Raw genomic sequence first — 56,995 nt, 5'->3', positions numbered from 1 at the left:
CAGTCGAGTATGTCGGGAATGGCTGCTTCGATCTGGTCTCGCACCAGTTCGAAGTCCTCCTGATCCCCGTAGTACGGGTCCGGAACCGATTCTCCGTCCGCCTCGGGGTCGAACGATCGCAGTAGGCGCCGACGCTCGGTGGGCACGCCGAGATGAGCAAGCTCACGTTCATGGCCGGTGTCGAGGGCGACGACCAGATCGGCCGCGAGATGATCTGCATTGACCTGCGCGGCACTGTGGCCCGTCGGATATCCGGCCGCTCGGAGCACGACGTTGGTCCGCTCGTCGGCCTCGCTACCGGTGTGAAACCCCTCGGTACCGGCGCTGCTGACACGGACTCGGTCGGCGAGGCCTTCACGGTCCAGATGCGCGAGCAAGATCTTTTCGGCCATCGGTGACCGGCAGATATTGCCGGTGCACACAAACGTCACATGAAGTGGTTCAGTCACGTGGAGTGGTTCAGTGGCGGCCATCGAGAAGTCCTCCCAGTTCGGATGCCGACGATACGGAGCGAAACGCTTGCCGCGCTTCCTCGGCGGAACCGTAGCCCCATTCGACGACGACGGTGGGGATGCCGTACTTCGCGGCGCCGAGCACGTCGTGATCACGGTCGCCGATCATGAGAACGTCGGGGGTTCCGCCGTCGGATGCGAGGACGGGAGTGATCCCGAGTGAGGTCAGCGAATGCGCGATCACATCGGGTTTAGCCCGACGAGTTCCGTCGTCACTCGCGCCGCCGATGAACTCGAAGTGCTCGGCCAGGCCGAAATGCTCGAGGATTCGAATGGCGAATCGCTCCGACTTGGAGGTGGCGACGGCCAGTCGGGTTCCGCTCGCGCGAGCCTTACCCAGGACGACGTCCATGCCTTCGTACACCGAGTTCTCCTGCCACCCGGTCGCGTCGTAACGCTCGATGTACGCGGCGATCGCCCGATCCACGTCCGCCGGGGCCATACCGAGTGACCTGAATGTGTCGACCATCGGCGGGCCGATCACCGATGCCAACATCGCTTCCGTCGGCTCCGGATGGCCGACAGTTGCCAACGCATGTCGGAAGCCGCCGTGAATGCCGGGAGCGGAATCGGTGATGGTGCCGTCCAGATCGAACAGAACTACGGGAAAGCGGTCGAGCGGTGGTGTCGTCACGGCACTCATTGTCCCGGACGGCAGGGGTGATGTCCGCGCACGGTGCTCGACCGTAGGCTGACCGGGTGAGTACCGGAACGGTTGACCTGGAGAGCTTGCGACATCACGGCGATGTCGAAGCGGAGCCCGGGTTACTCGATTTTGCCGTCAACGTTCAAGGCTCCGGCCCGCCGAAGTGGTTGCGGGATCGGCTGGCCGCAGGGCTGGCGACGCTTGGTTCGTACCCGTCGGCCGCAGCGGAACTGAAGGCTCGCGAAACGGTCGCGCAGCGGCACGGGCGCCGGCCCGAAGAGGTGTTGTTGCTCTCGGGCGGTGCCGAGGGATTCGCGATGCTGCCGCGTCTGGGCACTCGTTCGGCAGCGCTGATCCATCCGTCGTTCACCGAACCGGAACTGGCACTGCGAGAGGCCGGTGTGCCGGTGACTCAAGTGATTCTGGAGCCGCCTTTCGAGCTTCGGACCGCGCAGGTACCCGAATCCGCGGACCTTGTCGTTCTGGGCAATCCGACCAACCCGACGTCCGTGCTTCACCCCAAGGCCGATGTGTTGGCATTGCGTCAGCCGGGCCGGATCCTGGTGGTGGACGAGGCCTTCGGCGACGCGGTCCCAGGCGAAACGGAGAGCATCGCCGGTGTCGAGTCGGCGGATGTACTGGTCCTTCGGAGCCTGACCAAGACGTGGGCGCTCGCCGGATTGCGGTGTGGATACGCGATCGGCTCTCCCGATCTTCTGGCTCGACTCAGTCACGGCCGAGCCCACTGGCCATTGGGCAGTCTGCAGATCGAGGCCATCACGGCGTGCTGCGAACCGTTTGCCGTCGAGCAGTCGAGGATCAAAGCCGACGCGATTGCCGTGGACCGCCGAGACATGTCGCGGCGACTGACCGAGATCGGGATTGCCGTGCACCAACCCGCTGCGGGGCCGTTCGTGCTCATCGATGTCCGTGACGGCGCCACGATGCGAGAGCACCTGCGTGCCTGCGGAATCGCCGTCCGCAGGTGCGACACCTTTCCCGGACTCGGCCCGGATCGGCTGCGCGTGGCCGTCCGTCCAGCCGAGCAGGTTGCGGTACTGATCGAAGCGATGAAGGAGATCTTGTGAGTGGCCCAACCCTTGCGGACGTCATAGCCGTGCTGGAATCCGCGTATCCGCCGGCCCTGGCGGAATCGTGGGACTCGGTCGGCCTGGTCTGCGGCGATCCGGCCGACGCTGTGACGAGAGTGGTTTTCGCGGTGGATCCGACCGAGGCAGTGGTCGACGACGCCATCGCCTCCGGTGCCGACCTTCTGGTCGTTCACCATCCACTTCTGCTGCGTGGGGTGGACACCGTCGGTGCTCACACACCCAAAGGTGCGTTGGTTCACAAGCTCATCAAGGCGGGGTGCGCGCTGTTCTCGGCGCACACCAATGCGGACTCGGCCGACCCCGGAGTGTCCGACGCGTTGGCGCAGGCTCTGGGCCTGACCGTGCTGCGCCCGATCGAACCCAAGCCGACGCAGCCGCTCGACAAGTGGGTCGTCATGGTTCCGGTGGAGAATGCATCGGCCGTGCAGGATGCACTTTTCGAGGCCGGGGCTGGGCGGATCGGTGACTACAGCCAGTGCAGTTGGACCGTCACCGGTACGGGTCAGTTCCTGCCCGCCGACGGAGCGAATCCGACGATCGGGACCGTCGGCGCTGTGGAGCAGGTTCGCGAGAATCGTGTGGAAGTGATTGCCCCTCGCGGAAAGCGAAGCGCAGTGCTGGGCGCATTGCGTGCCTCCCATCCGTACGAGGAACCGGCCTTCGATGTCTTCGAACTCGCAGCGTTCCCCAGTTCACTCGGACTGGGGCGGTTGGGTGAGCTCGACCACCCCGAAACCTTGCGGGAATTCACCGCGCGAGTGGCGCGCTCACTGCCCTCGACCGAGTGGGGTGTTCGCGCGGCCGGAGATCCAGAAGCGACCGTTCGTACCGTGGCGGTGTGCGGCGGTTCCGGCGACTCGTATCTCGACGTGGTGGCGGCACTGGGCGCCGACGTCTTCGTCACTGCGGACCTGCGGCATCATCCCGCGGACGAGCATCTACGCGCCGGTGGCCCGGCTCTGGTCGACGTCGCGCACTGGGCGAGTGAATACCCGTGGTGCGCACAGGCGAAATCGGTGCTCGACGCCGCGTTTGCCGACAATCCGGAGTGGGAAAGCCGGGTTTCGACAATTCGCACCGATCCGTGGTGTTTGAGTGCGCATTAGTGCAGCGCTCTGCAAGGTACGGTTGCACGAACAATTCAAGAGCAGTTCTTCGAGAGCCGTCCTTCGCGAGCACTGCCGACATCGGACTTACAGCAGGAGTTATACAGCGTGAACGTCGAACCACAGGTGCAATCCAAGCTTCTCGACCTCGCCGGGGTGGATGCTGAGCTCACTCGGATCACCCACCGACGCGGAGCGCTTCCCGAGCAGCAGGAAGTCGAACGTCTCGAGGCCGAGCGAATCAGCCGTAAAGACGCGTCCGTAGCCGTCGAAATCCAGATCGACGACATCGATCGCGACATTCGCAAGCTCGAAGGCGAGGTCGACGCGGTTCGTCAGCGCGAGGATCGTGACCGCACACTCTTGCAGAGCGGGTCGGTCGGGGCGAAGCAGCTCACCGAACTCGAACACGAACTCGGCAGCCTGGTCCGGCGTCAGGGGCTCCTCGAAGACGAGTTGCTCGAAGTGATGGAGCAGCGTGAGGCGTTGCAGGCCGATCACGATCACGCCGGTGCCCAGCTGTCCCAGGCCGAAGAAGAGCTGATCGACGCCAAGCGTCGCCGCGACGATGCCGTCGCTGATCTGGACAAGGCGCAGGAGCGTTGCGCCGCCGATCGTGAACGACTCGTCGGTGAATTCCCCGCCGATTTCCTTGCTGTCTACGAGAAGCAGCGCAGCCTGGGCGGACCGGGCGCGGCGCTTCTGCAGGCACGCCGATGCGGCGCTTGCCGGATCGAGATCGACCGCGGCGAGATCTCCCGAATCGCCGCGTCGCCGGCCGACGTCGTAGTTCGTTGCCCAGAGTGCAATGCAATCATGGTGCGTACCAAGGAGTCCGGTCTGTGACTCTCTCGCAGGTCATCGTCGAGGCCGACGGTGGATCGCGGGGCAATCCCGGTCCGGCCGGCTACGGAGCGGTGGTGTTCGACGCCTCGCGCTCGGTGTTGGCCGAACGCAAGGAAAGCATCGGTATCGCGACCAACAACGTCGCCGAGTACCGCGGACTGATCGCCGGGTTGACCGCTGCCGGTGAACTCGGCGCGTCGACGGTCGACGTCCGCATGGATTCCAAGTTGGTCGTCGAGCAGATGTCCGGGCGCTGGAAGGTCAAGCACCCGGACATGATTCCGCTGCAGCGGCGCGCTGCCGAGCTGGCGACGCAGTTCTCGCGAGTGACCTACACGTGGATTCCTCGCGGCGAGAACTCTCATGCCGATCGCCTTGCCAACGAGGCGATGGACGCGGCTGCCGGCATCGAAACCGGCCCAGTCGCACCTTCGGCCCCCGCACCTGCTGCACCTGCCGCGCCGTCCGAAGAGACGTCGGAGCCGCAGATCGCCGGCTCTCCGGGATGGATCGCCACCACCGGCAAGCCGACACGAATGTTGTTGCTACGTCACGGACAGACAGCGATGTCGGTCGATCGCCGGTACTCCGGACGTGGGAATCCGGAGCTCACGGAACTGGGCCGCGCGCAGGCTGCCGGCGCAGCCGGACGCTTCGGGAACCGAGGCGGTATCGACGCCATCGTCTGCTCACCCCTCGGCAGAACCCGTGAGACGGCAGAGGCATCGGCCCGCGTGCTCGGCTTACCCGTCGTCGAGCACAAGGGTTTGATCGAAACCGATTTCGGCGACTGGGACGGACTCACGTTCCGCGAGGCAGCCGAGCGTGACCCGGACCTGCATCGCGAATGGCTCTCGGACACTTCGGTGCGTCCACCGGGCGGCGAGAGTTTCGACGAGGTACGCGAACGAGTCGTCGCCGCGCGTGACGACCTGATCTCGACCTACGGCGGCGCGACGCTGTTGGTCGTCTCTCACGTCACCCCGATCAAGACTTTGGTGCAGCTGGCCCTCGATGCCGGGCCGTCGTTGCTGTACCGGTTGCATCTGGATCTGGCGTCGCTGAGTATCACCGAGTTCTATCCCGACGGGGGAGCCTCGGTCCGGTTGGTCAACGACACGTCACACCTTCGCTGAAAGAGCCCCGACGGCTGATCAGCCTCTGATCAGATCACCAACCACAGGGCGCTCACGGCGGCGAGCAGCGTCAGTGGCGTCGTGATGACCCCGAGCAGAGTGAATGTCGCCAGCGTGGGCGGTGCGCCCGCGCTGGTGGCGACTCGTCGCCAGAGCATCGTTGCCAGTGAGCCCACGTAGGTGAGGTTGGGGCCGAGGTTGACGCCGATCAACATCGCAAGCACCAGCGCTGGAGGTGCCGCCGTTCCGAGCGCTGCGATCATCAGCAAGGTTGCCGGCAGGTTGTTGACGAGATTGGACGCAACCGCCGCTACCGCGGCGACAAAGAGCAGTGAGCCGTAGCTGGTGTCGCCTGGCAGGATCTGCGCAATCCATTCGCCCACCGGCCCGTTCGCGACTCCGGCGACGATGATTCCGAGAACCAGGACGAACGCGCAGAACCAGAGGTCGGCAGCGTAGAGCATCTTGGCGGCGGTCGTACGGTGCCGAGCCAGAGCGATCGCTCCCAGGACACTCGCACCCACCACCGCGATCCAGGCGGGCTCGATCCCGAAGAAACCCGAAACCGCGAAACCGAGCAGCGTCATTCCGATCACCGTCAGCGGCAGAATCGGCGCAGGCGCAGATCTGGCTGCCACCGGCGGTTCGGCGCTGTCGCCCCGCGCGAGTTCCGAACGGAAGAACAGTCGAAAAATCAGGTACTCGACAGCGATCGTCACGACCCACGGCAACGCCATCAATGCGGTGAAGTGCAAGAACGTCAAACCTGTTGCGGCAAACGCGATGAGGTTGGTCAGGTTGGACACCGGCAGCAGGGTCGACGCCGAATTCGACAGGTGCGCACTGGCATAGGAATGCGGCCGGGGACTTGCTCCGATGGATCGTGCGGCCGCGATCACCGCGGGTGTCAGCAGCACGACGGTGGCGTCGAGGCTCAGGACCGCCGTGGTCAGGGCGGCGGCGCCGAACACATAGATCAGCAACCGGTGTGGATCGGCGAGGGATTTTTGCTGCAGGATCTGGCTGACCCAGCGAAAGACGCCGAGAGCATCGGCGGCATGAGCGAGAACCAGCACGGCAACCAGGAAGACGACGGTGGGTGCCATGCTCGCCAGTTCGTCGCGGGCATCGTCGAGAGTTACGACGCCGGTCAGGAGAACGACGACAGCTGCCGGCCCGGCGATGACGATCTCGGGAAGCCCGCGTGGACGCACTATCGCGAAGACGAGGACGAGGGCGACGAGCAGGATCGGTAGAAGAGTCACGCGATGGTGCTCCGTGTCGGGGCGAGCGTCATTTGAGCAGTTTGTAGAGCGTGTTCAGGTTTCGGGTTGTGGTGAACGCCTTGAACTTCGGTTTTCCGGTGTTCCTGCCGAACGCGCTCTTGACGGTCTGCCCCTTCTCGACCTCCCAGTACAGGACTCCGTCGCCTGCCGCCACACGCTCGACCGAGGCATCGAGTTGCGCTGCTGCAGTGCTCAATTCCTCCAGGATTTCCGGCTCGGAGGCAACCATCGCATAAGCATGCCAACCCTCGCGTTCGCGCTCGAACGGGTAGTTGTCCACGATCGCCTGCAGTGTCGGAAGGTCGAGGACGAACACCCAAGCCTCGTAGCCGAACTCGCGGGCAAGGGCGGATTCGATCTGTTTCTTCAGCGTCGGGATGTCGGTGCTCGGACTGTCGAACAGAACGTTGCCTGAGGCCAACACGGTTTTCACCCCTTGGAATCCGAGGTCACCGAAGACTCTCGCCAGGTCCGCCATCTTGATGTTGATGCCGCCCACGTTGATACCGCGTAGCAGGGCCACGTACCGAGTCATACGGTGACCATAGTGCCGGCCACCGACAGGCGCCCGGTAGCATACGGGGGCGGACGAGTTGGCCGGGCGGCCGCGGCTTCTGGAACCAGCGCGTATCGCGCACAGGCCTGGGGCCGAGGAAAGTCCGGACTCCACAGAGCAGGGCGGTTGTTAACGGCAACCCGAGGCAACTCGCGGGACAGTGCCACAGAAAACAGACCGCCTGCCTTTCGAGGCAGGTAAGGGTGAAACGGTGCGGTAAGAGCGCACCAGCACCTCGGGTGACCGGGGTGGCTAGGTAAACCCCGCCCGGAGCAAGGTTGAAGGTCGCATCGCTCGCGGTGCGGCTGCGCAGGTGTTCGAGGGCTGCTCGCCCGAGCCTGCGGGTGAACCGCTCGAGGCACCCGGCGACGGTGTGCCCAGATGGATGGTCGCCACTCGGCACTTCGGTGCCGCAGGACAGGATCCGGCTTACACGCCGACTCGTCCGCCCGCGATCTGCACAGTGAGAAAAAGAAGACCCCCACCGGATCGGTGGGGGTCTTCTTTGTTCGAAAAGCTGTCAGACAGGCTTGATGACCAGCAGCGTAGCCCAGTACGTTGCCGCGTCATGGCCCATGAGCGGGAGGAGGTAATCGTAAAGAATTGCGGACATGCGCACTCCATTTTCTGTTCGTAGCTTGTGTTGGGCATTCAAGCAGAACTCACCGTTCGAATGTCCGGTTCTCACCTGCCAGGCCAAGTAGAAAGAATATCAGTCTCACAGCGATCTACAAGCTTCTATCTCACTCTGATGTCACACTGTGGATATGACTGATGAAGATCGACTCTGGTACTTCGACGTGTCCGACGGTTCCGTCACGCAGGGAAAGGGTGCGTCCTCGCTGACGAGGATGGGGCCGTACCCTGATCGGGACTCTGCCGAGCATGCATTGAAGATCGCTGCCGAACGCAACAAAGCCGCCGATCGGGCAGACGAAGACTGGAACAACTGAGACTTGGAATAACTGAGACTTGGAACAGCCGGGACTCGAACAACTGGGACCGGTACTGCTGCTACACCGGCCCGAACCGATCATGGAGGATGCGTGCCCGCAAGTCGAATGATGGTGCAGGGAATCGACTTCGGAGTGGTTCGGGCGGAGTTCGACTTGCCAGGAGCATTCTCGGCTGCGGCGCAGGCCGAGGCCGAGAATGCCGTGGATCGTTTCGGTGCCGGGCGTGTCGACGAAACGGGTATCGCCTTCGTGACCATCGACCCTCCCGGATCGATGGACCTCGACCAGGCAGTGCACATCGAGAAGATCTCGACCGGGTACGTCGTGCACTACGCGATCGCCGACGTCGCGGCGGTGGTGACGCCGGGTGGCGCTCTCGACATCGAAACCCGCAAGCGGGGCCAAACCTTCTATCTCCCGGACGGTTCCGTCCCGCTGCATCCCCGAGCGTTGTCGGAGGGATCGGCGAGTCTGCTGCCGGACGTGGTTCGTCCCGCCGCGCTGTGGCGGATCGAACTCGACGCGCAGGCCGAGCCGACGTCGTGGCAGGTGAGACGCGCTCTGGTGAAATCGGTGGCACGTCTGGACTATTCGACCGTGCAGCGCGATGCCGACGCGGGAACCTTGCATCCGTCCATCGCCGCACTACCGGAGTTCGGACGATTGCGCAGTGTCTCGGCGGTTGCCAGGGGTGCCATCGAGCTGAAACTGCCCGAGCAGTCAGTGGTTCGGGATCAGCCGGAGGACGAGTCCTCGGCTCGCTGGCGGATCGAACTGGAGCCACGCACCGAAGCGGACGACTGGAACGCAGAAGTGTCGCTGCTGACCGGAATGTGTGCCGGCCGCATGATGATCGACGCAGGTATCGGGTTGCTTCGCACGCTGCCGCCTGCCGAGGAGTCCGCGGTTCGGACCTTGCGGAGAACTGCAGTGGCGCTGGGTATCACGTGGCCGGAGGGGCAAAGCGTCGGGCAGATTCTTGCCGGACTCGATTCCAACGAGCCGTCGACGATGGCGCTGATGTCGGTTGCACCGTCGTTGCTGCGCGGCGCAGACTACGCGGCCTTCGACGGCCGACTACCGGAGTTGACGGTGCATGCGGGGATCGGAGCGCCCTACGCTCACGTGACTGCTCCGCTGCGCCGACTGTCCGATCGTTTCAGCACCGAGGTGTGTCTGGCGATCACAGCTGGTACGCCGGTACCGGAATGGGCGCGCACTGCACTTCCCGAGCTGCCCGACATCATGAGTGGGTCCGACTCGCTGGCGAACAAGGTCGACCGTGCGTGCATCGATCTGACCGAGTCCACGCTGCTCGACGGCCGGGTCGGCGAGGTCTTCGACGCAGTGGTGATGCGCGCCAAGGACGGAAAGCGCTCGGCGGAAGTGTTTGTCCCGTCGGTCGCGGTGATTGCGAAATGCGTCGGAACGCCCGACGACGGTGAGCGCGCAAAGGTGCGACTCACCGCCGTCGACACCGTCAAACGGACGGTGGAATTCACGTTCCCGGCGTAGGGAGTTACCGGTAAGAATCGGTGGCTTCCACCAGGTGATGCATGATGCCGGGCTCCATCGCGGAGTGTCCCGCGTCGTCGACGATCACGAGCTTGGATTCGGGCCACGCCTTGTGCAGCGCCCACGCGCTGGTGGCGGGGCAGACGACGTCGTAGCGGCCCTGGACGATCGTCCCCGGAATGCCGTGCAGTGCGGAGCTTTTGCGTAGGAGTTGGTTCTCGTCGAAGAACCCGCCGTTGACGAAGTAGTGGTTCTCGATACGGGCGAAAGCCAAGGCGAACCGGGTCTCGGAGTTCTGTTCGATCTTGTCCGCCTGTGGGTACAGGTAGCTCGTCGATCCTTCCCAAGCCGACCAGGCGATCGCTGCCCGGGCTGCGACGTCGGGGTCTTCGGAATGGAGCAGTTGGTGATAGACCGCGACGAGGTCTTCGCCGCGCTGCGCCTCGGGTACAGGTTCGAGGAATTTGTCCCAGCGCTCCGGGAAGATGTTTCCCGCGCCGCCGTTGTAGTACCAGTCGATCTCGCTACGACGCAGGAGGAAGATCCCGCGCAGGACCAGCTCAGTGACGCGCGTAGGAAACGTTTCGGCGTAGGCGATGGACAGCGTGGAACCCCAGGACCCGCCGAAAACCATCCACTTGTCGATCGAAAGATGTTCACGCAGGGCTTCGATGTCGGCCAGCAGCTTGTCCGTCGTGTTCACCGACAGGTCGGCGCCGTCGGCAACGTGAGGGGTGGACCGCCCGCAGCCGCGCTGGTCGAGTAGAACGATGCGGTATGCGGCCGGATCGAAGAACTGGCGTACCGCCGGTTGCGCACCACCGCCGGGGCCACCGTGCAGGAACACCACCGGCTTGCCGTCCGGATTTCCGCTGACTTCCCAGTACATGCTCTGGCCGTCACCGACATCGAGGAAGCCGGTGACGAAAGGCTCGATCGGGGGATACGGACTCCGGAGAGCCGACGGCTGCGCGGAAGTGTCGGTCATCAGAAGCCCACCAGGCCGGAGGCGAGATCGGGGATCTCGAGTGCGGAAATCGCGCCGCTCCGGACATCGGGGCACGCGGCCGAGGTTGCCGCGTCGATGCTTTCGCGGTTCTGGGCGAGGTCGAGCAGGTTGATGCCGTTCTGCGTCGCCCACGTGATGACGATCGTGTTCAGTCCGCCCTTGCCGAGCGTCGGGGTGACGGTCCGCCAGTTCTGCAGCTGCCCTTCCATATCCGAGCACAACTGCTGGACCTGAGCGTCGGTGAACGTCGAACCGGACGCGGAGGTTGTTGCCGGCGCCGTCTTGGTGGAACTCGCGGGCGTAGTGCTGCTGGGCGCGGGAGAGTTGGTGGACCCTCCCGCGCATCCGCTCAGCACCGTGACGAGAGCTGCCGCGCCGACTACAGCTGCGGCAGTAGAACTTCGACGGTTACCGATCATTGAACGCACCCCTGGCTGGTTGAGAGACAGGCGGCGTTCGCCGGTCTCGGATCAGAAACTGTGTTCTGCGGCCGGGAAAGCGCCAGTGCGAACTTCTGATGCATAGGCTGCGGCTGCGGAACGCAGTTCGTCACCGACGTTACCGAAACGCTTGACGAACTTGGCTGTCTTACCACTCGTGTAACCCGCCATGTCCTGCCAGACGAGTACCTGAGCGTCGCATTCGGAACCGGCCCCGATGCCGACGGTGGGGATGGTGAGTTTGCGGCTGACCTGGCCCGCAATCTCGGCCGGAACCATTTCCATGACGACGGAGAACGCCCCGGCTTCCTGGACTGCAATGGCGTCCGCCACAAGTTGCTCGGCCGCGTCGCCACGACCCTGGACGCGGAAACCGCCGAGCGAGTTCACGCTCTGCGGGGTGAATCCGACGTGAGCCATGACGGGGATGCCGGCCGAGGTGATTGCCGCGATCTGCTTGCTCATCCGCTCGCCGCCCTCGAGTTTGACGGCGTGCGCGAGGCCTTCCTTCATGAACCGCGTCGCAGTCGACAGGGCCTGCTCGGCGGAACCCTCGTAGGTGCCGAAGGGGAGGTCGGCGACGACGAGTGCGTGCGGCGCGCCGCGAACGACGCCACGCACGAGCGGGAGCAGTTCGTCGACGGTGATCGGCACGGTGGTGTCGTAGCCGTAGACGACGTTGGCGGCAGAGTCGCCGACGAGCAGCACCGGGATGCCTGCGTCTTCGAAGATGCGTGCCGTGGAGTAGTCGTAAGCGGTGAGCATCGACCAGCGTTCGCCGTTCTGCTTCATCTCGGCGAGGTGGTGAATGCGCGTCTTACGCTTCGGTGCATCGGTAGAGCTTGCAGTGGGTACAGAAACTGCACTGGGTACAGAACCGTAGAGAGGTGTTTCGGACATCGTTGTCCCTTTCTGGCCTCGAGGCCCTGAGCGTTGATCGCCTTCGGGTCCCCGGGTGTGGGTGATGACGTGTTCAGTCTGCCACCGGACATCGCCGACACGAACAGTTGACGGGGTGCAATGGGTCACATCACCGCGCGCGTATCAGGTAGGTGCCGAGACGAGGCGAACCGCTGGCTATCGCGGTTTCCTGGCACCATCGATGGCATGTCGAAGTTCGTTCGCCTCTCCGGTGCCCTCGCCGGAAGCGCAGCAGTGCTCGTGTTGGTTGTCGGTTGCACCAGTTCGGAAGGCACGCCCGAATCAGTGGAACCTGCTGGTTCTGCCGCGTCCGCGGTGCCGTCCGGCCTCGAGAAATTCTACGAGCAGACGCTCGACTGGGGTTCGTGCGACCAAGTTGTCGAAGAAGGAACTGCGCCGCTGGGGCGTGGGGTCGACTGCGCCGAGGTGAGCGTTCCCGTCGACTACGCGAATCCGAACGGCGACACCGCGAAGGTGGTGATCTCGCGTTCGAAGGCAACCGGCGACCGCATCGGCTCACTGTTGCTGAACCCCGGCGGGCCGGGTGGGTCCGGGCTGTCGATGGCGACCTCGGGTTCGGGCACCGAATTGCAGGAACGTTTCGACATGATCGGCTTCGATCCGCGGGGGATCGGGGCGTCGACCCCGCAGGTTCGGTGTTTGACGCCGGAGGAGACCGACGCGGAGCGTGCGGAGGTCAACGTCGACATGACGCCGGAGGGCATCGCTCTCGCCGAGGCGGACAGCAAGGACTACGCCGCCAAGTGCGCTGAGCGGACCGGTACGGAGTTCCTCGCTCATGTCGGTACCTACGAGGTGGTGCGAGATATGGACGTCATTCGGGGCGTTCTCGGCGATCCGAAGATGAACTACCTCGGGTTCTCGTACGGGACCCGGCTCGGATCCACGTACGCGGAAACCTTTCCGCAGAACGTCCGAGCGATGGTCCTCGACGGCGCGCTCGACCCCGAGCAGGATCCGGTCGACGAAGTGGTCTTGCAGGGGCAGGGCTTCCAAGGCGCGTTCGACGCCTTTGTCGCCGACTGTGTCTCGCGAACGGATTGCCCGCTGGGTGATGATCCGGCGCAGGCGCAGGCACGCTTTCAGGCACTCGTCGATCCGTTGATCGAGAAGCCGGCACAGACCACCGATCCGCGCGGGCTGAGTTATTCCGACGCGATCACGGGCGTGCAGCAAGCTCTGTACTCGCCACAGTTGTGGACGCCGCTGCGTGGGGGTCTGTCGAGTCTGGCCGACGGACGCGGCGACTCGCTGCTCAATCTCGCCGACATGTACGAAGGCCGTGAGGATGACGGCAGCTACTCCAACATCAACGACGCGTTCAACGCCATTCGCTGCGTGGACGATCCGGCAACCACCGACCGCGCCGAGGCGGGCGAATCCGACACTCGGTACCGCGAGGCGGCGCCGTTCCTCGACGACGGCCGCGGGACGGGTCAAGCGCCGCTCGACCTGTGCGCGTTCTGGCCCGTTCCGGCTACCGGCAGCCCTCACGCGCTCGACCCCCAGGCGCTCGCTGACGCCGGTCTGCCGCAGCTGGTCGTCGTGTCCACGACGCAGGATCCGGCGACCCCGTATCAGGCCGGAGTGGATCTCGCGAAGCAGTTGGGCGCTGCTCTGATCACGTTCGACGGAACCCAACACACGGTGGTTCTGGACGGAAACTCCTGCGTCGACGATGCCGTCGTCGACTACTTCGTTTACTTGAAGGCTCCGGAAGAGGGTCTGACATGTTAGCCGGCGCGGCGCCGTACGCTGCGCCTATGCGATGGTGACCAATCACTCTGTTAACCGGGACCACTGATGTAACACAGATTTAACGTGGCTTGCTTAGTCTCGCGTGCATGGATCGCCAAAAAGAATTCGTGCTTCGTACCCTGGAAGAGCGCGACATTCGGTTTGTCCGCTTGTGGTTCACCGATGTTCTCGGGTACCTCAAATCGGTGGCGATCGCCCCCGCCGAACTCGAAGGCGCTTTCGAGGAGGGAATCGGATTCGACGGTTCCGCCATCGAGGGATTCTCTCGAGTCTCCGAAGCCGACACCGTCGCTCGGCCCGACGCCTCGACATTCCAGATCCTGCCGTGGGCGCACAAGGACGGTGCGCAGCATTCCGCTCGCATGTTCTGCGACATCACGATGCCCGACGGTTCGCCGTCGTGGGCCGATCCGCGCCACGTACTGCGTCGCCAGCTGAGCAAGGCCAGCGACTTGGGCTTCAGCTGCTACGTCCACCCGGAGATCGAGTTCTTCCTTCTGGAGAACGGCCCGATCGACGGCACTCCGCCGATCCCGGCCGACTCGGGCGGATACTTCGACCAGGCCGTGCACGATTCGGCTCCGAATTTCCGCCGCCACGCCATCGACGCACTCGAGTCGATGGGCATCTCGGTCGAGTTCAGCCACCACGAGGCCGCGCCGGGTCAGCAGGAGATCGATCTGCGCTACGCCGACGCACTCTCGATGGCCGACAACGTGATGACGTTCCGGTACGTCGTCAAGGAGGTCGCGATCGGTGAAGGCGTCCGGGCGAGCTTTATGCCCAAGCCGTTCAGTGATCAGGCCGGCTCCGCGATGCACACCCACATGAGCCTGTTCGAGGGCGATACCAACGCCTTCCACAATCCTGACGATCCGATGCAGCTCTCCGAGACCGGCAAGGCGTTCATCGCCGGCATCCTCGAGCACGCAAACGAGATCAGTGCGGTCACGAACCAGTGGGTCAATTCGTACAAGCGACTCGTCCACGGGGGAGAGGCACCCACTGCCGCGTCGTGGGGCCCGTCCAACCGATCGGCTCTCATCCGCGTCCCGATGTACACGCCCAACAAGGCGTCCTCGCGCCGCGTCGAGATCCGTAGCCCAGACTCGGCTTGCAACCCGTACCTGACTTTCGCGGTCCTGCTTGCTGCCGGTCTTCGCGGCATCGAGAAGGGCTACACCTTGCCGCCCGAGGCAGAAGACGACGTGTGGTCGTTGACCTCCGCCGAGCGCCGCGCCATGGGTTACAAGGAACTGCCGAGCAACTTGGACAGCGCTCTGCGCGAGATGGAGAAGTCGGAGCTCGTGGCCGAAGCACTCGGCGAGCACGTCTTCGATTTCTTCCTGCGCAACAAGCGTCGTGAGTGGGAGGAATACCGCAGCCACGTGACGCCGTTCGAGCTCAAGACCTACCTCGGTCTGTGACGGTGAAACCGCCCGCTGCGAGATCAGCAGTTCCAGGACCGGGTCGACTCGGGCTGGTCGAGCCCACCGCTGCCGACGAGTTGCGTCAGCTCGGTTGGGTCGACGCCGAGAGCATCGAACTCTTGTGGTCGCTTTCGCGTGCCGCGAACGCCGACCTCGCTCTGCGCACCCTTGTGCGGATCAAGGACGGGCTCGGCGACGGGTGGCGCGAACTCGATCAGGTCCTGCGCAAGGACAAGAGCCTGCGCGGCCGTTTGTTCGCACTCGTGGGTGCGTCGTCGGCCTTCGGCGACCACCTGGCCGCGGATCCGATCGGCTGGAAACTGCTCGACGGCACCGCTCTGCCGACCAAGGACGAGGCGACTGCAGCCTTGCTGGAGGTCGTGGGTGCAACTGTCGACGAGGGTGCCACCGAAGGTTCACTGACCTACCGCGCCACGGTGACCGGGCCGGAAGCTGTTGTTGCTCTGCGTAAGAGCTACAAGGACCAGCTGATGCTGCTGGCCGCGGCTGATCTTGCGGCGACCGTCGAGAACGAACCCGTAGTTCCGTATCAGACTGTGGGGCACCAGCTTTCCGATCTGGCCGACGCCGCGCTGACCGCTGCACTTGCGGTGGCCATCGCAACGGTGTGTCCCGAGGGCAGCTGTCCGATCCGGCTCGCCGTGATCGCCATGGGCAAATGTGGTGCGCGCGAGCTGAACTACGTCTCCGACGTCGACGTGGTGTTCGTCGCCGAACCGGCCGATGCGACGGCCAGCCGCGTTGCCGGCGAGATGATGCGTATCGGAACCTCCGCATTCTTCGAGGTCGATGCTGCGCTGCGCCCCGAAGGCAAGCGCGGAGAATTGGTTCGCTCCCTCGAATCCCACATCACGTACTACAAGCGCTGGGCCAAGACCTGGGAGTTCCAGGCACTGCTCAAGGCTCGTCCGATGACCGGCGACATGGAGCTCGGTCGCCAGTACTCCGAGGCGATGAGCCCGATGGTGTGGATCGCCTCCGAGCGCGAGGACTTCGTCCCCGAAGTCCAGGCCATGCGTCGACGCGTCGAGGAAATGGTTCCCCCCGAACTGCGTGAGCGTGAACTCAAACTCGGCCGCGGAAGTTTGCGCGACGTCGAATTCGCCGTCCAACTCCTGCAATTGGTGCACGGGCGCGCCGACAGTTCGTTGCATGTCCAGAGCACGGTCGATGCACTGACCGCATTGGCGGCGGGTGGATACGTCGGCCGCGACGACGCCGCCAACCTGACTGCGTCGTACGAATTCCTGCGTCTGCTCGAGCACCGTCTGCAGTTGCAGAAGCTCAAGCGCACACACACCCTGCCGCCGCCGGACGACGAGGAAGCGCTGCGTTGGCTGGCCCGCGCCGCGCACATGCGACCCGACGGTCGTCTGGATTCCCTGGGAGTCCTGCGCGCCGAGATCAAGCGGAATTCGCATCGGATTCGCCGCCTGCACGCCAAGTTGTTCTACCGCCCGCTTCTCGAATCGGTGGCGCGGATGGACAAGGAAGCACTGGTCCTGGGGCCAGAAGCCGCGGTTCGCCAGTTGGCCGCTCTCGGTTACACGGCACCCGAGCATGCTCTCGGGCATCTGACTGCACTGACGAGTGGCGCTTCACGCAAGGGTCGCATTCAAGCGCTCCTGTTGCCGACTCTGCTCGAATCACTCGCGGACACACCGGATCCCGATGCAGGTCTGCTCGCTTACCGCAGGCTCTCGGACGCGCTCGTCGACCAGACGTGGTTCCTGCGCCTGCTCCGCGACGAGGCTGCGGTGGCCGAGCGTCTGATGACCGTGCTGGGCTCGTCGGCGTACCTACCCGACCTGCTCATCAAGGCTCCCGACGTGATTCGCTTGTTCGCGGATTCGCCGAGTGGACCGCGCCTTGTCGAGCCGAAGCCCGAGGACGTCGCTCGCGGAATCCTCACCGCCTCCGGCCGACACAGTGATCCCAATCGTGCTGTTGCTGCGGCCCGCTCGTTGCGGCGACACGAACTTGCGCGAATCGCGTCGGCCGACATCCTCGGCATGCTCGATGTTCCTGCAGTCTGCAAGGCGCTGTCCTCGGTGTGGGCCGCGGTGCTCAATGCATCGCTCTCCGCGGTGATCAGGGCCAGCGTCACCGAACTCGGGACCGAGGCGCCGGCCAGTTTCTCCGTCATCGGCATGGGCCGACTCGGCGGTGGCGAACTCGGCTATGGATCCGATGCGGACGTGCTGTTCGTGTGCGAACCCCGCGAGGGCGTCGACGAGACCGTTGCGGTCAAGTGGGCCAACAGCATTGCCGACAAGGTGCGCAAGCTTCTCGGGGCACCGAGCACGGATCCTCCGCTCGAAGTCGACACCGGATTGCGTCCGGAAGGCCGTAACGGTCCGATGGTGCGCACTCTCGAGTCCTACGACGCGTACTACGCGAAGTGGGCTCAGGCGTGGGAGATTCAAGCGCTGCTTCGTGCGCACCCGGTTGCCGGTGATCCTGAACTGGGACTGCGGTTCCTGCACATGATCGACAAGACCCGCTACCCCGAGGGCGGCGTCAGTGATGCGGCGGTGCGCGAGATCCGGCGCATCAAGGCGCGAGTCGATTCCGAAAGGCTCCCGCGCGGAGCCGATCCGGCGACGCACACGAAACTGGGTCGCGGAGGCTTGGCCGACATCGAGTGGACTGTGCAACTGCTGCAGCTACGCCATGCCGACAAGATCGAGTCGCTGCACAACACATCGACCCTCGAGACTCTCGACGCCATCGGCGCCGCGGAACTGCTCAGCGAAGGTGACGTCGAACTGCTGCGTGACGCCTGGATCACCGCGACGAAGGCACGCAACTGCCTCGTTCTGGTGCGAGGCAAGCCGACCGATCAGCTTCCCGGCCCGGGCCGTGTTCTCGCGGCGGTGGCGCAGGTCGCTGGATACGGCGACGACGCAGGGGAGTTCCTCGACAACTACCTGCGCATCACGCGTCGGGCAAAAGCAGTGGTGGAGAGGGTCTTCGGCGGGGAGTAGCGTTTTTGCTCAGTCTTGGCGAACCGGCGCATTCGCGGCGAACTTGCGGACTTCGGCGTCCTGCCACACGTGGGCGGGAACTCCGCCGCCGAGTAGCTCGCGCGCGAGCGCGGGTTGCCCGCCGATCGGTACGTCGCTGCCCGCGATGATCATGTTGCCGTAGCGGCGGCCCTTGAGCATCGCGGGATCGGCGATGATCGCCATGTGTTCGAACTGTGCGCCGATGGTTGCGGCCTCGCTGCGCGCGCCCTGGAGATCCGGGGTGTCGCCGCAGTTGACGATGTAGATGCCGCCCGGTGCGAGCACGCGTCGTACGTGGGTGGTGAATTGCGCCGTCGTCAGTGGTGTCGGAGTTGTGCTGCCGGCGAAGACATCTCGAATCACGATGTCCCGGGTGGACTCGGTGAGAGTTTCGGTGACGGCGCGGGCTTCTCCGACGCGGATGCGCAGAAGAGGCGCGCGCGGGAGGTCGAACCAATCGCGTACAAGTTCCGCCAGAGCACCGTCGATTTCGACCACCACTTGACGCGCGTCAGGGTAGGTGGCGGCGAAGTATCTGGCCATGGAGCAGGCGCCACCGCCGAGATGAAGCACCCGCAGGCGCTCGGCCTTGTCACGTTCGGAATCGACCAGATGCGCGATCCACCGCATGTACTCGAAATCGAGCACCGTGGGATCCGCGACGTTCACGTGGGAACTGGGCACTCCGTTGATCTGGATGATCCAACTGTCATCGGAGTACTGATCGCGGACTAGTTCGCACGTCCCGGTATCGATCGGAAAAGTGCCGGCGACGGGACCGGACTCGCCTCGCTCGGGAGTACTGCTGCGAGTTCTGGTCTTGCGAGTTCCCTTGGCCACTGTGTCCATGTTAGCCGTGCGCCTTTCTGGTAGAGGCGGCTACCAAAAAGGCACACGGACCGACGGTATTCTCGGGCTACTTCAGGCACACTCGTACATGGAGTGTGATCGGCGACACAAATGCCGGCGCGTTCTTTCGTCGTCCGTGCATCACGAAGAATTTCGAGGAGTGCAGGTGAAGGTCAAGGCAGCGGTAGTCAAGGCGCCAGGTCAGGCGTGGGAGATCGAAGAGGTCGAGCTGGGGGACCCGGTCTCGGGTGAGGTGCAGGTCCGACTCGCCGCATCGGGGCTGTGCCATTCGGACGAACATTTGCGTACGGGCGCCAGCCCGCTGCCCTTCTACCCGGCCCTGGGCGGGCACGAAGGCGCCGGAGTGGTGACGAAGGTCGGACCGGGTGTCGCGAGCGTCGAAGAAGGCGACCACGTGGTTCTCGCCTTCATCCCGGCGTGCGGACGTTGTCCGTCCTGTGCGAAGGGTCTGCAGAACATCTGCGACGAAGGAGCCGGCCTGTTGACCGGGCAGGCGATCTCCGACAAGACGTACCGCGTCACCCTCGACGACGAGCCGGTCATCCAGATGTGCCTGCTCGGAACATTTTCGCCGTACGTGACCGTCAACGAGGCGTCGGTGATCAAGATCGAGAAGGACATCCCGCTCGACAAGGCGGCCTTGCTCGGCTGCGGTGTTGCCACCGGTTGGGGATCGGCCACCGCGATCGGTGGAGCCAAGGTCGGCGACACGGTGGTGGTCGTCGGCGTCGGCGGCGTCGGAATCAACTCGGTGCAGGGTGCGGCGTCCGCCGGAGCACGATTTGTGATCGCGATCGATCCCGTCGAGTTCAAGCGCGACAAGGCAAAGGAATTCGGCGCCACACACACTTTTGCCTCCCTCGAGGAAGCGCTACCGGTGATCGGCGAGATCACCTGGGGCAAGATGGCCGACGTCACCGTGATCACCGTGGGCGAGATTCACGGCGACATCATTCAGCCCGCGCTCAGCGCGACGGGCAAGGGTGGCCAGGTCGTGGTCGTCGGAATGGGGCATTACGCAGATTCGCAGGTGACGCTCAGCCTCTTCGAGCTGACCCTTCTGCAGAAGCGTTTGCAGGGAGCCATCTTCGGCGGGGTAGGGCCACGGTCCCAGATTCCCAAGTTGCTCGATCACTACCGAAGCGGCGCGCTCAAACTCGACGAGTTGGTGACCAAGACTTACAAGCTCGAGGAGATCAACGAGGGGTACGCCGACATGCTCGAAGGAAAGAATCTGCGGGGGATGATCGTCTACACGGAGGACGATTACTGATCGTTTCCCTTTGACTGAAGGCTCCGGCCCGGCACCACGCTTCGTGGTGTCGGGCCGGAGTCTTCTGCCCCCACGCACATTTCTGTCGATCGATGAGTCGACTGCCCCCGTAGTGGGCACTCGCAGAGTGAGGAAACCGGGCACCGTGTCCGGATCTCAGTCCACGACTCGACAGAGAAGAGCAGAGCATGCCCTACATCACCACCTCCGACGGAACCGAGATCTACTACACCGAGCACGGCGTCGGCCGGCCGATCGTCCTCAGCTACGGGTGGCCGCTGAGTTCTGACGCGTGGCAGGTCGAGATGAAGTTGTTCGCCGACGCCGGATACCGGACCATCGCGCACGATCGTCGAGGACACGGTCGCTCGTCGAAGACGTACACCGGCAACGACATGGATACATATGCCAAGGACCTGGCTGAGCTGATCGACACACTCGACCTGAAAGACCTGGTCCTGGTTGGCCATTCGACCGGCGGCGGGGAAGTGGTCCGGTACGCGGCGCAGCACGGCAAAGGGCGCGTGGCCAAGGTGATCACCGCCGGCGCCGTACCGCCGATCATGGTCAAGTCGGACGGCAACCCCGAAGGCACACCGATCGAGGTCTTCGACGGCATCCGTGAGGGAGTTCTGCGAGACCGATCGCAGTTCTACAAGGATCTCAGCGAGAGCTTTTACGGCGCGAACCGCGAAGGTGCCGACGTCTCGCAAGGGGCGAAGGACGACTTCTGGCGGCAAGGTATGTTGGTCAATCTCGCCGCGGCCTACGACTGCGTCAAGGCATTCTCGGAGACGGACCAGACCTCCGATCTCGAAGCCATCGACGTTCCGTTCCTCATCGCTCAGGGCGACGACGATCAGATCGTGCCGATCGGCGCAGCGGCCGAGAAGGCGATCAAGCTGGTGAAGAAGGGCACGCTGAAGGTGTATCCGGGCGCACCTCACGGCATCTACGGCTCATATCAGAAGACACTGGACCAGGACATTCTCGCGTTCATCGAGGACTGACGTCAGCGAGGCGGAAGGACCGGAGTCGAAAGGACCAGAGTGGGAAGGATAAAATTGCCATGTCTACACACGTTGCCTCACTATGCAATGGCCCCAGTGTCTTCGAGAACGAACTTGGGTCGATCTCGCAACTCGACACGAGTTCGTTGCCGATCCTGTCCGGTCTGTCGATCAAACGAATTGTTCTCGGTCCCGGCGCGATCCGTGAACCACAATGGAACGTCAACGCGAACCAGATCGCCTACGTCACCAGCGGAACCGTGCTCGTCTCGATGCTGGGCAATGCTGACGAGTTCGCCAGCTTCGTGGTGCGAGCGGGGCAGATGTATCACGTCGAATCCGGCGCGATTTATCACATCGAGAATGTCGGAGAGGAGGAGGCGGAGATCATCGCTGCCCTGCGTACTTCACTCCCGCAGCACTTTTCGTTGCAGAGTAGCGTCAGCGCAATGTCGAACGCGGTGCTCGGCAACACGTACGATCTCGCCGCATCGGCCTTCGACGTCTTCGGTAGAGCCGATGCGTCCCAGATAGTTCGGCGGGACGGCGCCGCCGTCGTTCCCGATACCGCCGGCCTTCCCAACGCGCATCTCTTCGATCTCGAAGGCCAGATCGCGCCTCTCGCATATCCGTACGGACAGGCGAAAGTGGCGCGCAAGCAGTATTGGGCGGCGCTGGAGGATCTTTCGATGTACTCGTTGACTATTCGCGAGAGTGGGATGCGTGAGCCACACTGGCATCCCGTCACTGCCGAAATGGGATACGTGCATCGTGGTCACGGGCGGATGACGGTCCTCGATCCGGACGGTTCGCTCGACACCTACCTACTGGAGCCTGGTCAGGTGTATTTCGTTCCGCGTGCCTATCCCCATCACATCGAGGTTCTAGGTGACGAGGACATCAACTTCCTCATCTTCTTCGACCAGCCGACGCCGGGCGACATAGGCTACCGTGCAACGGCTTCCGCGTTCTCACGCGGCGTTCTCTCGGCCTCGTTCGGCGTTCCGGAGCGGGAGCTGCCGCACTTCCCTTTCACTCCGATCGATCCGCTCATCGTCTCGCGGATCAATCCGATCGACCGCCAGCACTGACCGGCAAGGACGCCCATCATGGCCACCACGCTCACCGTGACCGATCACGGGACGATGCTCGACTTCACGTACGAGGACGCCCTCCGCTATCACGGTCCGCAGGCCCCGGGCGGCGTGGCGCATGCCTACAAGGTTCTCGAGCGCGCTCTCGGTGTGCTCGGCGGGGAAGGCTCCGTCGAGCGTCGCGAGCTGGTCGTCACCACCGCACACGGCGGACCAGGAGTGCGCGATGCGTTCGAGTTGGTCACGCGCGCGGTGACCGAAGGGCGGTACACCGTTGACAGTTCCTTGGCCAGGCGTGAACGTGGAAATACGCTCGCGCTGTATGTATTTCGGATCACCTATCGCGGCGCGAGCGTCACGCTGACTGTTCGGGAGGGGTTCGTCGTCGACGAGTTCATTACTCTGTCCCGTAAGTCCGACCGGACGGCCGAAGACGAGTCACGGCTGACAGAGCTCAAGCAGGAGATGGCGGATCGAGTGATGTCGAGCCCGGCCGAGAGCGTGTACGACGTCGACACCGGCACGCTCCCCGTCTGAGCGACGGCGGCGCAGGCGTCAGTGTGCAGAACTCGGGGCTGTCTGAAGTCAGCGGCTGGCGAACATCCTTATTCGTTGGTCGCGGCTGCGCTCGAGATGGTTGCGCATGTGACCACTTGCGGACGATTCGTCCCGGGCGCGGATGGCGTTCAGGATCTCTTGATGCTCCGAATTGAGCAGGTCAGGTTCGCCGTAGTTCGACGGCGGGCCGCTGTCGTAGATTCGCAATTGGGTGGTGAGGCGGATCAGCAATGAGGTGATCGTGGAATTGTGGGCGGCCTGCCAGAGGGCCTCGTGAAACTTGAAGTTTCCGGCACGAACCTCGGTGCCTTCTGTTGCAGTGCAGCAGAACTCGTGCAATCCGTCCAGGCGGGCAAGGTCGAGATCGCTGTGGCGGAGTGCGGCGGCGCCGGCGGCTTCCGATTCGAGGGCAACCCGCGCTGCGTAGATTTCGATGACGTCCTCGGGTGTGCCGGAACGGACACGAAAACCGCGGGCGGCTCGTTCGAGTAGACCGTCGTGCGCGAGCCAGTTGAGTGCCTCGCGGATCGGGGTACGCGATGCGCCGTACGATTCGCACAATTGAGTCTCGTGCAGCGGAGAGCCCTGGGGGAACTTGCCGGCCAGGATGTCGGCTCGCAGGCGCAGGTACTGCCGCGAGGTCTGATCGGACCGGCCCAGCGCAGCCTCCGGCACCAGCAGATCGGTGGTGCTCGTATCGGCGTCGAGATCCATGTGTCCTCATTCCTGTGCATGCAAGTAGAGCGCGTTCGATTATGCCATCGGCGACGAGTGAGTACTTGCGTATACGCTAGTACTCATTTAGGTTCGTGCTTGTTCGTTTCCGAGGGAGAGGGTCTGAAGTGGCTGGAGAGACCGCGTCGCCGCTGGTGAGTGCTGCTGAACTCGACGCGATGCTGCGCGAGGGAGGCGTCGCTGTGCTCGACGCGACGGTTCATTTTCCTCCCGCGCGATTCGACGGCGACTATCGCCCGGAGTCCGGGTACGACGGCTGGGTTTCCTCGCACATCCCGGGTTCCCGACACGTCGACCTCATGGACGTCTTTTCCGAAAGGGAAGCGGCGCTGCATTTCACACGCCCGTCAACGGAGCAGTTGATGTCCGATCTCCAATCCAGTGGTATCGAACCGGGTGCGACAATCGTGATCTACGACCAGGGTTCGACCACTTGGGCATCACGGCTCTGGTGGGTGTTTCGCAACGCCGGCATCGAAGCAAGGGTCCTCGACGGTGGCGTCGCCGAATGGACTCGATGCGGCTTCGCCCTCGCGAGCGGCGCCGACGTCACCCACACGTCGGCGTCGAAGCGTTGGAGTGTGACGGACCTTGGCCTGTGGGTCGATCTACCTCGCGTTGCCTCACTGTCCTCAGGAGAAGAAGCCGGAACGCTGGTGTGCGCGCTGGCGCCTGAGCAGTACGAGGGAACGGAGAAGACGCGATATTCGCGACGCGGACACATTCCGTCAAGTGTGAATCTGTCTGCGAAGGGTCTTCTCGACGCCGATGCCCGGATGCTTCCGGCGGACGATGTTCGGTCGAAATCTGCTGACGTTCTACCAGCCGTCGCTGAACCTGTCGTGATCTATTGCGGCGGTGGAGTTTCGGCGTGCCTGACAGCACTCGCACTGATCCGCGGCGGCTATGAGGACGTCAAGGTCTATGACGGTTCGTTGGAGGAATGGACTGCAGATCCGACTTTGCCGATGGTTGTCGGCGGTGAGCCCGGCGGCGCGCTTGCGGATGTTCGATGTCCGCGGTCCTGAATCGCCGCAGTCCTCAATTACCTCCCGTCCTGAAGGAATTCTCATGTCTGACACTGTCTCTGTCGAAACCGTCGCGTCGGCGATCGACGCACTCCGCGATCAGGTACCGCTCGTCCAGTCGCTGACCAACATCGTTTCTGCGAACTTCTTGACCAATGTTCTGCTCGCCGCCGGCGCAAGCAACGCTCACATCGACAACGTCCACGAAGCGGGTGGGTTCGCTGCCATCGCCGGGGGAGTGCTCGTCAACCTCGGAACGCCGGACGACGGGACAGCCGAAGCCTTCCTGATAGCAGCAGAAGCGGCGCGAACTGCGGGTACGCCATGGGTTTTGGATCCCGTCGGTGTCGGCGGACTACCCTGGCGGAGCGGTATCGCTGTGGATCTGCTGCGCTTTCACCCCAGCGCCATCCGCGGGAACGCATCGGAGATCATCGCTCTGGCCGGACTCGGCGGTGACACCCGCGGCGTCGACAGTGCCTCCGATTCCGCCGACGCAGTGCCCGCCGCTCTGTCACTCCTGAAGCATGCGGATGCCGTGTCGGCATCCGGACCGGTCGACTACATCGTCGGCCGCGATGGTGGCGGCGACGTTCGGGGCATCCGAGTCTCCGGTGGCAGCGCTCTGTTGCCGCGCGTGACCAGTACCGGTTGCTCTCTGGGAGGCCTGGTCGCTGCCTACCTCGCCGTGACGCCGACCGCGCTGGACGGATTGGTTGCCGCGCATACGCATGTTGCCGTGGCATCGGAGATCGCCGAGGAAAATGCCTCAGGTCCTGGTTCTTTCGCGGTCGCGTACCTCGACGCGCTCTACAACGTGAATGCGGACACCATCCGCTCACGTGCCCGAATCGAATCGTTCGACCTGCCGGCTGGAGTGCAGAACTGATGGGCATCAAGACATTCTGGTATCTCACCCAGGCCGACGGGGACTACCCGTGGAGCCCCGGTGGGCTGTTCCCCGTGGACGGGGCCAGGCAGATCGAGCTCGCGAAGACCATCGACGACGGCGGATTCGAAGGTGCGCTTGTTGCCACCTGGCCGAACGATCCGTTCATCTCGGCGACGTGGGCGGCAGCGCACACCACGCGCATGAAGTTCCTCGTCGCTGTCTACGCGAACATGACGCCGGCGCGACTGCTGGCGGAGAAGGCATTGACTTTCGACGCCTTCAGCGGCGGCCGACTGTTGATCAACTCGGTCAACGGACGCGAGAACATCCTGACCAAGTACGACATGAACGTGCCCCACGACGAGCGTTACGAGTTGGGGGAGCAGTACTGGGCGGACTTCCGCCGCATCTACGCCGAAGGCACGGAGTCGAACTTTCCCAACACACCACTGCGTATCGATGCGCCCGCTGGGCATCAGGTTCCGCTGTGGGGTACCGGTGATTCGCCTGCAGGCCTGGCGAATTCAGGCAAGGTGCTCGACACCTACTTGGCGATGTTGCGCGAGACTTCGTTCATCGAAGACAAATTCTCTGCCGCACGGGCGGCGGCGGAGGCAGCCGGGCGCGAGTTCACCGACTTCGGTGCGCTCACCGGTGTGATCGTTCGCCCCACCAAGGCGCAGGCGCACGACCGGTTCCGTTCGTTGTTCGAGAAGACGGGCGTCGAGCAGATCGCTCATGTCTTGGACAACGCAGTGCGTCGTCGCACTCAGGGGAAGCAAGACCTCAAGACTTTCACCGCTCGCGACGCTCAGCGGCAGGGTTGGGCGGACAAGATTGCTTCCGGCCGACTTCCGGAACCGGAGGAGTTGTACGTCGGTGACGGGCTGTACGCGGGTATCACGGCGTGGTCACCCCTCGACATCTTCGGCACCGGGTCATCGGCGGTGTACTACGTCGGCGATCCGGATTCGATCACGGACTCGGTACGCACGCTTCGCAGCCGAACCGGTTTGACTGCACTGATCCTGGCAGGTTGGCCTCTGATCGAGGAAGCGAAGTGGGTTGCGGAGCATCTTGTTCCGCGATTCGACGAACTCAGCTGACGGCGCGCCGCAAGACAGTGGCACCGAGACCTAGAACGTCACGGAGAAATATTGTGGCAGTGTCGATTTCAGGCGCAGTACATTCGAGAAGGATCTTGACTTCCACGTCCTTCTTGACGATGTCGGCAACAACGGCCACGGCGACAACACCGTTGCCGACGGCCGAGCCTCGGAACAGATCGATCCCGTCGCCGTCCGCGCTGACCGTGCCGTCGAGATAGCCGTAGTCGAGCGGATAGATCGCATCGGGGTACCGCGGGTGTGCCGACCCTCGGGGGCGATCGATCACGACAGCTGACGTGGCAGCCAGGTGATCGAGGGCGGCGAACAGTTCTTCGCTCATCGTTACCGGTGCTCACGCAGTAGCTGAGTCGGTGTCAGACCTGCCAGTGCACGCGTATCGCGTGCGAGGTGGGCTTGGTCGGCGTAGCCGGCGCGACCGGCCAGCGACGACAGCGTGAGTTTTGCGCCGCGGCTGAGAGTCAACACGTCCTGCATTCGTTGCACCTTCTGAATCAGTTTGGGGGACAGCCCGACCGCTGACGTGATCGATCGTCTGAAATGACGTTCGGAAACACCGAGGTCTGCAGCAATCTCTCGTATCGGCGTGGAAGGGGAGGAGATGAGCGCGGAGTAACCACGCTCGATTCCGTGGTCGGGTTCCAGTCCGCGCCACAACTGGCCCAGTAGGTGAGCGTCGACTGCCTCGTGGCTCAGGGCGTCGGCAAGTACCCGCGCTTGTCTGGAAGTGAGGATGTCGTCGAAGGCGATCTTCGAATCCTGCACCGCGTCGGCAGCTGTGCCGAGCAGGCTCCGCAGAGCCGGTGGATTGATCCGGATGCCCCACATGGTTGTACCGGCGGCGACCGAAACCAGATCGGCACCGGTGGCAGGTCCGACGAGCCACGACTTTCCGGTGCTGTCGACGATGAAGTCGGCGCAGAGATCGGGAAGAATCCGCTTTGCTTCCGTGGGCGTATGGGCTTCGCTGGTGCTTTTCCACGTGCAACTGAAGACGCCGGCCGAATCGGTGATCTGAGTCTCGATATAGGTGTGGCCGTTTTGTTCAAGACTCGACGCTACCGTCCGACTACCGTCGAGAGCGAGGGTGTCAGCGCCGGTCATCAGATCATCGTCACACACTCGCCGATCACTTCTCGACCTGAAACAGGAGAAATACCGTGTCCGTCTCTCCGAGACTCGATCTCGTCGGAATCGTCACCAACGATCTCGCTCGTTCCCTCGCGTTCTACCGAACCCTCGGGCTCGGCATTCCGGAAACACCCGCTGACGCTCCGCATGTGGAGTTCACTTTCGACGGTGGGCTTCGGCTGGCCTGGGACGCGCTGTCCACCATCGCGAGCTTCGATCCTGACTTCGCCGTCGGGGAAGGTCGACACCCCGTCGCCTTGGCCTTCGATTTCGGGACTCCCGCCGCAGTCGACGAGGCGTATCAGCGCATAACAGTAGAGTTCCCCGGGCACAAGGCGCCCTTCGACGCCGTGTGGGGCCAGCGTTACGCCGTTCTTCTCGATCCGGACGGCAACACCGTGGATCTCTTTGCCACGCTCTGATTTTCGAACGGCGCAGGCCCCGAACGAATATCGGTCGGGGCCTGCGATTGTCGTTGATCCAGTTGTCAGTTCACCAAGCGTCGAGGGTGTCGAGGATCTGGCCTCGGGCCTTCCACAATTCCGCACCCCAGTACGGCCACGAATGCGTGCCGTTGGCCGGGAAGCTGTACGTTGCCGGAATTCCCAGCGAGTTCATGCGCAACTGGAATGCGCGTGAGTTCATCAAGGCCAGTGCTTCGAGGCCGATTGCACTACCGGTGTTTACGAAGTCGACGGGACGACGCGGTTGATCGAACTGCCCGGGTAGGCCGCTCGCAGCGGATATGTACAGCGAGAGCCCAGCCAGTTCGGGTGCAAACACGAAGGGATCGTTGCGGAGCCAAGCGGGGTTCCACGGCGGTCCCCACATTGCATCGACATTGAAGGACCCGGCGCTGACCATGGCCACCCGGATCGCCTCACGCATGCCTGGAGCTGAGATGTTGAGGTATCCCGAGAGCGAACCGGCGAACTTGAACTGATCGCGGTGGTAGGCGGCTAGCGTCAGTGCCGCGCTGCCACCCATGGACAGTCCGAGCACGCCGTTGTTGGTTCGGGAGACGCCGCGCGATTCCAGATAGGCGGGAAGTTCCTGGGTGAGGAAGGTTTCCCATTTGTACGTGACCGGCTGGCGATTCAAATTGCTGTTCGCATACCAGTCCGAGTAAAAGCTGGACTGCCCGCCGACCGGCATGACCAGCGTGACGTTGTCGCCACGATACTGCTCGAGAGCGTTGGTCTCGAAACTCCATGCGTTTCGGTCGTCGCGTGCTCGTAGGCCATCGAGAAGATAGAGTGCCGCGTTGCCGCCGCGCGAAGCCCACTGGATCTGAACCTTGATCGGTCCCATCGACGAGTCTACGAACACTTCCTCGTAGCCACCGGCCGGGGCGGTACGCGCGGGCGCTGCGGTCGCTACCGATCCGCTGATCAGGCCTGCGGTCAGGGGGAGAGCGAGTGCTGTCGCGGCGAGGCCCAGGATCCGACGCTTGATTCGGTTCGAAATGCGGTTTCTCGAAATATCCGGGTTCGAAATATCTGGGTTCTTCGCCAAATCTGTTTGAGCCTCGTGCATGTATCACTCCCGCCCCAAAGGTGCTTGCACACCGAAATCCGACCGAGCCCCCCGAGGCGCGGAATTCCTTATGACACTAAGTGGTCTGTATTGACCTCGACGGCACCGTTACCGGTTCGTTATCAAACTGGTCTGATTTACCGTAATGCCGTCAGGCGTCGTCGACCGGAGGTTGCGCCTCGATTTGCCAACCTCCACGAATCAAGTGTTCACGCACCCGAGCGACGTCCGATTCGTGCGGAATATCGTCGGTGACCTTGGTGATGAGGACGCCGATGTCGATCGGATCGACCGAACCGGGAAAGTCGATCGGATCGACCGGAAGCGGAAAGCCGGCGACGAGATCGTCAGCAAGAACGGCGATCTCGTCGTCGGACAGTTGTCTCCGGAGCAGGGCCATCAAAGGGACGTAGTCCTGCTCCGGCACACCGTTCGGATACCCGGCACGCAGCCAGCCGAGTATCGAAGCCAGAAGTGGTGGAAGACTCAACGAATCGAGCTTCAGTGGTTGTCGAGATCAGCGAGGGGCCACCCGGCGGCAGCAAGGACGGAGGCAACGCGCGCGATGTCCTCGTCCGAGGGAGTCTGGCTCGTCAGATCGGCGATCTGAGCGCTGATCTCGTCGCTCGAGATCACCTGGTTACTGTTGACGTCGCTCAGTTCTGCGAGTGCAGCGCCGATGGCAATGTCTCGAATTTGCGCGTCCGAGAGTTTGCGTCGTAGCAATGCGACCAGCGGAATGCGGTCCTTGGGCGGTATGCCTTCGGGGTAGCCGGCGCGAAGCCAGTCAAGAATGGATTGAGGAAGGGATGGAGTCGGTGCAGTCACGGTGATGTCTTTCCGCTCGTGAGGGCGCACGGGATCAGAAGATCTCGATGCCGAATGTGTGGCTGAGGAAGCCCTGCATGATGAAGAGGATTCCGGTGACGATCGCGATGAGCACGACCGCGAAGCACACCACTGCGCCTGCCACGGCCAACGGACTGCGAGCCGCGACGGCAGTGCTCCCGCCGCCACTGCCACGTTGTCCGGCGTCGAGCGACTTCAGGCCGATTGCGAAGATCGCCGGTAGTCCGGCGCCCAGCAGGAGGCCGACCAGTACGACCTGCCAGAGCGAGTCGACGGTGTTTTTCAAGATATCCATGTCGATTCCCTCTTTCAGGCTTTGACGTCGGTGGTGACGCGGGCGTCCGGACCGGGGACCTCTGCGGGTACCAGGCCGCCGTCCCACTCGGCGTTGACGTTGCTCGGATCGATGGGCTCCTTGCGGGAGCGCAGGTACATCCAGCCGGCCAACGCGATGAGCACGGCGAAGACGACCAGGACACCGGGCAGGCCGCCGACGATGTTGGCCAGTCCCCAGCACAGAGCGCCGACGATTGCAGCGGACGGAAGAGTGATCAACCAGGCGACCGCCATACGTCCGGCTACACCCCAACGAACTTCGGCGCCCTTGCGTCCCAGACCGGTTCCCATGATGGAACCCGTCGCCACATGGGTGGTGGAGAGCGGAAGGCCGAGGTGGCTGGAAGTGAGAATGATTGCAGCAGAGGATGCTTCGGCTGCCATGCCTTGTGGTGCGGCAATCTCGACAAGTCCCTTGCCGAGTGTCCGGATAACTCGCCAACCGCCGAGGTAGGTTCCGGCAGCGATCGCGAGCGCGCAGGTGAGCTTGACCCAGAACGGCATGTCCGCGTCGGCGGAGATGGTTCCGTGGGCTACCAGGGCGAGGAAGATGACGCCCATGGTCTTCTGTGCGTCGTTGGTGCCGTGGGCGAGGGAAACGAGTGAAGCCGAACCGATCTGGCCGAGTCGGAAACCTTTGTCCTTGGTTTCTTCTCCGACGTTGGAGGTGATGCGGTAGATGAGCCAGGTGCCGGCCGCGGCAACCAAGCCGGCCACGACGGGCGCGAGAACTGCGGGGATGACAACCTTGCTGAGGACGCCGCTCCAGGCGACACCGCTCATTCCGAGGGACGCGATGGCGGCGCCGATCAGTCCGCCGAACAGCGCGTGTGAGGAACTCGAGGGGATGCCGAGCAACCACGTTGCCAGGTTCCAGATGATGCCGCCGACAAGGCCGGCGAAGACGATGGTGAGCAGCGCTTGGCCACCCACATTTCCGAGGTTCACCACACCCTTGGCCACGGTGGCAGCAACCTCTACCGAGAGGAAAGCTCCGACCAGGTTCAAGGAAGCAGACAGAGCGACTGCCACCTTGGGCTTGAGGGCGCCGGTTGCAATCGACGTGGCCATAGCGTTGCCAGTGTCATGAAAACCGTTGGTGAAGTCGAACCCCAGAGCGGTTACGACGACGACGAGGAGAACGATGAGTTCCGCATTCACGAGAAGTCATGTTCCAACACCTCCGGGCCTCAAATCGACCTGAGACGTGGTCGTTCCGCGACATTTCCATCACTCGGCACCTGTTGTTCACCTTCGTCCGGATAATTGTCCGTTTTGAAACGCCTGAGGCAGAGAAAATTCATTCGTGTGCATGGTCGTGGAGTTCGTGGAGGCATACGCTCGTCTCATGTCCCTGGGCGAAGAGAAGACGATTTCGGTCACCACATTTCGTAAGAGTGGTGACGGCGTAGCCACGCCGACGTGGGTCGTGCCTCTGCCTGACGGACGTATCGGCTTCTGGACTTCCTCGAAGTCGGGTAAGGCCAAGCGTCTGCGGAACAACCCACGCGTCACCGTGGTGCCGTGCAACAACCGTGGAAAGGTTGCCGACGGTGCGTCGCCGGTCACCGGGACCGCTCAGTTGGTGAGCGGTGGAGCTGAATTCGACGAGATCCGCAGCAAAGTCAAAGCGAAATACGGTGTGATGGTGCCTATTTCGAAATTCTTCAACACCCTCGGTCACATCGGTAATGGTCCGTTCCCGTACGGCGACACCGGCGTGATCATTTCCGTCGATGCGTAGTCGGGATTGCGTAGCGGAGTAGTCTGAAGGTATGGAACCCACGACCGGGCGCCTCTGCCTGACGGTTCCACGAATCCTCCGTCAAGGAGTCTCGTCATGGCGCACATCAGCACTCTCGACTACGCAAGGGAAGCGCCGCAGCGCCATGTCGGGCAACCTTTCCCGTCGCCGACGCGGACTCCGCGATTCCTGCTTCGTGGGCAAGGCGCCGTCAAGGCATCGGTTGACGGCGCGTGGTTCCCGTGGACCACGAACGTCACGGCGGAGCTTCACGATCTGATATCCGCACTTTCGCTGAGGTTGGGGCCGATCGCGCGGGTTGCGTTCGACTGGAACACGATCAGCAGCGCGCAGCGTCGTATCGACGAGGTCGACGGACTGGAAGTGCGGGGTCCGTACCCTGGCCAGCCCCACGATTTGATGTATCTCGACGATATCTATGGTCGTCAACTCGTTTTGATGATGATTCCGCCGTACACGGATCCGGACCGCGCGTACGAGGTCATGCGGCGGTTGGTGGATCCTGTCCGCAGCGAAACCTATCGGGTGCAGTGAGATCTTTCTGACGTGCGGGGGTCGAATCTCGCGATTCCTGAACATGCGTCCAGTTTGTCTGGTTTGATGGTTCTCGTAACCACGATCTCAGGCGCATTCCCTCAGGTCAGCGCTTGGGCGCGGCAGCTTGACTCCCTGCCGTGTCGTCGGTCCGGCATGTCTACCACCCTCCCACTGTGCGTGAGCGCCGGACCAGAGGAAGCCCCGCCCTCCCCACGGGGGTGGGGCTTCTACTCTGTTCGGGCTGAGCGGCGTTCGCATCGCCGAATCCGCCCGCTTGTTCGGCAGTTCGGGACGCCCTGGCCCGTAGCATCGCCACCGTGAACATTTCCCTACTCGGTGCGGCTGGGCTTCAGGACTGCGCCGACAGTGGAATGGACTGCATGGACGGATTCGAAGCATTCTTTCTTCTGTACGGCGGCGGATTCATTCTCGCCTTGATTTGGCTTTCCCTGTGTCTTGTCGGAACGGCCGATGTGGTTTCTGTGTCCGGGCGAGTCGGTGTGTGGCGCGCTGTCGCCTTCTCTGTCGGGATTTGGCTTGTGCCCATCGTCGGGTTGAGTGCATGGTTTGTTTACCGACGCTCTCGCCAAATCTCGAAGAAGGTTGGTCCGGATCAAGCCCCCTACTGGACTTGAATGAGACTGACATTTTCACTGAGACCGCACCTAGCCTTGAAACTATGTGGCATCCTGCCGTTTCAGCCAGTTCAAGATCGCTTGGTTGGTCTCTTCGGGTCTTTCTTGTTGGATCCAGTGACCGCAATCGAGATTGACTACTTCCACATTGGGCACGAACTCTGTCAGGTTCTCAGCTCTCGCGATCGCGTCACGGTCGCCGTAGATCATGAGTGTGGGCTGTTGGATGATCGGGTCCACCTCCGCCAGCAGATGCCAGTTGCGGTCAAGGTTCCTGTACCAGTTCACACTGCCCGTGAATCCTGTCGATTCGAAGGCGGAGACGAAAACGGCCAATTCTCTATCGCTCATCAGGGGCTCACCGAGTGGTGTCTCTGCTTTGGCGAGATCGATCAGCGCCATACCCGGCTGAGGTTCCCTGAGGGGTTCGTTCTTCCGGTACAGGTTGAGGAGGAACCGGAAGGTGTTGTCTTCGAACACCGCGTCCGCGACGCCCGGCTGTCGATTGAAATGGACGAAGTAGAAATCACCGCCAAGCACGGCTTCCATGAACTCAATCCACGGCTGCTCTCCGCGATCCTGGTAGGGCAGGCTCAGGTTGATCACTTTGTTTACCCGGTCCGGGTGCAACAGGGTAAGGCCCCACACGACAAAGGCACCCCAATCGTGACCGACAAAGGTGGCATCGTCGTAGCCGTAGTGATCGAGAAGTGCGATGAGATCACCCGCCAAATGTTCGATGTCATAGTCCGTCACTTCGGTCGGACGTGACGAATTGCCGTAGCCGCGTTGGTTCGGGACGATGACGTGGTAGCCCGCCTCGACAAGGGCGGGCACCTGGTATCGCCAGGAATAGGCGTGCTCTGGCCATCCGTGACACAACACGATGGGTTTCCCGGCATTGTGTCGCCCTGCTTCGAAGACTTCGAGTTCCACGCCGTTCACTGGGATGAGGACGGGCCTGGGGAAGTCGGATGGATTCACGGATGCTCCTTTGAGTCGAGTACCGATCTCGTGTCTGGATCGACCGGTTGCTCCGACGATAGGGAGCATCGTGGACACATAAAGTCCTAGATCGCTGGCAATCTGAAGAAATGCGGAACGATCCCACAGGCCGAGCACTGCAACTGCTCTCGCTCCTTCAGACTCATCGCTTCTGGCACTGTGCCGAACTTGCCGCACGACTCGATGTCACGCAGCGGACGGTGCGCCGCGACATCGATCGCCTACGCGACCTCGGCTATCCGGTCGATTCCACGTCCGGAAAATACGGGGGCTACCGACTTGCAACGGGGGCGCACGTGCCGCCCCTGATCCTCGACGATGACGAGTCCGTGGCGGTAGCCGTCGGACTGCGCTACGCCGCCGAGGCCGCCATCGGAGGCATCGAAGAAACGGCGCTGCGCGCGCTGACGAAGATCGAAACACTCCTGCCCCATCGACTACGCCGACGTGTGTCGGCACTGCATTCGAGCGTCAGTTCCATGCGGCGGGCAAATGACGACATCGTCGATCCCGAAGCACTCAGTGTGCTCGCTGCGGCATGTCGCGACCACGAGCACGTTCGTTTCGACTATCGGCGAGGTGATGGCGAGAGCAGCAGACGACTCGTCGAGTCGCACCGCCTTGTCACGGCGGGGCGTCGTTGGTATCTCGTAGCATGGGACCACCATCGTTCGGATTGGCGAACATTTCGACTGGACCGGCTCTCGGAGCCCTGGCTGGCAGGCAGTCATTTCACGCCACGCGAGATCCCGGGCGGTGACGCGGCAGGCTTCGTCGCGAGATCAGTTGGCTCGCCACCCCGTCACCACGATGCAAAACTCGCCATCGAAGCCACGTTCGCCGACCTCGAGGGCGTACTCAGATGGATTGACCACACACCGATCGAGGTGGCAGCGGACCGCTGCCTTGTCGAGATCCGCAGCGAAGATCTCGGCAGGCTCGCCATGACGGTTGCGCGCATTGCGCTCACCGCCCCAGTGGTCGTCATCGAACCAACCGAGCTTGCCGACACCGTCAGTCGGCTCGCCCTTCACCTCAGGGTCTCGCCACCATGACAGTCAGAAGAGGATTGCGCGACAAGACCATTCACGTCCAAGTTGCCGCGGGGACGTGTTCCCTGCGCAGGCCCCTCGTCTATCGAGACACGTATCCGATTCCCTCTAGGCTGGAGAGTAAGTGACCGATTCGAAATCATCGCCGCCGGCTTCCGTCCACCCTCAGACGTGGAAGTTCGACTACCCGATCATCCACGCCGAGACTCGCGAACAGTGGCGAACTTGGTTGACGGACAATCACACGTCAGGCCGCGGAGTGTGGTTGTGCTCCTGGCGCACCACCACCAGCCGACCACGCTGCCCCTACCCTCAGGCCGTTGAGGAAGCGATCTGCTTTGGGTGGATCGATTCCACCAACACCGTCTTCGACGAAGAGCGCAATTTGCAACTGTTCACACCGCGGAGACGCAAGAGTTCCTGGACCCGACTCAACCGCGAACGCGCAGCTGATATGGAGGCGCGTGGCCTCATGACCGCTGCTGGTCGTGGTGCCATTGCTGCCGCGAAATCCACTGGTTGGTGGACGATTCTCGATCAAGTCGAAGACCTCGAGGAACCATCTGACTTGCAGGCGGCGCTGGACCTGGACACGCAAGCGCGAAGCAACTGGGACAGTTTTCCGCCCAGCGCCCGCAAACAGATGCTGTGGTGGATCGTCAGTGCCGCTCGAGACGCAACACGGGCAGGTCGAATCGCCCATATCGTCAACAATGCGGCCATCGGTCAACGTGCCCGCGGCTGATCCGCGATTCGACCGCGTCCGGTATGAAGGCCGGTCATCATCTGTCCGAGGGGTTTCCCTCGGACGAAACAAGTCCACCCGCCCCGCAGAAGCGGGACGGGTGGACTCGGTACTCGCAGGTCTGACTTACGTCAGGATGCGGATCACACGTCGTAGTAGAGCTCGGACTACGTTCTGGGCGTTTGCTGGAGTGGGCCACATTGGCAGTGGCCGTTTGAACTGGTCACAAACCGTTGGGTTGAGCCAATGAAGTTGCACAGGATTGGACGTACTGCGGACGCTCTGCGGACGGAAAGGCTCCGAATTTCATTTCGTCACAAACGGCGGGTCGGCGAGTCGGCGAGTTGGCCTGTCGGCACGATGTCCCGAGTGCGTAAACGCGCCCATGGAGCGAGCAGGGCGCGAGTGCGGCGACGGTCATTTCGAGCTATTTCGCCGACGGTCTCGTATCGATTGCTCACGCAAGCATGGCTCTACGCCGTTCCTTCACTAACGCCCCAGTTTGAAAAGCTAACCAGTGTCGTGGTCGTTCGATCTCCCGGACTGGCAGCTCTGAGATCTTAAGTGGTCGCCCGATCGACGGTCTCACCGCGTTTCGACGGTTACGTTTCGGCGGAGTCACGGGCCAACTTCTCCATTGCCCACTCGAGGTTGTTCTGTACACGCTCAGATAGTTCCCGGTCGGATATCGCAGTGGTCCGACTCATCACCCTGAGTGTCTCTTTCGCATCGGTGACCTGGGCGGTCAAGTCGACGATGAAAATGAGGTGGAGCAAAAGTTCCTCAAGTTCGATACGCGAGCATTTGCTCGGGTCTTTGGGTGCTTCCAGATCGAACTCTCGGAGTGTTGTCATCATGTTCGCCATCATGCGGGTGAGTTCGTTGCTGAAAAAACGGCATTCGGATTGCACAGCCGCGACAACCTCCGCTGCATCGTAGGCGCGCTCAGCGCCAAGCATCGTCTCGAGTGACGTGCCGAAAACTTGCGCTAATGCATACGCCTCATCCAGTCGAATGGAGCGTGGTTTCTCCGCATCCCTGGCCTCGATCTTGGTGATAGTCGAGGGGTGCATCGAAATTCCTCCGTCTGAAACGCGTTGCGCGAGTTCGGATTGGGACCATCCGCGCTGCTCGCGCTCGAAGCGAACCCGGTTCCCGAACCGTGATTCCGCACTATCTAAGGCTTCCATTTTGGCAACATTACTGTTTTGGGTTGACGAGGTCCAGTCCAGCGGTGTACAAATAGGTTGTAGTTCCAAAATGGCAAAACTGCGAAATTAGGAGATTGGGTAGTGGGCTCTCAAACATTGGTTCCCGTCGGCCAGATGTTGGTCGCTGATGCCGAGCAGTATCTGACTACCGAGCAGGTGAGTGCACGAACGGGTCTTCCAACAGGCACTTTGCGCTACTGGCGACATGTGGGTGATGGGCCGGAATCTTTCAAGCTCGGCAGGAAGCGAGTCGTCTACAAGCTGTCGACGCTCATGGCTTGGCTCGATGCGCAGGAGGCGGCCGGCACGCGGCGGCAGATTTGATGCGGTCAATTCCTGGATCACGCGGCTGTGCTCGGGCGTTCGATTGGCTGGGTGAACCCGCTTCGGAGCCTACAATTCGCACGCTTTTGCCGGCGTGGTTGGCCTAGCGGAACCGTCGCCCGGCCGGTCCGGCGGACCTGAGTTCATTCGCATGTCTCCGTATGGGGTTGTTTCTGGGAGTCATTTTCCATGGGTTCTCCGCGAGGGGTTGATTTCACCGCTGTGTGAATCTAATTCCGTTGCGCAATAACCGTTTAGGTTGATCGGGTACGGATACTTACTGCGCGACTGTCATTGTGAGGCCACTCTGGTGAGGGCTTTAGTCCACCTGGAATCTCGAACCTCGGGCTGCATGTCCAATGCCAGCGCATCACAGGGAGATTCCAGAATGGAGGCTAGTAAGGTGGCCGGCCGAATGAAGATCGACAACGGGGTTGACAATGACTGACGAAACTTTTTGCGCTACCGAATCCGAGCTGGCTCTCTGGTCATGTGAGGCTCTTGAGTACTCCGGCACGGTATTCATCAAACCAGTCGGGCGAGGGATCGAACTCCTTGACCTCGAAGGCAATTCCCAGGTTGCGCCCTACCTTGTCCAGTTCGGGGGACCGCTGCGAATAGAGGATCTCATGCGGGATGGTAGGTATCGAATGAGCCTGGTGTTGACGAGGATTGAGCCCGACAAACAGGGTGAAGCAATCACGCCAGAAGTCGATTGATCGAACGACGAGCCATCCCGCGACACGATCCTGGACGAGGCGCGGGCGGCCCGGCATACCGGTGTCGTTTCCGCTACTGAAATACCCGGATCAGGAGTGCAAAGGCCCGGTCCAGGGGCGGCCTGACAATGCAGAGAGACTTCACTTGTCGCCACGACGAAAAGTCAACTCTCTTGGATGAGTTGTTGTGTACGGATCTGTCTCGAATAGACTCACGATCGATGTAGGTCTGGAGAGTCACGTTTGCGGGATTTTCCGCTCGAGGCGGCCCGTTGCTCAAGGTAAAGGGAGGGAGCCGGGCATCGAAGTTAGGGCCGGTTACGGCAATTCAGATCGGTTCCCTAGGCGGTGACAACGCCAACTCAGTGCCGATGAGTGTGGACTGACGGCCGACTCGGGCTCCGAGAAAGTTAGAGTGAACCGCGTCGGACGAAACCGTTGAGTTTAGTCGGTACATTATTGACCTGTACGTAGGCTGCGTACAACCGGATAATGGTCGCGAGGAACAAAACGCCGATATATGTCAGAAGAACAGCGATCACGGTGCTGAACCCTTTGTTAAGCCCGGGCGCGTTAGGGCAAACTGGGTAGTTCATGGCGATGATGATTGCCGCTGCCGACGCTAGGCAGGCGAGGCAAGCGGCTAGCACGTGCGGGACTGCCTCGTCGAGATTTCGCTTTGCTTCATCAGCCGCCCGATGGTCCTCGTCGCGGTCGGTTAACTTCAGTCGAAGTGTCGAGAGCACGCCAGCTGTGCTGAGCAAGCCACCCATCAGAAGCGCCACGCCTGACAACAAGACCGCCGGCGTGCTGAACCGCCACGATGATAGAAACGAGAGCACGCCGACCGCGACCGGACCGCCCCACATCACCAAGCGGGCGGCCCAGTCTGCGTGCTCGCCGTTCATCAGTGTTCGCGAGTGTGCGCGGAGTACCGGAATTGGATTCATCCGAGCCGTCATGCGGAATACCCCCTTCGGAGCGATCGGGCGTGCATCACCTGCGGCTAGAGGCTTGGCAAGTCGGTCGGCCAGTCGTTCAAGTCTAGGTCCATCGTCCGGGCGAAACCTAGAGCGGCCATCTTGTTGTTGACCTCGCGATAGAAGTCATTCGTCTCTCGCTGCTTGCTCCTGATGTCGTAGGTGAAGAGCTCACTGTAGGCGTCAGGACTGACATGTCGAAGTTGTCCCTCGTGCCGGACAGACACATAGCACTCATCGAAGTCCACTTCAGCAACTTCTGGTCCCACAAGTGCACGTGCCTCTTGGATCCCGTCTTGAACGCTGATGCCCTTCTGCGTCACCCACCGCTTAATTGTTCCCATCACTGTGTGCTTTTCGCGTACTGGGGCAGTCAGGCGGTATTGGACAAGGTTCGGCAGACCATTGCCCTGTGCAACATGCTCGGTCAGTACAATTTCTTGCGGATCGCCTTCATTGAGCAGGGATGTGATCTGAGCGCTGTCGGTGATCTGATTGAATCGCACTCGGCAGTGATGCGACTCTTTGCCGCTTTTTCCATCAGCTTTCGCAAGCTGTTCTGACCACTCGTTACTCCACCGCGTCAGGACTGTATTGAGGCAGGTCCTCGAAATCGTCTCTAATGCCACGATTCCCTCAGCCTGATTTGGTGGCAGCGTGAAGACGCCGCGGTACTGACGACGTGGGGCAAGATGCTCGATGGAGACGTCAGCAGCACCATCTGCGGCCGTCATGGCATCTCGGAAACCGTCGTTCTTCCCAGATGACACCGCGAAGAACACTGACATCCCCGAGCGGTGCATCCAGTCCAAGCGAACGATGCGGCTGTTGGGATCCAACGGAACCGCGTTGCCGTTGGAGTCGAATGCGTCACGTGGGTTCTCGTGCCACTTACGACCAATCTGGCGCTCATACGAGCGCGTGAGGTGCTCGACGAAATCGCCCCACTTTCCGTCCATGAACGCTACTGGCGTGTTGCCTCGTCCATTCATTCTCTCGGTTTTGAACAATCGGTACCCGTACTGCGCCATCTCGGTCCTCTGGTTTCCACAGTGTGATCAGCTTGCAGCAGTCTCCCATCCCATACCGGAAGGTCTGTGGAGGCAGTGACTCAAGCGCGTCGGTGGCTCCGCCCGAGCTCGGTGTCAAATAAGTGGAACTCCAGCCAGGCCAGTGCGGTCCAGGCTGCGCGACGCGCTGGCCAGAGCGTTCAAGAGAGTCGATGACGGGAATCGAACCCGCGTATTCAGCCTGGGAATGTGACTTAATGGCGTTGCCCCAGGTTGGTGGGCTTGTACTACGGGGTGTTTCGAGGGTATTTAGGGTGCTCGTTGCATCTGTGTGTGTACCTGATGGTGGTCAAACGCGAATGCAACCTCAGTCCAGACTCACGGCATTTTCTCAGTGGCACGGAGACTTTTCTTGCTCGACGACCAAGTTTGGACAGTTGACCCGAATGCGTTTGACGAACAGTCGGATTGGGGTGCACGATCATGCTTTGATCTACTTCGCACCGAGCAGCGGGTTATTGGCATCCGAATTCAGGTCTGCGTCAGTGCGTCGTTTCCAATCTATGTCCGTGGAATGAGATGGTTGCGCGGCGATTTCACTGTTCAGCCTTCGACTGAGACCCATTTACCTTTAGCACCAACATATATCCCGGGCAGCACTGCCTCCACGTACCGAAACCTGTACCCGTCCTCATCTGTGAACTCGATCTCTGGTCTCGGTAGGTAGCTCCCCAACGTCGTCTCGTCGGTGAAGAAGTAGGCGGTGCGCGCTTCGGTGTCAAGCACGACAGGAGAACTGGGGTACTCATCGGCGCCGAAAGGGAAGTCTGTGATTGTGGTGGAGACGGTTTGGGCAGAGTTCATCGCTGTCGGAGCTTGGACGGCGGTAAAGTCGGTCCATTCGACGTCGTAAAGAGTTCCGCCGGTGTTGTTTTGCAGAGTTACGGTCCAGGCGGGAGTTCCGGTTGTGTTTCCTGGCAGCACGGTCACACGTGCACGTGCTGCCTTCCGCAGTGCTCTTACCCCAGCCTCGCGATCGGACTCGGCTCGGAGTCTGTCAGCACCGGTCCTTGCGCGGATCGATTCCCGGACAGTCCACAGAGTCAGGATTGCGACCATTGTGGTGCCGAGCCCGCCGATCCACGTTCCGAGGTCCCCGAGTTGAAGTCCGAATGTGAAGTTTCGCAACAGTGCGGCGATAGAAATGACAAGACCTGTAGATCCAATAATCACTGCAGCGATTGACCACGACTTGTTCGTCATCAGGTTCCTTCATTTGTCGAATGGGGTAGCTCTGGCGAGTCTCGTCCTTTTGAGTGGTCGAGTACGGAGGCCCGTAATCCGCTACCAGTAAAGATGCTCATCCGGTTCGTTCGCCGGATCGACGCCGAAGCGAGCAAGATCTGCGTCTGTTACGGCGTGAGTGCATGGTCCCCAGAGACATGTCGCGGCGTCGGCCATGACATCGAGGTAGATCTGCTTCTCCAGCGTGACGAGCTGGTTGATGCTTGCGCTGTATGAGTTGACCAATGAGGTGACCGAATTCGGAGCAGCAAGGACGCCAAGGCGAACGGAGATATGCGGCTGATGTACTTCGCTGCTACCCGCTCAAATACCAGCCTGTGTACAGCTTGCTGACCACGATCGAAGTTAGATGTGTCAGTAGGATCAACGCTCAAAATCTGGCAGTAGACATCGTAACGACGTCTGTAGAAGTCTGCGAGGTCGAAGTGCCAGGCCCTCGTGCCTTTGAAGATTGCGTACACACGAGAGAAGTCGTGCCATGTTGGTTGATCGGTCACCGGGATAGTTGTACCGCAGATCTACGACACCGTTCGTTCTTACCTAGGCCCCGGAGTGAATGAGCGGTGATTCATGGGCACCTTCATATGGCCGTGCGAGAGGAGGCGCTCGGCTGCGCGGCCGGACGGTTTCCACAATCATTCCGTTGTCGAGATTGGAATGGTCTCTTTTGGAAGTTTTTGGCAGAACGACCTGTGTCCTTCGAATGAAGGACATACACCTGCCGGTCGCCGCCATAATCTGCGATTGTCCGAAATGGGACGTGGAGAGAACTGGGGAGCTGATGACTTTGGGTGTGTATCGCCGAATTGGTGTGTGGCTAGGTGCGGTCGGTGTGGCGTGTTCGGTCGTGGTGGTGGCGAGTCCCACGGCGGCGGCGGACGATGGGTGCACCCCGGTGGTTGCTTTGGCGATGCGGGGGAGCGGTGAAAGTACGATCGGCGCGCAGTCGTACGGCACCCAGCGGACCGGAGGCTGGGAAGGGCCGACGCTCAAGCTCCTTCTTAGGAAGGCGTACGACACCCAAGATATGCAGGACACTCCTATCCTCGATGTCGGTATCGGGTACCCAGCGGTGCCAGTAGTTCAGACTGTCGATGGTGCCTTCGCTGTACTCGAATCTGCAGAGCAGGGTGCAGTCGCAGCCAGGGCGGTCTACGCGTCGTTCAAGGATCGGCAACCAAGCTCGTGCGCTGCACCCAAAGTGATCTTGCTCGGGTATTCGCAGGGAGCGATCGTTGCTAGAACTATCGCGAAGCACTTCAGCGGTCTCGGGGTTCTAGCAGCCTCCCACCTGGTTGGTGATCCGTATCAGAAGCCTGACGCCGACGGGGTCTTTGGCTCTGGTTCCGATGGTCAGGGCATTTACCGGAGGGTGTTGGAAGAGTCTGTCGATGACTACTACGGGCTGGCTGGGGTCAGACGCGTATCGATCTGTCACGAGAAAGACCCGGTCTGCGATTCCATCCTTGACAAGGACGAATCAGCGCATGCTAACTATTTCAAACCCGGTGTCAAGCTAGTCCCGGGTACCGGTATGGGTGCGTCTGAAACCGATGAAGTGGACTTTATGGCCAAAGCGCTGGCTACCTCAGTTCGCGTAGCGCGGGAGTCCTATAGCGGACACGCGCCCACATCAGCCGCAAAAGACACAGTCTTTGCCATTGACACAACAGGATCGATGCAGCCGTACATCAACAATGTGAGGGCACAAGCCGGGGCGATTGCGAATCGAATCGTCACCGCGGATGGTCGCTCACGGGTGTCTCTTGTGGAATATCGCGACCACGGAGACGCTTTTGTGGCTCGGACTGTTGTGCCATTGACGTCTAACTTCGCCGACTTCAATACGGGATTGAACTCTCTCAGCGCCAACGGAGGGGGAGACACCCCAGAGGCCGTTTACTCGGGAATTGTGGAGGCACTACGTTCGCCATGGCAGGTCGGCGGCAAGCGGTCCGTAATCTTGATCGGGGATGCACCGCCCCATGATCCGGAGCCGGTCACAGGCCTGACCGGCGACATGGTTACGAAAATGTTGAATGGAGTCGCGCTGCTCCCTGAACCGATTTCACCGTCGCTAGCGGCTAGAACCGCCGCGCCTGAGTCACGCGATCAGGTTCCCACAGCGGACACCGAGACGGTTGAGTCAGACCGGGCCGTGATTCAGCGGACCCAATCGTTCGCTGCGGAGAAGGGGCCGGGGGCCGCCTCGCTGTACTCGATCAGTGCGAGCTCGGAACTGACGAATTTCATGGGCCCTATCGCACGGGCGACCGGCGGCTCATCGGTCGAGATCGCGAACGCCGGCTCGGTTGGTGACGAGATTGTCAACGCCATCGATGAAATCGACAATCAGCCTGTGGCATCCGGATCTGTGCTCGGCAGCGCGGTCGAAGGACTGCCGGTGATGCTGTCGTGTTCAGGAAGCTCGACGATAGGCTCGATCGATGCGCGTTTCGATCTCGACGGACAGAACGAGTTTGCGATTGTTTGCGTGGATGGCATCGCAACCATAGAAACTGTCTCCGTCGGAACGCATTCTGTGACCCTACGAGTGCGAGACGATCAGAACCGAGAGGCATTCTCAACCTTTTCTGTGACGGTGCTTCCACGGTCGGTGTTGAATGACGTGTATGCCGATAGCAGCGGACCTGGCGGATCAGGATCCCTGGGCACTGGCTCACTCGAATGGAATTTTGGTTCCTGATCGGTTCTCGTGCGAACGCAGTCCGAAGCACGCTATAACCCTGGCCGCGTTCTGTAAGTGACTGTATGTCATAGAAATTCGTGAGGGGAGTTGAAGACTAGGTCAACGGTGCAAAGATTGTTCTGATTCTGAGACTGATCCAACTTCATGGCTCGACTACCAATCATGATGGGGCAACGGGTTGAGGGTCGTTACCTAAGTTGACGATGATGAACCTTGGTTGATTCATCGTGGTAGGACCCCGTTTGGTGAGCCGCTCGCTATCATAGAATCCATGCGTGTGAATACAGCTGGCGGCGTACTCATTCGGGGTTCGGTGCGCCAACGATGAATGGCGGTGTCGGCGTTAAGGCGTCGGAGTCCGACATATCCGTTACCAGGCGTGGAGGGATATTCACTTAGTGGGATTCGCAGCTTTCTCACAACGCGAGGCGCAGATACGGGGGCGTGGTGTGGGCGGTGGTACCTGGGATTCATCCGCTGCACGATCACGGTTTCAGGCAGCGTGGTTCGGAGTCATACTTCGGCACAGCGTTAATGTCCTGTGTGGATTGGTGTATTTGAGTTATCCGCCCCGCACGACCGTGGGAGTGACGGTCGCGGTGGCGCTGATCGTGTGGGGTTCATTTCGTCTGATCACTCGCTCGATGGCCTCGCCGGTTCAAGTGTGGGCAGACTACGCGCTCATTCTGGTAGTCGCGCTGACGATTCCATCGACGACCGAAGGTATCGACGTCGTGACGTCCAACTCGTTGCCGCTGGCGGTATCCGGGAGCGCAGTTTTGAGTTTCGCTTTCTCTCAACGGCATTGGCAGGCGGTGTTGGCTGCGGTAGGCGTCTCGGTAGCGTTCGGCATTGGGTTGTCTCGCATTCCGGAGATCCACTCACCCTGGACGGTGTTTTGGCCGTACTTCTTCTTCGTGCAATGCGGTATCGGCATTTTCCTGCGGCAGTTGGTCGAACGTGCTTCGCGGGCTGCAGACGTGGCGGGTGAGCAACTCGCAGTGACCGAACGCAATGTTGCAATCGCACAGGCACGACGCGCGCATCAGCGCGAACATTGGGCCACTGTGCACGACACAGCCGCAGCGACGATGTTGATGATCGGGCAAGGCGTCGCATTGACGGATGAACGAGTGCAGCGCCAAGCTCGTCGTGATCTACAGGCGCTTCGGTTAGCGCCTGTCCTGGATTCCGGTGACCAAATTGATCTTCGCGGGATCCTTGACGACATCGCGGCAGAGTCGGGCATCGAGGTCGTTGTGATGGGAGCGGAGCGCGTACTGATTACCAAGGTTCTCGCACATGCGGTCTCCGGCGCCGTGAGGGAAGCACTAACCAACGTCGAGCGGCACGCGGGCACTCGGACGGCAGCGGTCGCGCTTGACAGTGCGGGAGTTGAGATCGCCGATGCCGGTATTGGATTCGCTGTAGTGGATCCCAACGAGTGCGATCCGGAGGCAGCGACAGGGCACGGCAGGGGGATTACGCAGTCGATCGCAGGACGGATGAGTCGGGTCGGAGGTTGGGGGCGGGTGGAATCGGATCCAGGGATCGGGACGAGAGTGATCTTGGGTTGGGACACCCAGGAGGACGGCGATGAGGTCGGCTGTCGTCCTGGTGACGATCCACGGGTGTGGGAGTTGTCGGATCCTGCCCGTCGAGCGTTCCGGATGAGTCGCGGGTATGGGTTGGGATTAGTCGGGGTTGCCACGATCTTGACGACACTGATCCCCGTGCGGTTGTACGGACCGCGAATCTTCATAGAGCCCACGCAGTTGGTGTTGATCAGTGTTCTCGCTGCGGTCATCGCGCTGGGCGCAATCAATGTGGTCGGAATTGCGGTGCCGCGTTGGGTGAAGGTGGTGGGGTTCGGTGCGGTGTCGGTGGTGACCTTCGTTCAACCGTTTACCACCGACGACGCGTTCGGCACCGGGGAACATTGGGCGTTCGGCATGACGGGTTGGGTGTTGTTGCCGCTGATCCTCGCCTCGCCGGTGCGAACGATCGTGGCTGCTCTGGTTTTCTTGCGGGTGGTCACCGCCGCAGCGGCGGTGATCGGCGACGAGATGAACGCGGGAACATTCGAACTGTTCGGGTACAGCCTTGCAAGTGAATTGGCGGTGCAATTGATCGCCGGGTTCTTCGCCTCGGACCTGCGCCGCACTGCGCGGTTGGCTGCCCAGGAGTCCGGAGCCCAGTCTGCGCTGATCGCTGGGCAGGAGATCGAGGACCGTGTGCAGGCTGACTATCAGAGTCGCTATGCAGCCCTCGAGGGGACCACGGTTCCGCTATTGAGAGCTCTTGCAGACGGTTCCGTCACCGCGGCGTCCGAGGGGGTGCGCATCCGCGCGGCGGTTGAATCCGCCCGAATGCGGAGGTTGTTCTTGCAGGCAGACGGGCAACTGCAGCTTCATCCGCTGGCTCAGGAGATTCAGGTTCTAACCGAGTTGGGGGAGAAGAACGGGGTATCGGTGGCGGTGGAGATACCGCAAGATTTGCCCCCCATCGACCCAGATGTTCGGGCGGGCCTTCTCGCGGTGCCCGCACAGGTTGTCGTACTTGCACGGGTCCACGTTCGGATTGTGGTGACCGAGGCGCCGCGCCTTCAAGTCAGTGTTGTCGCCGATTCCGAGCCCTCGCATGTTGCTGAAATCGAGTCTGTCGACATTGCGGGTGTCGAGCTACGAGTCGAATACGACGACGGACAGATTTGGGTGGAATCCACCGCTACTCCCTCACCCGCAGATACGGCGCCTCTTTCAGATGCATTGTTGTGAACTCACCCATCAAAGCCCTCGCGGCATACAAGGAGAGGATTGCTCGAATGGCTCTACCTGGTCTGACAGACATTACTGTGGCGTTGATCGACGACCATGAAGTGGTGCACGAAGGTCTCGCGTCGTGGTGTGGTGCTGCCATGCCACCGATCACGGTCGCCGGACGATACCTGCGCCCGACAGAGTTCTTGACTGCCGGCACGGCCTCTCGAGTCGATGCGGTGGTGCTGGACCTCCAATTTGGAGACGGTTCGCCGCTGATCGCTTTGGATATGGTGCGCACTCTCGCTGACGCCGGGCACCGGGTTGTCATCTATTCCATGCGAAGCGACGCCGCAACGATCCTGGACTGCCTCGACAATGGCGCGGTAACATACCTGACGAAATCCGAAGGGCGCCAACATATAGTTCCCGCTATCGAAGCGGCGGTAACCGATAGGCCTTATGTATCGCCGAGCATGGCCGGGGCGATGTCCGCGGATACCCGGTGTTCGAGGCCGGAGTTGACTGATCGGGAACGCGAAGTCCTGATCCAGTGGTTTCGAACCGAATCGAAGATCTTCGCCGCTAGAGCCCTCTACATCACCCCATCCACGGTCAGCACCCATCTGGGGCGCGTCCGCGCAAAGTACGCCGCTGTCGGAAGGCCTGCATCCACGAAAGCCGCTCTTGTCGCGAGGGCCCTCCAGGACGGGATCATCAGTATCGATGACCTGTGACTGGAACATTGTGGATCGAACCCGTGGGCGTGGTGAATACCGGGAACGTCGGACACGTCCACAACGCTCGCCAGGGGTACCGGAACAAGCAACATAGGTGCGCGGCCGGGATATCTTGCGTACGACTCAAGGCAGCTGGTCATTCAAACAGATGATAGACATCCGGAGAATCTCGCCGTTACGATTATCAATCGTTTGCTGGGCTTGAAAGGATGAAATTGTGGGCGACCGGAGTAAACATCGTGCAATATCTCTCATTCTCGGATCGGCGAGCATGCTGTCAGTAATCGTAGGTTGTACTTCTGCGGAAGAAACTACCTCAAATGGCACAGAGGTGGAGTTTGAGAGCGAAGCGACGAAACCAGTTGAGTCGCTCCCTATTGCACAAGATTCTGACTGCATCGACGCCAACATAGGGGACCTGAACCGCCCGGACTTGGTGCGTCTGATTGCGTCAAGCTTGGACGAAATGTATCCGGGCGGTGCGATGAATAGCGTCACCAATTCGCTGCGTGACAGTGTCGATGGTGAAGAAGAAGGACATCCTTGGGGGGATGTACCTGTCAATGGGCTTGCGCTGTATGCGAGGGAAGTGTGTGGCGTAATTCCACGAGTGTACGAGGATCCTGAGATTTACACTAAAATGCGCTCAACTAGCGGAGCGATATTCATGGATGCACTTACGACCTGCACCGTATGGTCGAATGAGGATTCGATGGACGGAGAGTTTCATGCTACTCGGCTCAGCCGGATAAACGAACAGATCGATCAGGGTGATGCTGGATCTGAAGTTGCTCTACTGCAGGCGAGATATATTTGCCCGCAATTGATCGAGTAGTGGTGTGAAACCGGAAATCTAATTCCCCAGCATTCTCGCTAGGGATGGTGACCACCGTGCTCGCGGAAGATTGTTTCGGCATTCCTCGACGGTTTCTGTGCGGCGGTGAGCGATATTGGACCCGCTGCTCGGTCGATTGGGGCACGAGAACCGGCGGATGTGACGATTTCGGTTCAGGGCACCATCTGACCAGACGATGCCCTGAACGTAGATTTCATCTTAGCGTCGCAACCCGTGTGAAAAGGCGTTGCTTCGCACGTGAATTGGAAGGTGCTGGATGCACAAGTTCTAATTTCGATCTGGACTGTCCCTAGGTTTACTCGCTCTTGCCACAGTGACTGTCGCTGCATGCAGTCAGGCGAGCCCGACGACATCTCCCACTCAGAGCAAGTTCTCCCCGCAAAGCACGGTGGCAACGTCGGCTGAAGTAGCTGCCCCAATCGAGCAGACGACTATCGCGCCGGCAACCACTACTCAGGTCATCGCCAAAGTTGATCTCGATCTCGAGACTTCGGAGGGCTACGAGGGACGGTTGGTTTTGGAATGGCACGAACCCAAGCAAATTGTAAGCGCGGCAGATGTATCGAGTTCATGCGGCGTTTCATCACTCAGTGATACAAGACCGATCCTCGCTTCACGTGTGGTTGGAACCTTTACGCCGATCACCACAAATGGCTTCAGTTGGCCACCCGGTCTGGACGTCGGAATTCGAACCGCGGGAGCGGTGCATAACTCGGGTCAGGCTTGCGGCGATACGCCGATGATGAATCCCACAGTCAGCTCTCTGATCGAAGTAACTCCGACAATTGGGGACTTCACATTCGATGTTCTGTACAGGGGTGACCGTACTCCAAATAATCCTGGTGGATTTGAGGAGGGGTGGCAGAGTACAAATTTGATACTTACCGACGTGCTTCCTGACTCGTGCGCGAGTAATGGAGGTAATAAGTCTCGTGCCGTCACCGGAGGGAACAATGTCTGCACTATCAAAATTGGCTAGTGAGCGATTTCGGGTCGAAGCCACCTCAATTTAGCTACTTGCGCTCGCACGCGGCCTCGATGAGTATGTCCAGGAATTTGGTGATTTTTAGCCAAAGAATACTGAATCGGTCGATTTTGTGTTCCGCGCATGCACGCTTCTCGATCGTTGGAAATTCGCCGCAATTTATTGACTCCGGCGCGCACCAGAAGTGGGCGCGCCGTGTATGACGGCTGTCTACCGATTTCCTATGGCGACGACCGCGGACACGTCGGTTTACCGAATCACGCGCACTGCGTGTGCAACGAGGAATGGATCGCGCAGCGCAGAGTCGAATACCTTCGCTCCGGTGAGGAATGGGCGGCGGACCTCCACATAGATCGCAAGGTTACTGCCCGGTTCGACGTCGCCGAGATCTGATCTCAAGCCGATGATGGGTACGTCGACGGAGTTCAGACTCCAGCTGACTATTGGACCGAGGTCATGCCAGCTGACGGTGGCGTCGAAGTAGGTGCCACCGGTGGCGGTTTCGTATCCTGATGGAAGTCCGTCGACCTTGCCATAGAGAACAACACGGGAACCCACATAAGGGTATGGATACTCTACGAGGTTCCCGGACGGATGCATTATCTTCTTGAAATCGGATTCGTCCAGGGTTTTGTAGCTGTTCAGGTCGCCGAAGGACGTATCGCCGACTGTGGGAAGAGCTGACGCGAGACTTTGTGGGTCTGTGGGCCCTTCGACGGTCTTGGTTGCTTCGTTAGTTGAGTTGTGGCTTGAATTGTTCGCCAAAATTGAGCCGAAGAGTCCGACCACAAAGATCAGTCCGGCAACCCAAAGGACGGTGAACTGCTTCTTTTTCGGTGCTGTAGCGGTCTTCGACGTACTGTGGCTGTTCGCCTGTGCAGAGCTGTAAGAAGCGGCTTGCCAGTGACCGGAATTGGCTGGACTCGGAGATGCAAACTGTGTCGCCTGTGAGGTCGTGGCGCCAGTTGGGCGATTCGAGGCAGGTGCCCACCGATCGCTCCACTGGATGCCATCCCACCAGCGGAGAGACGGCGAGTTCGGGTCGGGGTACCAACCGGGTGGTTGCGGCATCGGTCCTGCACCGGGTGGAGTCACGTGGTAATCCTCAGTCCTGAGGGCGAAGGCATTGCCAGAATCTAGCACCAATCGCAAACCCGTTATGGACTGCTGTGCGCCGCGAATGGCTCTGGTGCGTTTCTGTTATCGGAATGCAGGTTGTTTCTAGGTGACACAAGCGGGCGGTGACCTCCCTCGTCCCAGCGTGGAGGCATCTCTCGTTCCTACGAAGAGATATTGCAAAAGTCTCAAACCTGTGTCGGTCAGCAAAAAGTGCTGTTCAAGCGGTGGGGCTTACCAGTGGTTTCCTGATCGGCCTCTGAACTTTGTTCGGTTCATTCTCGATGACTTAGGGGACTGCACGACCCCTTCTTCTGAGAATTGTGAGATTGTTTGGACCATCGACAATGTGATCGACGCGGATGTGCGTGCCAGCACACTGGTACGGTCCAGGAGAGTTGCCGGGTACGAATCATCCCGCTAACTCACCAGCGACGTTCGTTCAAAAACGTAGCCAATTGGTATCTGCGGTATGCAATGAAGGGGGCAATGTGGGGTTGTTCGACGGACCGACGTGGCAAGACCGGATGCTTTACGAGGCCGAAGAGCAGACCCGTGCCGCCCAGAAGGCAGCGAAGGATGGACAACGTCGTGCCCGCGAGAATGCCGCAGCGAATGCGGAGATTGCGCGATTGGCGAAGAAACGAGAGGCGCGAGAAGTTGACGAGGCGAATCAGCGCCAGCAGCAAGCTCGTTCGCAAGCCGTAAGCGCGCAACAGGCCGCACAGCAGGCTCAGAGACAGGCGGCCAGGCAGCACCAGGCCCAATTGGAATCGCAAGTCAATGCGAACTGGGCGATGTTCAGGCAGACACCTGATGGGCAGCAATGGCAGCGATGGATCGACGCGGCAACTCAGGTCTCCGACCTTCTCGATGCTTGGAATCAAGTCTGGTCGGAAGCAGTCCTCGCCGCGGTGGCAGAAGAGCGTTCCAATTGCGCGTATCCAGCTTGGCAGATGGGTGTCTATCTTCCAGTTGGGCATCCGGGAACTCGGCTTCTTGGCAGCATGAGGGCGCTCATCTCGATAGCGAAGGCGGCGAGGGAAGGTGCCCCAGATGTTGAGTCCGCCTTCCAGAAAATGCAGCTGCGGTTAGCCAAGAAGAATCCTGCATGGGCGACAGAGAATGAACTCAATCGCAGAGGCTGGATTGACTACGCCGTCAGACGGGTCGGGGTTGATCCCTTGACTGCGACCGTCGGTTCGATTCCCGGCTACCTGGTCGACGACCTAAATTGGTCGGTGCCAAGTAGGTACAGGTCCATCGTGGTCAACATCAAGAGGCAACTCCCGCCCGCGTCCGAGATCGGTAGCTGCCTCAACGTGGCAAGGGCACTCAAGCCAGCAGACGTTTTCGATCACCCGGAACTGAGAAGGCTGATTGAGCAGATGCATATAAAATCGACCACTGTGTGAACTCTGTTCATGCCGCACACTCGTGTGATTCAAGTCGGCATCGCTGTGGCATTCGGTTGCTGATCCTATTCGGCACCCTCCATCTCACGTCGACGACCATAATTTCATTTATGGAAGCCCTTCTTCTTATTTCGAAAAAACTCAGTTTAGGTGCATATTTTGTGTGAGCAGTTTTTCCGTCAAGCATTCGGTATACTGAATAGTCGCACCGATCTTTGTCTATTGATGTGATTGATTCGACAGTTGGAGCGCGTATGACATCGATGGCTGAAAGATTCGATAGGGCTACTCGTGCGATGCACTCCACGCGACTATCGGGAGGTCATATTTCTGATGCGCTGCTGGATGACCTCGTGGAGATTGTCCTCGGCCGCGCTACTGTAGAGGAAGTCGTGCGGAGGCTCCGCAAAGAATACCGGGTCGAAGACTGACAGGCCCGAGGCTGACTCACCGCACTCGCAGCGCAGTACCTCAGGGCGACTCTCCGCGATGACGATCGTCGCCTGGCGGCATCTCGAGACGTTCGATCCGAGCCAGCGCGCGCGGATGCGTGGGGGACTCGTCATCAAGCCAGCAATCTCCTGTGTAGTTTTCCACTGGCTCAACGGAACAAGTACGGCACTTGCCTGGCCTCCTGCAATGTCGACCTCCGTCAGGGAAGCGTCGACCTCAGCTACAAGCCGACGCAGATCCACGACCTCGCCGGCGCCGATCGTATGCAGGGACCGGCATTCGCGTCGATGACAAGCAGATATGGATGGATCGACGTCACCGGGCCGGACAGAAGAGGTACGAAATAGTTCTCTCTTTTCACCACGAATTGCGCGGGTTGACCGACGGTACATTCGGAAATACCGTCGAGCTCGAACCAGACGGTGATGGGAGCGTTGCCATCCGCCTCGGCGGCGGTCATGGCTAGTCGCCGCTCAGTGGTGTCCACCGAATAGTCAACGAGGCCGGCGCCCGAAGTTGTTTGCAGCACACAGAGTCCCTGCGAGAGGGCGGTCAACTCGGAGATTTCAGTTTTCATCACTCGCCCTGGAGTTCTGGAAGTATGAATGTCGCCGGAATTATTTGAAGGAAAGGCCATTGGAGCGTCTCAGTGCGCTTTTGGACGTCAAGATCTAGTCGAAGCGCTAAGATATCGCGATCGAGCTCAGTTGGGCGTCAAAATCGACTGAGGGGCGCAGTAATGCGTGTGCTGTCGTGGTTCGATTCGATCTTTCGAGATTTACTGGCTGCCTGGTCTTTCAAGCGAGGCCCAGGTCCGAAACGGGTCGACCCACATGCCGTCTAGCGGATCGGTTTTCGTGACCTGGGAAGAACCAAGTAGGTCGGCGCGGAATTGAAACTCCTTGATCTGAGGCTCAAATGTCTTGCCGATTTCGTACCAGGCGACACTCCAGCAAAGCCTATGGGATAGCGCGCACTGCGACGATTCGTTTCATCGGAGTATCAAATAATATAGACCGGTCGACGTAGATCAGGGATGTTTGAGCCGTGCGGCGCACATGACGGCTACCACGCAGTCGTTGACCATGAACGCGCTCACCCTCCAGGCTTGGTATCGTATCGGCTGTGGTCCGATGATTCCATCGGAACTCTCTCAATTTGGTTTTCGATCGATCGATCTCGGTTGGACGGATAGAGCTGTCTGAGGTTCGTTATAGCAAAGATCCCTGAAATTATAAAGATACTTGCTGTATACCATCCGTCCGTAATGAAGTCTGTCAAAACATCCGTCTTTGCGACCACAAGCTGGCGCGCCCACTCGGATTTTATGTCAGTGTATTCGAGTCCTTCGATAAGTTGAGTCAACACAGATTTCGGCGACGCCACCGAATTGGTGACCAGGGTCGCGATGCTGAGCAGTGTTGGGACAGCAAGAGTGCCAAGAATCGGAACATTTGTGGAACTGACAATATCGAATAGGACTATAAAAAGGCCGGCGACGTATCCGATCACCGCACCCAAGATCGACAGATTGACGAATGCTGCAACTGTGGCTTGACTGCTCGGGACAGCCGATGTCGCAATGAAGTGTAGGTAGTAAAATGACAGGCAGCCCACAAAAAGACCGCCTGCGGTCCCAGCGCCGGCGCACTCTCCAAGGCGTTTCAGGCTGGCGAATACGCGGGGCCGTCCGGTTGCGAGCGCAAGCACCACCCATGTTGAAGTGGCAGGGACGCTGATCGCGAAAACAATCGATATGCCAAATATGGTTAATACGCTGCCAGCGTTCATGCCATCGAGTTCAGGTGTAACGATGGTCTGGATTCCTGCCGCGACCGCCAGGATGGCCGTGCCTACCCCGGCAATCGGGAGAAGGACCCTTCGTTGCCATCGACCGGTCAACCAGTCCCCAATGAGAAATTGAAGAATGTTTGAAATAGAATGACGTATCTCGTCGGTGAGTGCTTCTGTTGCTGGCAATATACTACGCCCAAGCAAGTTCAGTGCCGAGTTTTTCAAGGGGCTGCGTGTTGGTTGGTTTTGTATTACTACGGATTTTGTAAGCAAATGCAAGATGAGACTGGCGCAAAGTATTGCAATTGCAAGAATTGCTGCGAAATTACTTCCCGTACGCGAGAGTTCGATGCCCGCTACCAACGACAAGAAGCTGATGAATAAGACCACGGCGATTCCGAGTCCGGCTAGAGCATCTCGTAGACTAGCGAACCTCTGCCCCCATTTTATGCAGATCGCTGCATTCCGGAACTTAAAGAAGGAGTAGATAAGCGCAGACAGCAGTAGAATGGTTGTAAGTATCGTACCCGTCAATGGCGAACTTTGGTTTCGGGAAACACTTTCAGATAGATCAGCCATGAAAGAAAACCTGTCGTGTTATCGGTGATTGGATGACCGGAATTGGTAGCCGCGCTGCTCGAGATTTTGCCGAGGTAGGAGAAATTGCTGTTGAGGCTAAGGTGAAAATGTTTACTGGCAAACCATTTACAATCGAGTCATCTGATTTTCCGAATCATCGGCAGATGTAAATTCTCCGGTTGGTTAGTTCAGTATTCTCTTCATCGCGTCGACAAATTTATACCCGCAGCGACTAGAGGCGGGTTGCTGTTTGAAGGGCTTCTTCCAGGTCTCGCAAGGATTCACGCGGATACAGATTGATACGTAATGTTTCAAATCCAGAATTGAGGAGTTCTTTGATGGCCCGATTCTTTGCGGGCGGGGTCTCGAAAGAGGTGGAGAATTCCGCGCTTAATCCCGCCGTAGTTCTTTTGTTGTTTGCAATGTCCAAGCCGTGGTCTTTGCCCGTAACTTCCGATGCTTGCTGATCTCGGAGGTCGTCCGCGAGTTGGAACGCGAGGCCGAAGTGTTCAGAGGCGTCCTCGACCTTGCTCAGATCCGCGTCACGGTCAATGACCAAGAGTCCCAGCGCAAGTGGGAGGAAGACGGAATATCGTCCAGACTTGAGGTTCGCGATGGATTGCAGCGTGGCGGGGTCTGTCTCGCCTGTTGCTGTGGCGTAGACATCGCCGAATTGCCCGATGATCATCTCTCGTCGCATCCTCGACCACAATTGGTCGATTTTGCCGGTTTCGCGACGGACGAGGTCATCGGCGGTAGACAGGCATAGGTCGCCGGCAAGTACAGCCAGCGCATCGCTGTGGCGGCGAAGGTTAACTTTCGAGGCGCCCTGAGCGACAAGCTCGGCCTCGACGAAACGCGATGCGGTCGAAATCCCTCGTCGCAGGTCGGCGTCGTCCATTACGTCGTCCTGCAGCAAACCGAAGAGATGCAACAATTCAACCGCGGCCGCCAATTGAACTCCACGTTGATAGTCCCACTCATCTCGAATTCCGGTTAAGCGCATTCCTTCGAGAACGAGCATTGCGCGGAAACGCTTCCCTCCCGCACGGACGAGGCGTAGCGCGAGGTTAGATGGATCTACCGTTGCCTGAGGGTATACAGAGGACTTGCTTTCCGGCGACAGCGCCAAGCACATCGAGTCTTCGACCTTCGCCAAGAATGATTGGGTATCGACAATCATTGCCTATCTCCTTGCGTTGGTTGCCATTCCGATGAGAATTTGGATTCCAGAAACACCTCGCTAGTGAGGAGGGTATCCAGCACAGTCGAAAACCAAGCTGACACGTTCCGACCGGCGCATGCCTCCCGCAACTGTTGCGGGGTGACCAGTTCGGTCGCTGCGACTTCATCAGGGTTGGGTGCAACTGTGCTTCCGATGGTGCCGAAGAGCACATGGTTGAGTTCCCACTCAGTGAGGTCGGACGCAGAGTCATCGAATCGGTACTCGACGGTGCCTGCCTCGGTGAGATCGATGGCCTGCACGTTCAGTTCCTGCTGCAATCGAAGTGCGGCATCTCCCAGAACGGAAGACTTCGAAAGTGGATGTCCGCAACATGAATTCGACCAAACGAGCGGCCAA

56 protein-coding genes and 1 other RNA gene (2 of these 57 cut by a window edge) are annotated in these 56,995 nt (G+C 60.7%); 29 read left to right on the top strand and 28 right to left on the bottom strand.

The window, feature by feature from the left end:
• A protein-coding gene (locus M0639_RS17640; RefSeq protein ID WP_007735468.1) for a low molecular weight protein-tyrosine-phosphatase crosses the window boundary here: on the bottom strand, nt 1-473 show its 5' portion. It extends 19 nt beyond the left edge of the window; the window shows 473 of its 492 coding nt (coding positions 1-473); it begins with the start codon at nt 471-473; its stop codon lies beyond the left edge, outside the window.
• On the bottom strand, nt 460-1,155 hold the full coding sequence (locus M0639_RS17635) for an HAD hydrolase-like protein (protein ID WP_042445748.1): 696 nt from the start codon (nt 1,153-1,155) through the stop codon (nt 460-462). The genes M0639_RS17640 and M0639_RS17635 overlap by 14 nt, the downstream gene beginning before the upstream one ends.
• 56 nt (nt 1,156-1,211) lie before the next feature.
• Here M0639_RS17635 and cobC point away from each other — a divergent pair, with 56 nt between their 5' ends.
• The 4 genes from cobC (at nt 1,212) to M0639_RS17615 (ending at nt 5,358) form a co-directional block, all read left to right on the top strand.
• Nucleotides 1,212-2,246, top strand: coding sequence for an Rv2231c family histidinol phosphate aminotransferase CobC (gene cobC / locus M0639_RS17630; protein WP_064074748.1), 1,035 nt, complete (start codon nt 1,212-1,214; stop codon nt 2,244-2,246).
• Nucleotides 2,243-3,376, top strand: a complete 1,134-nt coding sequence (locus M0639_RS17625; RefSeq protein ID WP_064074747.1) for a Nif3-like dinuclear metal center hexameric protein — start codon at nt 2,243-2,245, stop codon at nt 3,374-3,376. Before cobC ends, M0639_RS17625 begins: the two co-directional genes overlap by 4 nt.
• Before the next feature lie 108 nt (nt 3,377-3,484).
• Complete coding sequence (locus M0639_RS17620; protein WP_007735462.1) at nt 3,485-4,222, top strand: zinc ribbon domain-containing protein; 738 nt, start codon at nt 3,485-3,487, stop codon at nt 4,220-4,222.
• Nucleotides 4,219-5,358, top strand: a complete 1,140-nt coding sequence (locus M0639_RS17615; RefSeq protein WP_030537561.1) for a bifunctional RNase H/acid phosphatase — start codon at nt 4,219-4,221, stop codon at nt 5,356-5,358. Before M0639_RS17620 ends, M0639_RS17615 begins: the two co-directional genes overlap by 4 nt.
• 29 nt (nt 5,359-5,387) lie before the next feature.
• On the opposite strand, the gene M0639_RS17610 is transcribed toward M0639_RS17615, so the two are convergent.
• Both M0639_RS17610 and M0639_RS17605 read right to left on the bottom strand, forming a co-directional pair.
• Nucleotides 5,388-6,623 carry an SLC13 family permease gene (locus M0639_RS17610; RefSeq protein ID WP_064074746.1) on the bottom strand — a complete coding sequence of 412 codons (1,236 nt, stop codon included), beginning with the start codon at nt 6,621-6,623 and terminating at the stop codon, nt 5,388-5,390.
• A gap of 28 nt (nt 6,624-6,651) precedes the next feature.
• Entirely contained in the window at nt 6,652-7,179 is a 528-nt protein-coding gene (locus tag M0639_RS17605) for a DUF1697 domain-containing protein (protein ID WP_007735458.1), read from the bottom strand.
• Between the two features lie 54 nt (nt 7,180-7,233).
• Here M0639_RS17605 and rnpB point away from each other — a divergent pair.
• The 3 genes from rnpB to M0639_RS17590 all read left to right on the top strand — a co-directional run bounded on the left by rnpB (nt 7,234) and on the right by M0639_RS17590 (nt 9,671).
• An RNA gene (gene rnpB / locus M0639_RS17600) (RNase P RNA component class A) lies at nt 7,234-7,648 on the top strand.
• Between the two features lie 319 nt (nt 7,649-7,967).
• Complete coding sequence (locus tag M0639_RS17595; protein ID WP_007735457.1) at nt 7,968-8,153, top strand: hypothetical protein; 186 nt, start codon at nt 7,968-7,970, stop codon at nt 8,151-8,153.
• A 108-nt stretch (nt 8,154-8,261) separates the two neighbouring features.
• Nucleotides 8,262-9,671: an RNB domain-containing ribonuclease gene (locus tag M0639_RS17590; RefSeq protein WP_007735456.1), complete on the top strand. Its 1,410-nt coding sequence runs from the start codon at nt 8,262-8,264 to the stop codon at nt 9,669-9,671.
• A gap of 4 nt (nt 9,672-9,675) precedes the next feature.
• Here M0639_RS17590 and pip read toward each other — a convergent pair whose 3' ends face one another.
• Genes pip through panB form a run of 3 tightly spaced genes read right to left on the bottom strand, consistent with a single transcriptional unit; the run spans nt 9,676 to nt 12,020 of the window.
• Nucleotides 9,676-10,659, bottom strand: a complete 984-nt coding sequence (gene pip, locus M0639_RS17585) for a prolyl aminopeptidase (protein ID WP_050656434.1) — start codon at nt 10,657-10,659, stop codon at nt 9,676-9,678.
• Entirely contained in the window at nt 10,659-11,099 is a 441-nt protein-coding gene (locus M0639_RS17580) for a hypothetical protein (protein WP_042445770.1), read from the bottom strand. Before M0639_RS17580 ends, pip begins: the two co-directional genes overlap by 1 nt.
• Nucleotides 11,100-11,150: 51 nt before the next feature.
• On the bottom strand, nt 11,151-12,020 hold the full coding sequence (panB, locus tag M0639_RS17575) for a 3-methyl-2-oxobutanoate hydroxymethyltransferase (RefSeq protein ID WP_064074745.1): 870 nt from the start codon (nt 12,018-12,020) through the stop codon (nt 11,151-11,153).
• A gap of 207 nt (nt 12,021-12,227) precedes the next feature.
• On the opposite strand from panB, the gene M0639_RS17570 reads away from it, so the two are divergent.
• The 3 genes from M0639_RS17570 to M0639_RS17560 all read left to right on the top strand — a co-directional run bounded on the left by M0639_RS17570 (nt 12,228) and on the right by M0639_RS17560 (nt 18,258).
• On the top strand, nt 12,228-13,799 hold the full coding sequence (locus tag M0639_RS17570; RefSeq protein WP_064074744.1) for an alpha/beta hydrolase: 1,572 nt from the start codon (nt 12,228-12,230) through the stop codon (nt 13,797-13,799).
• Nucleotides 13,800-13,906: 107 nt separating this feature from the next.
• Entirely contained in the window at nt 13,907-15,247 is a 1,341-nt protein-coding gene (locus M0639_RS17565) for a glutamine synthetase family protein (RefSeq protein WP_003941637.1), read from the top strand.
• On the top strand, nt 15,244-18,258 hold the full coding sequence (locus M0639_RS17560) for a bifunctional [glutamine synthetase] adenylyltransferase/[glutamine synthetase]-adenylyl-L-tyrosine phosphorylase (protein ID WP_064074743.1): 3,015 nt from the start codon (nt 15,244-15,246) through the stop codon (nt 18,256-18,258). Before M0639_RS17565 ends, M0639_RS17560 begins: the two co-directional genes overlap by 4 nt.
• 9 nt (nt 18,259-18,267) lie before the next feature.
• On the opposite strand, the gene M0639_RS17555 is transcribed toward M0639_RS17560, so the two are convergent.
• Complete coding sequence (locus tag M0639_RS17555) at nt 18,268-19,128, bottom strand: spermidine synthase (protein ID WP_007735449.1); 861 nt, start codon at nt 19,126-19,128, stop codon at nt 18,268-18,270.
• A gap of 166 nt (nt 19,129-19,294) precedes the next feature.
• On the opposite strand from M0639_RS17555, the gene M0639_RS17550 reads away from it, so the two are divergent.
• The 4 genes from M0639_RS17550 to M0639_RS17535 all read left to right on the top strand — a co-directional run bounded on the left by M0639_RS17550 (nt 19,295) and on the right by M0639_RS17535 (nt 23,063).
• Entirely contained in the window at nt 19,295-20,422 is a 1,128-nt protein-coding gene (locus M0639_RS17550) for an NDMA-dependent alcohol dehydrogenase (protein ID WP_003941634.1), read from the top strand.
• A gap of 188 nt (nt 20,423-20,610) precedes the next feature.
• Nucleotides 20,611-21,432, top strand: a complete 822-nt coding sequence (locus M0639_RS17545) for an alpha/beta fold hydrolase (RefSeq protein ID WP_064074742.1) — start codon at nt 20,611-20,613, stop codon at nt 21,430-21,432.
• Between the two features lie 59 nt (nt 21,433-21,491).
• Nucleotides 21,492-22,523, top strand: a complete 1,032-nt coding sequence (locus M0639_RS17540) for a cupin domain-containing protein (protein ID WP_064074741.1) — start codon at nt 21,492-21,494, stop codon at nt 22,521-22,523.
• An 18-nt stretch (nt 22,524-22,541) separates the two neighbouring features.
• Nucleotides 22,542-23,063, top strand: coding sequence for a hypothetical protein (locus M0639_RS17535; protein WP_042445775.1), 522 nt, complete (start codon nt 22,542-22,544; stop codon nt 23,061-23,063).
• Nucleotides 23,064-23,111: 48 nt separating this feature from the next.
• On the opposite strand, the gene M0639_RS17530 is transcribed toward M0639_RS17535, so the two are convergent.
• Nucleotides 23,112-23,798 carry a GntR family transcriptional regulator gene (locus tag M0639_RS17530; RefSeq protein WP_064074740.1) on the bottom strand — a complete coding sequence of 229 codons (687 nt, stop codon included), beginning with the start codon at nt 23,796-23,798 and terminating at the stop codon, nt 23,112-23,114.
• A gap of 128 nt (nt 23,799-23,926) precedes the next feature.
• On the opposite strand from M0639_RS17530, the gene M0639_RS17525 reads away from it, so the two are divergent.
• From M0639_RS17525 to M0639_RS17515, 3 genes are read left to right on the top strand one after another with little or no spacing between them, the layout of a single operon-like run.
• Nucleotides 23,927-24,847 carry a sulfurtransferase gene (locus M0639_RS17525; RefSeq protein ID WP_082893224.1) on the top strand — a complete coding sequence of 307 codons (921 nt, stop codon included), beginning with the start codon at nt 23,927-23,929 and terminating at the stop codon, nt 24,845-24,847.
• 43 nt (nt 24,848-24,890) lie between these two features.
• The gene (thiM, locus tag M0639_RS17520; RefSeq protein WP_021344623.1) at nt 24,891-25,736 is read left to right on the top strand and encodes a hydroxyethylthiazole kinase; all 846 of its coding nucleotides are present in this window, start codon (nt 24,891-24,893) and stop codon (nt 25,734-25,736) included.
• Entirely contained in the window at nt 25,736-26,845 is a 1,110-nt protein-coding gene (locus tag M0639_RS17515) for an LLM class flavin-dependent oxidoreductase (RefSeq protein WP_007735443.1), read from the top strand. The genes thiM and M0639_RS17515 overlap by 1 nt, the downstream gene beginning before the upstream one ends.
• On the opposite strand, the gene M0639_RS17510 is transcribed toward M0639_RS17515, so the two are convergent.
• Together M0639_RS17510 and M0639_RS17505 are read right to left on the bottom strand one after the other, a co-directional pair.
• Nucleotides 26,838-27,188 carry an inorganic pyrophosphatase gene (locus M0639_RS17510; protein ID WP_042445785.1) on the bottom strand — a complete coding sequence of 117 codons (351 nt, stop codon included), beginning with the start codon at nt 27,186-27,188 and terminating at the stop codon, nt 26,838-26,840. The two genes, M0639_RS17515 and M0639_RS17510, sit on opposite strands and share 8 nt — an antisense overlap.
• Before the next feature lie 2 nt (nt 27,189-27,190).
• Nucleotides 27,191-27,970, bottom strand: a complete 780-nt coding sequence (locus M0639_RS17505) for a helix-turn-helix domain-containing protein (RefSeq protein WP_231915135.1) — start codon at nt 27,968-27,970, stop codon at nt 27,191-27,193.
• A gap of 56 nt (nt 27,971-28,026) precedes the next feature.
• Here M0639_RS17505 and M0639_RS17500 point away from each other — a divergent pair, with 56 nt between their 5' ends.
• Nucleotides 28,027-28,419, top strand: coding sequence for a VOC family protein (locus M0639_RS17500; protein ID WP_064074738.1), 393 nt, complete (start codon nt 28,027-28,029; stop codon nt 28,417-28,419).
• A gap of 70 nt (nt 28,420-28,489) precedes the next feature.
• Here M0639_RS17500 and M0639_RS17495 read toward each other — a convergent pair whose 3' ends face one another.
• The 5 genes from M0639_RS17495 to M0639_RS17475 form a co-directional block, all read right to left on the bottom strand.
• Nucleotides 28,490-29,533 (bottom strand): alpha/beta hydrolase, encoded by a 1,044-nt coding sequence (locus tag M0639_RS17495; RefSeq protein ID WP_197486190.1) that lies wholly within the window; start codon nt 29,531-29,533, stop codon nt 28,490-28,492.
• 151 nt (nt 29,534-29,684) lie between these two features.
• Nucleotides 29,685-30,023, bottom strand: a complete 339-nt coding sequence (locus M0639_RS17490; RefSeq protein ID WP_003941618.1) for a DUF3349 domain-containing protein — start codon at nt 30,021-30,023, stop codon at nt 29,685-29,687.
• 11 nt (nt 30,024-30,034) lie between these two features.
• Nucleotides 30,035-30,361, bottom strand: coding sequence for a DUF3349 domain-containing protein (locus tag M0639_RS17485; RefSeq protein ID WP_231915134.1), 327 nt, complete (start codon nt 30,359-30,361; stop codon nt 30,035-30,037).
• A gap of 34 nt (nt 30,362-30,395) precedes the next feature.
• On the bottom strand, nt 30,396-30,677 hold the full coding sequence (locus M0639_RS17480; RefSeq protein ID WP_003941641.1) for a hypothetical protein: 282 nt from the start codon (nt 30,675-30,677) through the stop codon (nt 30,396-30,398).
• A 14-nt stretch (nt 30,678-30,691) separates the two neighbouring features.
• Nucleotides 30,692-31,879, bottom strand: coding sequence for an inorganic phosphate transporter (locus M0639_RS17475; RefSeq protein ID WP_003941590.1), 1,188 nt, complete (start codon nt 31,877-31,879; stop codon nt 30,692-30,694).
• Nucleotides 31,880-32,066: 187 nt separating this feature from the next.
• On the opposite strand from M0639_RS17475, the gene M0639_RS17470 reads away from it, so the two are divergent.
• Nucleotides 32,067-32,462 (top strand): PPOX class F420-dependent oxidoreductase, encoded by a 396-nt coding sequence (locus tag M0639_RS17470; RefSeq protein WP_042445944.1) that lies wholly within the window; start codon nt 32,067-32,069, stop codon nt 32,460-32,462.
• 96 nt (nt 32,463-32,558) lie between these two features.
• Nucleotides 32,559-33,017: a DUF5994 family protein gene (locus tag M0639_RS17465; RefSeq protein ID WP_054800789.1), complete on the top strand. Its 459-nt coding sequence runs from the start codon at nt 32,559-32,561 to the stop codon at nt 33,015-33,017.
• Between the two features lie 680 nt (nt 33,018-33,697).
• Here the strand turns inward: M0639_RS17465 and M0639_RS17460 are convergent.
• On the bottom strand, nt 33,698-34,639 hold the full coding sequence (locus tag M0639_RS17460) for an alpha/beta fold hydrolase (protein WP_064074768.1): 942 nt from the start codon (nt 34,637-34,639) through the stop codon (nt 33,698-33,700).
• A 110-nt stretch (nt 34,640-34,749) separates the two neighbouring features.
• On the opposite strand from M0639_RS17460, the gene M0639_RS17455 reads away from it, so the two are divergent.
• Nucleotides 34,750-35,715, top strand: a complete 966-nt coding sequence (locus M0639_RS17455; RefSeq protein ID WP_007735427.1) for a helix-turn-helix transcriptional regulator — start codon at nt 34,750-34,752, stop codon at nt 35,713-35,715.
• A 121-nt stretch (nt 35,716-35,836) separates the two neighbouring features.
• Entirely contained in the window at nt 35,837-36,457 is a 621-nt protein-coding gene (locus M0639_RS17450; RefSeq protein ID WP_042445829.1) for a YdeI/OmpD-associated family protein, read from the top strand.
• Between the two features lie 602 nt (nt 36,458-37,059).
• Here the strand turns inward: M0639_RS17450 and M0639_RS17445 are convergent.
• Nucleotides 37,060-37,716: a helix-turn-helix transcriptional regulator gene (locus tag M0639_RS17445; RefSeq protein WP_144245819.1), complete on the bottom strand. Its 657-nt coding sequence runs from the start codon at nt 37,714-37,716 to the stop codon at nt 37,060-37,062.
• Nucleotides 37,717-37,749: 33 nt separating this feature from the next.
• Here M0639_RS17445 and M0639_RS17440 point away from each other — a divergent pair, with 33 nt between their 5' ends.
• The gene (locus tag M0639_RS17440) at nt 37,750-37,992 is read left to right on the top strand and encodes a helix-turn-helix transcriptional regulator (RefSeq protein WP_306669944.1); all 243 of its coding nucleotides are present in this window, start codon (nt 37,750-37,752) and stop codon (nt 37,990-37,992) included.
• Nucleotides 37,993-38,480: 488 nt separating this feature from the next.
• On the opposite strand, the gene M0639_RS17435 is transcribed toward M0639_RS17440, so the two are convergent.
• The 5 genes from M0639_RS17435 to M0639_RS17415 form a co-directional block, all read right to left on the bottom strand.
• Complete coding sequence (locus M0639_RS17435; protein WP_042445838.1) at nt 38,481-38,768, bottom strand: hypothetical protein; 288 nt, start codon at nt 38,766-38,768, stop codon at nt 38,481-38,483.
• 353 nt (nt 38,769-39,121) lie between these two features.
• Nucleotides 39,122-39,619 (bottom strand): hypothetical protein, encoded by a 498-nt coding sequence (locus tag M0639_RS17430; RefSeq protein WP_064074737.1) that lies wholly within the window; start codon nt 39,617-39,619, stop codon nt 39,122-39,124.
• 98 nt (nt 39,620-39,717) lie between these two features.
• Nucleotides 39,718-40,650 (bottom strand): hypothetical protein, encoded by a 933-nt coding sequence (locus M0639_RS17425; RefSeq protein ID WP_156667365.1) that lies wholly within the window; start codon nt 40,648-40,650, stop codon nt 39,718-39,720.
• Between the two features lie 654 nt (nt 40,651-41,304).
• The gene (locus M0639_RS17420) at nt 41,305-41,964 is read right to left on the bottom strand and encodes a hypothetical protein (RefSeq protein WP_064074736.1); all 660 of its coding nucleotides are present in this window, start codon (nt 41,962-41,964) and stop codon (nt 41,305-41,307) included.
• Between the two features lie 81 nt (nt 41,965-42,045).
• Nucleotides 42,046-42,231 (bottom strand): hypothetical protein, encoded by a 186-nt coding sequence (locus tag M0639_RS17415; protein ID WP_042445168.1) that lies wholly within the window; start codon nt 42,229-42,231, stop codon nt 42,046-42,048.
• A 418-nt stretch (nt 42,232-42,649) separates the two neighbouring features.
• Between M0639_RS17415 and M0639_RS17410 the strand changes: the two genes are divergently transcribed.
• The 4 genes from M0639_RS17410 (at nt 42,650) to M0639_RS17395 (ending at nt 49,050) form a co-directional block, all read left to right on the top strand.
• A complete protein-coding gene (locus M0639_RS17410) occupies nt 42,650-44,713 on the top strand; it encodes a cutinase family protein (RefSeq protein ID WP_197486188.1) in 2,064 nt (687 codons plus the stop codon).
• A 560-nt stretch (nt 44,714-45,273) separates the two neighbouring features.
• Nucleotides 45,274-47,493 (top strand): sensor histidine kinase, encoded by a 2,220-nt coding sequence (locus M0639_RS17405; protein WP_144245802.1) that lies wholly within the window; start codon nt 45,274-45,276, stop codon nt 47,491-47,493.
• A gap of 47 nt (nt 47,494-47,540) precedes the next feature.
• The gene (locus tag M0639_RS17400) at nt 47,541-48,212 is read left to right on the top strand and encodes a response regulator transcription factor (RefSeq protein WP_042445185.1); all 672 of its coding nucleotides are present in this window, start codon (nt 47,541-47,543) and stop codon (nt 48,210-48,212) included.
• 274 nt (nt 48,213-48,486) lie between these two features.
• A complete protein-coding gene (locus M0639_RS17395) occupies nt 48,487-49,050 on the top strand; it encodes a hypothetical protein (RefSeq protein WP_042445165.1) in 564 nt (187 codons plus the stop codon).
• 1,255 nt (nt 49,051-50,305) lie between these two features.
• Here M0639_RS17395 and M0639_RS17390 read toward each other — a convergent pair.
• A complete protein-coding gene (locus M0639_RS17390; protein WP_042445163.1) occupies nt 50,306-51,151 on the bottom strand; it encodes a DUF2510 domain-containing protein in 846 nt (281 codons plus the stop codon).
• A gap of 512 nt (nt 51,152-51,663) precedes the next feature.
• Here M0639_RS17390 and M0639_RS17385 point away from each other — a divergent pair.
• Nucleotides 51,664-52,587, top strand: a complete 924-nt coding sequence (locus M0639_RS17385) for a hypothetical protein (RefSeq protein ID WP_144245801.1) — start codon at nt 51,664-51,666, stop codon at nt 52,585-52,587.
• A 254-nt stretch (nt 52,588-52,841) separates the two neighbouring features.
• Nucleotides 52,842-53,018: an antitoxin VbhA family protein gene (locus M0639_RS35210; protein WP_197486229.1), complete on the top strand. Its 177-nt coding sequence runs from the start codon at nt 52,842-52,844 to the stop codon at nt 53,016-53,018.
• A 242-nt stretch (nt 53,019-53,260) separates the two neighbouring features.
• Here M0639_RS35210 and M0639_RS17375 read toward each other — a convergent pair whose 3' ends face one another.
• The 4 genes from M0639_RS17375 to idi all read right to left on the bottom strand — a co-directional run.
• On the bottom strand, nt 53,261-53,677 hold the full coding sequence (locus M0639_RS17375; protein WP_144245800.1) for a hypothetical protein: 417 nt from the start codon (nt 53,675-53,677) through the stop codon (nt 53,261-53,263).
• A gap of 458 nt (nt 53,678-54,135) precedes the next feature.
• Nucleotides 54,136-55,413 (bottom strand): hypothetical protein, encoded by a 1,278-nt coding sequence (locus M0639_RS17370; protein WP_156525112.1) that lies wholly within the window; start codon nt 55,411-55,413, stop codon nt 54,136-54,138.
• A gap of 232 nt (nt 55,414-55,645) precedes the next feature.
• On the bottom strand, nt 55,646-56,596 hold the full coding sequence (locus tag M0639_RS17365) for a polyprenyl synthetase family protein (protein ID WP_052416887.1): 951 nt from the start codon (nt 56,594-56,596) through the stop codon (nt 55,646-55,648).
• A protein-coding gene (idi, locus tag M0639_RS17360; RefSeq protein ID WP_042445154.1) for an isopentenyl-diphosphate Delta-isomerase crosses the window boundary here: on the bottom strand, nt 56,593-56,995 show its 3' portion. The gene runs 191 nt beyond the window's last position; 403 of the gene's 594 nt are visible here — the last part of the coding sequence; its start codon lies beyond the right edge, outside the window; its stop codon occupies nt 56,593-56,595. Before idi ends, M0639_RS17365 begins: the two co-directional genes overlap by 4 nt.

Origin of the sequence: Rhodococcus qingshengii JCM 15477 (genome assembly GCF_023221595.1) — a bacterium.
In the GTDB taxonomy this organism is placed as follows: domain Bacteria; phylum Actinomycetota; class Actinomycetes; order Mycobacteriales; family Mycobacteriaceae; genus Rhodococcus_F; species Rhodococcus_F qingshengii.
Note: the sequence above shows the minus strand (reverse complement) of the source record. Positions and strands in the feature narration are given on the sequence as shown.

Coding starts and splice junctions, on each gene's coding strand:
- M0639_RS17635 (WP_042445748.1), bottom strand. CDS start 1,155: ATGAGTGCCGTGACGACACCACCGCTCGACCGCTTTCCCGTAGTTCTG.
- M0639_RS17605 (WP_007735458.1), bottom strand. CDS start 7,179: ATGACTCGGTACGTGGCCCTGCTACGCGGTATCAACGTGGGCGGCATC.
- M0639_RS17595 (WP_007735457.1), top strand. CDS start 7,968: ATGACTGATGAAGATCGACTCTGGTACTTCGACGTGTCCGACGGTTCC.
- M0639_RS17590 (WP_007735456.1), top strand. CDS start 8,262: ATGATGGTGCAGGGAATCGACTTCGGAGTGGTTCGGGCGGAGTTCGAC.
- pip (WP_050656434.1), bottom strand. CDS start 10,659: ATGACCGACACTTCCGCGCAGCCGTCGGCTCTCCGGAGTCCGTATCCC.
- M0639_RS17580 (WP_042445770.1), bottom strand. CDS start 11,099: ATGATCGGTAACCGTCGAAGTTCTACTGCCGCAGCTGTAGTCGGCGCG.
- panB (WP_064074745.1), bottom strand. CDS start 12,020: ATGTCCGAAACACCTCTCTACGGTTCTGTACCCAGTGCAGTTTCTGTA.
- M0639_RS17570 (WP_064074744.1), top strand. CDS start 12,228: ATGTCGAAGTTCGTTCGCCTCTCCGGTGCCCTCGCCGGAAGCGCAGCA.
- M0639_RS17565 (WP_003941637.1), top strand. CDS start 13,907: ATGGATCGCCAAAAAGAATTCGTGCTTCGTACCCTGGAAGAGCGCGAC.
- M0639_RS17555 (WP_007735449.1), bottom strand. CDS start 19,128: ATGGACACAGTGGCCAAGGGAACTCGCAAGACCAGAACTCGCAGCAGT.
- M0639_RS17545 (WP_064074742.1), top strand. CDS start 20,611: ATGCCCTACATCACCACCTCCGACGGAACCGAGATCTACTACACCGAG.
- M0639_RS17540 (WP_064074741.1), top strand. CDS start 21,492: ATGTCTACACACGTTGCCTCACTATGCAATGGCCCCAGTGTCTTCGAG.
- M0639_RS17535 (WP_042445775.1), top strand. CDS start 22,542: ATGGCCACCACGCTCACCGTGACCGATCACGGGACGATGCTCGACTTC.
- M0639_RS17530 (WP_064074740.1), bottom strand. CDS start 23,798: ATGGATCTCGACGCCGATACGAGCACCACCGATCTGCTGGTGCCGGAG.
- thiM (WP_021344623.1), top strand. CDS start 24,891: ATGTCTGACACTGTCTCTGTCGAAACCGTCGCGTCGGCGATCGACGCA.
- M0639_RS17515 (WP_007735443.1), top strand. CDS start 25,736: ATGGGCATCAAGACATTCTGGTATCTCACCCAGGCCGACGGGGACTAC.
- M0639_RS17510 (WP_042445785.1), bottom strand. CDS start 27,188: ATGAGCGAAGAACTGTTCGCCGCCCTCGATCACCTGGCTGCCACGTCA.
- M0639_RS17505 (WP_231915135.1), bottom strand. CDS start 27,970: ATGACCGGCGCTGACACCCTCGCTCTCGACGGTAGTCGGACGGTAGCG.
- M0639_RS17495 (WP_197486190.1), bottom strand. CDS start 29,533: ATGCACGAGGCTCAAACAGATTTGGCGAAGAACCCAGATATTTCGAAC.
- M0639_RS17480 (WP_003941641.1), bottom strand. CDS start 30,677: ATGGATATCTTGAAAAACACCGTCGACTCGCTCTGGCAGGTCGTACTG.
- M0639_RS17470 (WP_042445944.1), top strand. CDS start 32,067: ATGTCCCTGGGCGAAGAGAAGACGATTTCGGTCACCACATTTCGTAAG.
- M0639_RS17465 (WP_054800789.1), top strand. CDS start 32,559: ATGGCGCACATCAGCACTCTCGACTACGCAAGGGAAGCGCCGCAGCGC.
- M0639_RS17455 (WP_007735427.1), top strand. CDS start 34,750: ATGCGGAACGATCCCACAGGCCGAGCACTGCAACTGCTCTCGCTCCTT.
- M0639_RS17435 (WP_042445838.1), bottom strand. CDS start 38,768: ATGCCGGGCCGCCCGCGCCTCGTCCAGGATCGTGTCGCGGGATGGCTC.
- M0639_RS17430 (WP_064074737.1), bottom strand. CDS start 39,619: ATGAACGGCGAGCACGCAGACTGGGCCGCCCGCTTGGTGATGTGGGGC.
- M0639_RS17425 (WP_156667365.1), bottom strand. CDS start 40,650: ATGGACGGAAAGTGGGGCGATTTCGTCGAGCACCTCACGCGCTCGTAT.
- M0639_RS17420 (WP_064074736.1), bottom strand. CDS start 41,964: ATGACGAACAAGTCGTGGTCAATCGCTGCAGTGATTATTGGATCTACA.
- M0639_RS17400 (WP_042445185.1), top strand. CDS start 47,541: ATGGCTCTACCTGGTCTGACAGACATTACTGTGGCGTTGATCGACGAC.
- M0639_RS17395 (WP_042445165.1), top strand. CDS start 48,487: ATGCTGTCAGTAATCGTAGGTTGTACTTCTGCGGAAGAAACTACCTCA.
- M0639_RS35210 (WP_197486229.1), top strand. CDS start 52,842: ATGACATCGATGGCTGAAAGATTCGATAGGGCTACTCGTGCGATGCAC.
- M0639_RS17375 (WP_144245800.1), bottom strand. CDS start 53,677: ATGGCCTTTCCTTCAAATAATTCCGGCGACATTCATACTTCCAGAACT.
- M0639_RS17370 (WP_156525112.1), bottom strand. CDS start 55,413: ATGGCTGATCTATCTGAAAGTGTTTCCCGAAACCAAAGTTCGCCATTG.
- M0639_RS17365 (WP_052416887.1), bottom strand. CDS start 56,596: ATGATTGTCGATACCCAATCATTCTTGGCGAAGGTCGAAGACTCGATG.